The 54,088-nt window shown below is 66.3% G+C and carries 56 protein-coding genes and 1 tRNA gene (2 of these 57 only partly in view); 28 read left to right on the plus strand and 29 right to left on the minus strand.

The window, feature by feature from the left end:
- The 4 genes in view from AC3WG5_RS01045 to AC3WG5_RS01060 are tightly spaced (at most 7 nt apart) and all read left to right on the plus strand, a layout consistent with a single transcriptional unit that may run on beyond the window.
- Positions 1–175, plus strand: the 3' end of a protein-coding gene (locus tag AC3WG5_RS01045) for an ABC transporter permease subunit (RefSeq protein WP_200810867.1). It extends 641 nt beyond the left edge of the window; only the last 175 of its 816 coding nucleotides appear in the window; its start codon lies off the left edge, out of view; the stop codon is at positions 173–175.
- A complete protein-coding gene (locus AC3WG5_RS01050; RefSeq protein ID WP_482584043.1) occupies positions 172–681 on the plus strand; it encodes a nitrous oxide reductase accessory protein NosL in 510 nt (169 codons plus the stop codon). Before AC3WG5_RS01045 ends, AC3WG5_RS01050 begins: the two co-directional genes overlap by 4 nt.
- 7 nt (positions 682–688) lie before the next feature.
- A complete protein-coding gene (locus AC3WG5_RS01055) occupies positions 689–958 on the plus strand; it encodes a hypothetical protein (protein WP_482584042.1) in 270 nt (89 codons plus the stop codon).
- Positions 955–1,332, plus strand: a complete 378-nt coding sequence (locus AC3WG5_RS01060; RefSeq protein ID WP_492567472.1) for a toxin-antitoxin system TumE family protein — start codon at positions 955–957, stop codon at positions 1,330–1,332. The genes AC3WG5_RS01055 and AC3WG5_RS01060 overlap by 4 nt, the downstream gene beginning before the upstream one ends.
- 135 nt (positions 1,333–1,467) lie before the next feature.
- Here the strand turns inward: AC3WG5_RS01060 and AC3WG5_RS01065 are convergent, their stop codons facing one another.
- Complete coding sequence (locus AC3WG5_RS01065; RefSeq protein WP_482584040.1) at positions 1,468–1,875, minus strand: c-type cytochrome; 408 nt, start codon at positions 1,873–1,875, stop codon at positions 1,468–1,470.
- Positions 1,876–2,073: 198 nt separating this feature from the next.
- Here AC3WG5_RS01065 and nosZ point away from each other — a divergent pair, with 198 nt between their 5' ends.
- Positions 2,074–4,008: a TAT-dependent nitrous-oxide reductase gene (gene nosZ / locus AC3WG5_RS01070; protein ID WP_492567473.1), complete on the plus strand. Its 1,935-nt coding sequence runs from the start codon at positions 2,074–2,076 to the stop codon at positions 4,006–4,008.
- Between the two features lie 77 nt (positions 4,009–4,085).
- Here the strand turns inward: nosZ and AC3WG5_RS01075 are convergent, their stop codons facing one another.
- From AC3WG5_RS01075 to AC3WG5_RS01095, 5 genes are all read right to left on the minus strand, one after another.
- Positions 4,086–4,466 (minus strand): rhodanese-like domain-containing protein, encoded by a 381-nt coding sequence (locus AC3WG5_RS01075; RefSeq protein ID WP_492567474.1) that lies wholly within the window; start codon positions 4,464–4,466, stop codon positions 4,086–4,088.
- Between the two features lie 249 nt (positions 4,467–4,715).
- Positions 4,716–6,035, minus strand: a complete 1,320-nt coding sequence (locus AC3WG5_RS01080; RefSeq protein WP_492567475.1) for an ATP-binding protein — start codon at positions 6,033–6,035, stop codon at positions 4,716–4,718.
- Positions 6,032–6,694 (minus strand): response regulator, encoded by a 663-nt coding sequence (locus AC3WG5_RS01085; protein ID WP_008952355.1) that lies wholly within the window; start codon positions 6,692–6,694, stop codon positions 6,032–6,034. The genes AC3WG5_RS01080 and AC3WG5_RS01085 overlap by 4 nt, the downstream gene beginning before the upstream one ends.
- A 36-nt stretch (positions 6,695–6,730) precedes the next feature.
- Positions 6,731–7,285: a cytochrome b/b6 domain-containing protein gene (locus AC3WG5_RS01090; protein ID WP_482584036.1), complete on the minus strand. Its 555-nt coding sequence runs from the start codon at positions 7,283–7,285 to the stop codon at positions 6,731–6,733.
- A 62-nt stretch (positions 7,286–7,347) separates the two neighbouring features.
- Positions 7,348–7,617: a PepSY domain-containing protein gene (locus AC3WG5_RS01095; RefSeq protein ID WP_482584035.1), complete on the minus strand. Its 270-nt coding sequence runs from the start codon at positions 7,615–7,617 to the stop codon at positions 7,348–7,350.
- 198 nt (positions 7,618–7,815) lie between these two features.
- Between AC3WG5_RS01095 and AC3WG5_RS01100 the strand changes: the two genes are divergently transcribed.
- Together AC3WG5_RS01100 and AC3WG5_RS01105 are read left to right on the plus strand one after the other, a co-directional pair.
- Positions 7,816–8,664, plus strand: coding sequence for a UDP-2,3-diacylglucosamine diphosphatase (locus tag AC3WG5_RS01100; protein WP_014088471.1), 849 nt, complete (start codon positions 7,816–7,818; stop codon positions 8,662–8,664).
- On the plus strand, positions 8,652–9,695 hold the full coding sequence (locus tag AC3WG5_RS01105; RefSeq protein WP_492567477.1) for a glycosyltransferase family 4 protein: 1,044 nt from the start codon (positions 8,652–8,654) through the stop codon (positions 9,693–9,695). Before AC3WG5_RS01100 ends, AC3WG5_RS01105 begins: the two co-directional genes overlap by 13 nt.
- A 76-nt stretch (positions 9,696–9,771) precedes the next feature.
- On the opposite strand, the gene AC3WG5_RS01110 is transcribed toward AC3WG5_RS01105, so the two are convergent.
- Positions 9,772–9,999, minus strand: a complete 228-nt coding sequence (locus AC3WG5_RS01110; RefSeq protein ID WP_148283001.1) for a hypothetical protein — start codon at positions 9,997–9,999, stop codon at positions 9,772–9,774.
- A gap of 394 nt (positions 10,000–10,393) precedes the next feature.
- On the opposite strand from AC3WG5_RS01110, the gene AC3WG5_RS01115 reads away from it, so the two are divergent.
- Entirely contained in the window at positions 10,394–10,702 is a 309-nt protein-coding gene (locus AC3WG5_RS01115; RefSeq protein ID WP_492567479.1) for a hypothetical protein, read from the plus strand.
- A gap of 9 nt (positions 10,703–10,711) precedes the next feature.
- On the opposite strand, the gene AC3WG5_RS01120 is transcribed toward AC3WG5_RS01115, so the two are convergent.
- The 3 genes from AC3WG5_RS01120 to AC3WG5_RS01130 form a co-directional block, all read right to left on the minus strand.
- Positions 10,712–11,593 carry a pirin family protein gene (locus AC3WG5_RS01120; protein ID WP_492567480.1) on the minus strand — a complete coding sequence of 294 codons (882 nt, stop codon included), beginning with the start codon at positions 11,591–11,593 and terminating at the stop codon, positions 10,712–10,714.
- A gap of 183 nt (positions 11,594–11,776) precedes the next feature.
- Positions 11,777–12,634 carry a pirin family protein gene (locus AC3WG5_RS01125; RefSeq protein WP_492567481.1) on the minus strand — a complete coding sequence of 286 codons (858 nt, stop codon included), beginning with the start codon at positions 12,632–12,634 and terminating at the stop codon, positions 11,777–11,779.
- Between the two features lie 29 nt (positions 12,635–12,663).
- Positions 12,664–13,032: a DoxX family protein gene (locus AC3WG5_RS01130; protein WP_492567482.1), complete on the minus strand. Its 369-nt coding sequence runs from the start codon at positions 13,030–13,032 to the stop codon at positions 12,664–12,666.
- A 121-nt stretch (positions 13,033–13,153) separates the two neighbouring features.
- Here AC3WG5_RS01130 and AC3WG5_RS01135 point away from each other — a divergent pair, with 121 nt between their 5' ends.
- Together AC3WG5_RS01135 and AC3WG5_RS01140 are read left to right on the plus strand one after the other, a co-directional pair.
- Positions 13,154–14,098 carry a LysR family transcriptional regulator gene (locus tag AC3WG5_RS01135; RefSeq protein WP_492567483.1) on the plus strand — a complete coding sequence of 315 codons (945 nt, stop codon included), beginning with the start codon at positions 13,154–13,156 and terminating at the stop codon, positions 14,096–14,098.
- 175 nt (positions 14,099–14,273) lie between these two features.
- A complete protein-coding gene (locus AC3WG5_RS01140) occupies positions 14,274–15,053 on the plus strand; it encodes a ferredoxin--NADP reductase (protein WP_008952345.1) in 780 nt (259 codons plus the stop codon).
- Positions 15,054–15,126: 73 nt separating this feature from the next.
- Here the strand turns inward: AC3WG5_RS01140 and fusA are convergent, their stop codons facing one another.
- Positions 15,127–17,172 carry an elongation factor G gene (gene fusA, locus AC3WG5_RS01145; RefSeq protein ID WP_492567484.1) on the minus strand — a complete coding sequence of 682 codons (2,046 nt, stop codon included), beginning with the start codon at positions 17,170–17,172 and terminating at the stop codon, positions 15,127–15,129.
- 315 nt (positions 17,173–17,487) lie between these two features.
- On the opposite strand from fusA, the gene AC3WG5_RS01150 reads away from it, so the two are divergent.
- From AC3WG5_RS01150 to AC3WG5_RS01160, 3 genes are all read left to right on the plus strand, one after another.
- Positions 17,488–18,177 carry a helix-turn-helix transcriptional regulator gene (locus tag AC3WG5_RS01150; protein WP_492567485.1) on the plus strand — a complete coding sequence of 230 codons (690 nt, stop codon included), beginning with the start codon at positions 17,488–17,490 and terminating at the stop codon, positions 18,175–18,177.
- A 117-nt stretch (positions 18,178–18,294) separates the two neighbouring features.
- Complete coding sequence (locus AC3WG5_RS01155) at positions 18,295–18,666, plus strand: VOC family protein (RefSeq protein ID WP_492567486.1); 372 nt, start codon at positions 18,295–18,297, stop codon at positions 18,664–18,666.
- Positions 18,666–19,094, plus strand: a complete 429-nt coding sequence (locus AC3WG5_RS01160; protein WP_492567487.1) for an EVE domain-containing protein — start codon at positions 18,666–18,668, stop codon at positions 19,092–19,094. The genes AC3WG5_RS01155 and AC3WG5_RS01160 overlap by 1 nt, the downstream gene beginning before the upstream one ends.
- 49 nt (positions 19,095–19,143) lie before the next feature.
- Here AC3WG5_RS01160 and AC3WG5_RS01165 read toward each other — a convergent pair whose 3' ends face one another.
- From AC3WG5_RS01165 to AC3WG5_RS01180, 4 genes are all read right to left on the minus strand, one after another.
- A complete protein-coding gene (locus AC3WG5_RS01165; RefSeq protein ID WP_492567488.1) occupies positions 19,144–19,983 on the minus strand; it encodes an isocitrate lyase/PEP mutase family protein in 840 nt (279 codons plus the stop codon).
- Between the two features lie 236 nt (positions 19,984–20,219).
- Positions 20,220–20,993 carry an exodeoxyribonuclease III gene (gene xth / locus AC3WG5_RS01170; RefSeq protein WP_492567489.1) on the minus strand — a complete coding sequence of 258 codons (774 nt, stop codon included), beginning with the start codon at positions 20,991–20,993 and terminating at the stop codon, positions 20,220–20,222.
- A gap of 83 nt (positions 20,994–21,076) precedes the next feature.
- The gene (locus tag AC3WG5_RS01175; protein ID WP_492567490.1) at positions 21,077–22,696 is read right to left on the minus strand and encodes a phosphoethanolamine transferase; all 1,620 of its coding nucleotides are present in this window, start codon (positions 22,694–22,696) and stop codon (positions 21,077–21,079) included.
- A 395-nt stretch (positions 22,697–23,091) separates the two neighbouring features.
- Complete coding sequence (locus AC3WG5_RS01180) at positions 23,092–25,131, minus strand: M3 family metallopeptidase (RefSeq protein WP_492567491.1); 2,040 nt, start codon at positions 25,129–25,131, stop codon at positions 23,092–23,094.
- 211 nt (positions 25,132–25,342) lie between these two features.
- Between AC3WG5_RS01180 and AC3WG5_RS01185 the strand changes: the two genes are divergently transcribed.
- Positions 25,343–25,906: a gamma carbonic anhydrase family protein gene (locus tag AC3WG5_RS01185; protein WP_008952336.1), complete on the plus strand. Its 564-nt coding sequence runs from the start codon at positions 25,343–25,345 to the stop codon at positions 25,904–25,906.
- Here the strand turns inward: AC3WG5_RS01185 and AC3WG5_RS01190 are convergent.
- The 3 genes from AC3WG5_RS01190 to AC3WG5_RS01200 form a co-directional block, all read right to left on the minus strand.
- Complete coding sequence (locus AC3WG5_RS01190) at positions 25,903–26,907, minus strand: YVTN family beta-propeller repeat protein (protein ID WP_492567492.1); 1,005 nt, start codon at positions 26,905–26,907, stop codon at positions 25,903–25,905. The genes AC3WG5_RS01185 and AC3WG5_RS01190 overlap by 4 nt on opposite strands.
- Before the next feature lie 101 nt (positions 26,908–27,008).
- Positions 27,009–27,473: a hypothetical protein gene (locus tag AC3WG5_RS01195; protein ID WP_008952334.1), complete on the minus strand. Its 465-nt coding sequence runs from the start codon at positions 27,471–27,473 to the stop codon at positions 27,009–27,011.
- A gap of 120 nt (positions 27,474–27,593) precedes the next feature.
- On the minus strand, positions 27,594–28,016 hold the full coding sequence (locus AC3WG5_RS01200) for a hypothetical protein (RefSeq protein WP_492567493.1): 423 nt from the start codon (positions 28,014–28,016) through the stop codon (positions 27,594–27,596).
- 148 nt (positions 28,017–28,164) lie between these two features.
- On the opposite strand from AC3WG5_RS01200, the gene AC3WG5_RS01205 reads away from it, so the two are divergent.
- On the plus strand, positions 28,165–29,811 hold the full coding sequence (locus AC3WG5_RS01205) for a methyl-accepting chemotaxis protein (RefSeq protein ID WP_492567494.1): 1,647 nt from the start codon (positions 28,165–28,167) through the stop codon (positions 29,809–29,811).
- Between the two features lie 65 nt (positions 29,812–29,876).
- On the opposite strand, the gene tpx is transcribed toward AC3WG5_RS01205, so the two are convergent.
- Entirely contained in the window at positions 29,877–30,374 is a 498-nt protein-coding gene (gene tpx, locus AC3WG5_RS01210) for a thiol peroxidase (protein ID WP_492567495.1), read from the minus strand.
- 357 nt (positions 30,375–30,731) lie between these two features.
- Between tpx and AC3WG5_RS01215 the strand changes: the two genes are divergently transcribed.
- Positions 30,732–32,375 (plus strand): APC family permease, encoded by a 1,644-nt coding sequence (locus AC3WG5_RS01215; protein WP_492567496.1) that lies wholly within the window; start codon positions 30,732–30,734, stop codon positions 32,373–32,375.
- A gap of 66 nt (positions 32,376–32,441) precedes the next feature.
- Here AC3WG5_RS01215 and AC3WG5_RS01220 read toward each other — a convergent pair whose 3' ends face one another.
- The 9 genes from AC3WG5_RS01220 to rplU all read right to left on the minus strand — a co-directional run bounded on the left by AC3WG5_RS01220 (position 32,442) and on the right by rplU (position 41,965).
- Complete coding sequence (locus AC3WG5_RS01220; protein WP_014088493.1) at positions 32,442–32,837, minus strand: carboxymuconolactone decarboxylase family protein; 396 nt, start codon at positions 32,835–32,837, stop codon at positions 32,442–32,444.
- A 29-nt stretch (positions 32,838–32,866) separates the two neighbouring features.
- A complete protein-coding gene (locus tag AC3WG5_RS01225) occupies positions 32,867–33,766 on the minus strand; it encodes a DMT family transporter (RefSeq protein ID WP_492567497.1) in 900 nt (299 codons plus the stop codon).
- A gap of 56 nt (positions 33,767–33,822) precedes the next feature.
- Complete coding sequence (locus AC3WG5_RS01230; RefSeq protein ID WP_492567498.1) at positions 33,823–35,046, minus strand: DUF2399 domain-containing protein; 1,224 nt, start codon at positions 35,044–35,046, stop codon at positions 33,823–33,825.
- Between the two features lie 127 nt (positions 35,047–35,173).
- Positions 35,174–37,987 carry an ATP-binding protein gene (locus AC3WG5_RS01235; RefSeq protein ID WP_492567499.1) on the minus strand — a complete coding sequence of 938 codons (2,814 nt, stop codon included), beginning with the start codon at positions 37,985–37,987 and terminating at the stop codon, positions 35,174–35,176.
- A complete protein-coding gene (locus tag AC3WG5_RS01240; RefSeq protein WP_492567500.1) occupies positions 37,987–38,742 on the minus strand; it encodes a hypothetical protein in 756 nt (251 codons plus the stop codon). Before AC3WG5_RS01240 ends, AC3WG5_RS01235 begins: the two co-directional genes overlap by 1 nt.
- Positions 38,743–38,745: 3 nt before the next feature.
- On the minus strand, positions 38,746–40,038 hold the full coding sequence (locus AC3WG5_RS01245; RefSeq protein WP_492567501.1) for a hypothetical protein: 1,293 nt from the start codon (positions 40,036–40,038) through the stop codon (positions 38,746–38,748).
- Between the two features lie 30 nt (positions 40,039–40,068).
- Complete coding sequence (obgE, locus tag AC3WG5_RS01250; protein ID WP_014088499.1) at positions 40,069–41,235, minus strand: GTPase ObgE; 1,167 nt, start codon at positions 41,233–41,235, stop codon at positions 40,069–40,071.
- A gap of 129 nt (positions 41,236–41,364) precedes the next feature.
- A complete protein-coding gene (gene rpmA / locus AC3WG5_RS01255; RefSeq protein ID WP_008952322.1) occupies positions 41,365–41,640 on the minus strand; it encodes a 50S ribosomal protein L27 in 276 nt (91 codons plus the stop codon).
- 13 nt (positions 41,641–41,653) lie between these two features.
- Positions 41,654–41,965 (minus strand): 50S ribosomal protein L21, encoded by a 312-nt coding sequence (rplU, locus tag AC3WG5_RS01260; protein ID WP_008952321.1) that lies wholly within the window; start codon positions 41,963–41,965, stop codon positions 41,654–41,656.
- A 356-nt stretch (positions 41,966–42,321) separates the two neighbouring features.
- Between rplU and ispB the strand changes: the two genes are divergently transcribed.
- The 5 genes from ispB to AC3WG5_RS01285 all read left to right on the plus strand — a co-directional run bounded on the left by ispB (position 42,322) and on the right by AC3WG5_RS01285 (position 45,045).
- Positions 42,322–43,296 (plus strand): octaprenyl diphosphate synthase, encoded by a 975-nt coding sequence (gene ispB / locus AC3WG5_RS01265; RefSeq protein ID WP_492567533.1) that lies wholly within the window; start codon positions 42,322–42,324, stop codon positions 43,294–43,296.
- Positions 43,297–43,311: 15 nt separating this feature from the next.
- Positions 43,312–43,386, plus strand: a tRNA-Arg gene (locus AC3WG5_RS01270).
- A 418-nt stretch (positions 43,387–43,804) separates the two neighbouring features.
- Positions 43,805–44,197, plus strand: coding sequence for a hypothetical protein (locus AC3WG5_RS01275; RefSeq protein WP_492567502.1), 393 nt, complete (start codon positions 43,805–43,807; stop codon positions 44,195–44,197).
- Between the two features lie 195 nt (positions 44,198–44,392).
- The gene (locus tag AC3WG5_RS01280) at positions 44,393–44,776 is read left to right on the plus strand and encodes a YkgJ family cysteine cluster protein (protein WP_492567503.1); all 384 of its coding nucleotides are present in this window, start codon (positions 44,393–44,395) and stop codon (positions 44,774–44,776) included.
- A complete protein-coding gene (locus AC3WG5_RS01285; RefSeq protein WP_482583997.1) occupies positions 44,773–45,045 on the plus strand; it encodes a VF530 family protein in 273 nt (90 codons plus the stop codon). Before AC3WG5_RS01280 ends, AC3WG5_RS01285 begins: the two co-directional genes overlap by 4 nt.
- 128 nt (positions 45,046–45,173) lie before the next feature.
- On the opposite strand, the gene AC3WG5_RS01290 is transcribed toward AC3WG5_RS01285, so the two are convergent.
- Entirely contained in the window at positions 45,174–47,555 is a 2,382-nt protein-coding gene (locus AC3WG5_RS01290) for a penicillin-binding protein 1A (RefSeq protein ID WP_492567504.1), read from the minus strand.
- Positions 47,556–47,678: 123 nt separating this feature from the next.
- Here AC3WG5_RS01290 and AC3WG5_RS01295 point away from each other — a divergent pair, with 123 nt between their 5' ends.
- The 7 genes in view from AC3WG5_RS01295 to aroB are tightly spaced (at most 34 nt apart) and all read left to right on the plus strand, a layout consistent with a single transcriptional unit that may run on beyond the window.
- On the plus strand, positions 47,679–48,791 hold the full coding sequence (locus AC3WG5_RS01295; protein WP_492567505.1) for a pilus assembly protein PilM: 1,113 nt from the start codon (positions 47,679–47,681) through the stop codon (positions 48,789–48,791).
- Positions 48,791–49,375 (plus strand): PilN domain-containing protein, encoded by a 585-nt coding sequence (locus AC3WG5_RS01300; RefSeq protein WP_482583994.1) that lies wholly within the window; start codon positions 48,791–48,793, stop codon positions 49,373–49,375. The genes AC3WG5_RS01295 and AC3WG5_RS01300 overlap by 1 nt, the downstream gene beginning before the upstream one ends.
- Positions 49,372–50,007 (plus strand): type IV pilus inner membrane component PilO, encoded by a 636-nt coding sequence (locus AC3WG5_RS01305; RefSeq protein WP_482583993.1) that lies wholly within the window; start codon positions 49,372–49,374, stop codon positions 50,005–50,007. The genes AC3WG5_RS01300 and AC3WG5_RS01305 overlap by 4 nt, the downstream gene beginning before the upstream one ends.
- Entirely contained in the window at positions 50,004–50,519 is a 516-nt protein-coding gene (locus tag AC3WG5_RS01310) for a pilus assembly protein PilP (RefSeq protein WP_492567506.1), read from the plus strand. Before AC3WG5_RS01305 ends, AC3WG5_RS01310 begins: the two co-directional genes overlap by 4 nt.
- Positions 50,519–52,594, plus strand: coding sequence for a type IV pilus secretin PilQ (locus tag AC3WG5_RS01315; RefSeq protein ID WP_492567507.1), 2,076 nt, complete (start codon positions 50,519–50,521; stop codon positions 52,592–52,594). Before AC3WG5_RS01310 ends, AC3WG5_RS01315 begins: the two co-directional genes overlap by 1 nt.
- Positions 52,595–52,628: 34 nt before the next feature.
- Complete coding sequence (locus AC3WG5_RS01320) at positions 52,629–53,186, plus strand: shikimate kinase (protein WP_040652120.1); 558 nt, start codon at positions 52,629–52,631, stop codon at positions 53,184–53,186.
- Positions 53,183–54,088, plus strand: the 5' portion of a protein-coding gene (aroB, locus tag AC3WG5_RS01325) for a 3-dehydroquinate synthase (protein ID WP_492567508.1). Its footprint extends 183 nt past the window's final position; only the first 906 of its 1,089 coding nucleotides appear in the window; the start codon lies at positions 53,183–53,185; its stop codon lies beyond the right edge, outside the window. The genes AC3WG5_RS01320 and aroB overlap by 4 nt, the downstream gene beginning before the upstream one ends.

Consider the following 54,088-nt stretch of genomic DNA (forward strand, 5'->3'; position numbering starts at 1 on the left):
CAACCCGGCCGACCTGTTCCGCGCGCTCAACATGTTCGGCAGCGACGAGCTGCGCGCCTTTTACGGACTGGGCAGCGTGCTGCCCGACCTCATGACCCAACCGCTGTTGCTGGGCGGCCTGCTGACGGGCTGGATCGTGGCCCCGCTCGCCGTCGCCCTGTGGAGATTCCGATGAAACTACGCACCGCGCTCACACTCGCGGCGCTGCTGGCCGGCCTCGCCGCCTGCCAGGACGAACGCGCCGCCAAGACCGACCCGCTCGCCATCAAGCCCGACACCGCCTGCGCGCTCGACGGCATGCTGCTCGCCGACTACCCCGGCTCCAAGGCGCAGATCCACTACGCCCAGGGCGAGCCGGAATTCTTCTGCGACACCGTGGAAATGTTCTCGCTCTACCTCAAGCCGGAGCAGGCCAAGCGCATCACCGCGCTCTACGTGCAGGACATGGGCGCCACCCACGGCCAAGCATCCAAAGCGGACTGGATCGACGCGCACCAGGCGTTCTACGTGCAGGGCTCGTCCCAGCAGGGCTCGATGGGGGCGACGCTGGTGCCCTTCGGCCAACGTGCCCAAGCCGACGCCTTCGCCAAACGCTTCGGCGGCAAGGTCCTGGCGTTCGCCGAGATCAAGGCCGACATGGTCGGGCTCGACGGCGGCGCCCTTCACGACAGCCATATGTGAGATTGCCATGTCCTACCAGAACTTCTTCCGCGACGTCGACGCCCCGCTCGCCGACAAGATCGACGGCCTCTCCAAACTGATGTACCAGCTGCGCGAAAGCCGCCGCGAAATCCTGGCGCGCTACGCCGTCGACAGCGAGGAGGCCTTGCTCGACGCCATCCACGGCGCGCGCCTGGCGGAACACCCGGCTTATGACGATTACCTGTCTGCCCGGCAATTGCAGCAGCAATTTTTGGCAGTGCGCGATGAAATGACACTCAGCCTGGAGAAAGCATGAAAAGCGCCGTTGATTACGAAATGCTGCGCGACGCCATTATCGACGACTACGGCGAAATACTGGCGCGCGATATTATCCTCTACCAGGATGCCATTAATCTCGAGTTATTAAATGGAACGTTGCTGGAAATCAAAGCGGCGTCGGATCGGGAGTATTGTTTTCTCTGGCAAGCCGGCGACCATGTGCTGCGCCTCGACACCGCGCCGCTGCATCCCGAACTCGCCACCTTTCCGCACCATCTGCACGATGCCGCCGGCACCCTCCGCGCCGACCCGCTGACCGTGCCGGGCCGGCCGCTGGTGGACAACGTGCGGCCGCTGCTGGCCGCGCTGCAGCACGACCCGCTGCTGGGCTACTGCGCGGCCGGCGCCTGAAGCGACGACGCACGCCACACGGCACGCCCCCTCACCCCGGCCCGCCCCTGCGCGGCGCCGGCGACATAAAAAAACGGCGGCCGGAGCCGCCGTTCGCTACCGTCTGGACGCGCCGAGATCCGCGTCCGGAGCGGCTCACGACACCTTGGACACCATGAAGTCCACCGCTGCCTTGACGTCGGCATCCGACAGCGCGCTGTTGCCGCCGCGTGCCGGCATCGCGCCCTTCTCGCCGGTGAAGCCTTCCAGCGCATGCTTGTACAGGGTGTCCTTGCCCTGCGCCACGCGTGCCTGCCAGTCGCCCTTGTTGCCGAGCATCGGCGCGCCGGCGGCACCGGTCTGATGGCACATCACGCAGGTCTTCTTGAACACATCCTCGCCCGCCTTCAGCGCCGGATCGGCCGCCGCCGTGGTGGTCGCGGCAGGTGCCGCCGCCGGAGTCGCCGCCGCCTGGGCGGTACTCTCGGCTGCCGCCTCTTTCTTGCCGCAGGCCGCCAGCGTCACCAGGCTCAACAGGGCCAGAACCAGAACCTTCTTTTTCATGCTTATCCCCTTAATTCGGAAACCGAAAAAATCGACAGCACTATTTTACCCGCTGCCTGCCGCATTAAAACCGCGGCAAGACGGTTTCTTTTAAAGGCTTGATGCGCGTCAATTCCAGCGCGGGGTCAAAAGGATTGCAATAGCGGCGAATTTCAAAATCATAAAACACGTTATTTCAGTACACTTGGAGTAAAAATTATGGCGAAGGAAGAATCCGTGTCCGACCTCAGCCGCCGCCAGTTCCTCGGCACCTCGACCATGCTGGGGCTGGCGGGCATCGGCCTGAGCGCCGGGCTCAGCGCCTGCAAGGACGGCGGCGCCCAGGCGGCCGCCGACAGCAGCGCAGGCGCCGCGGCGACGGCACCGGCCCACGGTGCCGGGCACAACCCGCACAAGCTGCCCGGCCAGCTCGACGACTACTACGGCCTGTGGTCCGGCGGCCACTCCGGCGAGATGCGCGTGCTGGGCCTGCCGTCCGGGCGCGAAATCAAGCGTATCCCGGTGTTCAACATGGACTGCATGGTCGGCTGGGGCATCACCAACGAATCCAAGGCCATCCTCGGCACCAAGCCGGACGGCACGCCCAAGTACATGGTCGGCGACACCCACCACGTGCACGCCTCCTACGCCAAGGGCACCTACGACGGCCGCTACGCCTGGGTCAACGACAAGATCAACTCGCGCCTGGCGCGCATCCGCCTCGACACCTTCGAGTGCGACAAGATCACCGAACTGCCCAACGTGCAGGGCTTCCACGGCATCTTCCCGGACAAGCGCGACCCGGTGGACCAGAACGTCGACCACACCACGCGCGTGTTCTGCGGCAGCGAATTCCACATCCCGCACCCCAACGACGGGCGTGATCTCGAATCGCCGGAGAAATACGGCACGCTGTTCACCTGCGTCGACGCCGAGACCATGGAAGTGCGCTGGCAGTGCAAGATCGACGGCAACATGGACCTGGTCGCCACCTCGTACGACGGCAAGCTCGCTGCCTCGAACCAGTACAACACCGAGAACGGCATCCACTACGAAGACATGATGTCGGCCGAACGCGACGCCTGCGTGTTCTTCAACATCGCCCGCATCGAGCAGGCGGTAAAGGACGGCAAGTTCAAGACCGTCGGTGATTCCAAAGTCCCGGTGGTGGACGGCACCAAGGCTGCCAACGCCGACCCCAAGACCGCGCTCACCGCCTACGTGCCGGTGCCGAAGAACCCGCACGGCGTCAACGCCAGCCCGGACGCCAAGTACTTCATCTGCGCCGGCAAGCTGTCGCCGACCGCCACCGTGATCGAACTGGAGAAGGTGCTGGCCTGGTTCGACGGCAAGCTCGATGACATCAAGAAGACCATCGCCGCCGAAGTGGAACTGGGTCTGGGCCCCTTGCACACCGCCTTCGACGGCCGCGGCAACGCCTACACCACGCTGTTCCTCGACTCGCAGATGGTGAAGTGGAACGTCGCCGAAGCGATCAAGTTCTACGGCGGCGACAAGAACGCCAAGTACGTGGTGGACCGCCTCGACGTGCAGTTCCAGCCCGGCCACACCAACGCCTCGATGTCGGAAACGCGCGAAGCCGACGGCCAGTGGCTGGCGGTGGGCTGCAAGTTCTCCAAGGACCGCTTCCTGCCGGTGGGCCCGCTGCATCCGGAAAACGAGCAGCTGGTCGACATCAGTGGCGACAAGATGATCCACGTCGCCGACCACCCGGTGTACTCGGAGCCGCACGACTTCATCATCGTCAAGCGCGACAAGATCAAGACGCGCCAGGTCTACAACCTGGACGACTTCCCGCTGGCCCTGAAAGATCCGAAGGAAAGCCGCGTCGAGCGCCACGGCAACAAGGTGACGATCCACCTCGCCTCGCAGGCGCCGGCGTACAGTCTGAGGGAATTCAAGGTCAAGAAGGGCGACGAGGTGACAGTGATCCTGACCAACCTCGACAAGGTGGAAGACCTCACCCACGGCTTCGCCATACCGAAGTACAACGTCAACTTCATCGTCAACCCGCAGGAGACCAAGTCGGTCACCTTCAAGGCAGACAAGCCGGGCATTTACTGGTGCTACTGCACCCACTTCTGCCACGCGCTGCACCTGGAGATGCGCTCGCGCCTGATCGTCGAGCGCTGATCCGGCACTCACCCCTTGCAACGAAGCGTTTCGGGAAGGCCTGCGGCCTTCCCGCTTTTTTTTGCCGCGCCGCCCGCTCAGTGCGGCGCCGGCGGCGCCGGTTTTTCCACCGGCAGCCCCGCCGCCACCCAATCGTCGAAACCGCCGGCGATGGAACGCACCGTGCAATAGCCCATCTGCAGCAGCGACAGCGCCGCCAGCGCGGCGCAATTGCTGGTCTGGCAATACAGCAGCACCGGACGCTGGCGCTTGGCCCACTCCGGCACCGCCTCCAGCCTGAATTCCAGCACGCCGCGCGGCAGGTTGAGCGCGCCGGGCACATGGCCGGCGGCGTACTCCGCCGGCTCGCGCACGTCCACCACCAGCACGCCGTCCGGCCGCCACGTCGCAGCCTCGGCCAGCGGCAGCTCGACGATGCGGCTACGCGCCTCCCGCACCAGATCGTGTGCGCTTCTCATCGCTTCGTCCTCTCGGCTTGTGAGGGAGGAGGTTCTCGATCACAACCTGAATGATAGCCAGCGGCGGCGCCGCTCGCCGCCCGGGACAGGCCCGAGCACGCAAGGGCAAAGAAAACGGCCCACGCCGGGGCGTGGGCCAAACACTTGGAGCGGGGTGGCGAACCCCGAGTACCGACAGCTTAGTACGCGCTGGCGAGGCCGGGAATGCGACCGATTGCCGCAGCCACCGGCACCAGGTTGGCCGAAGCCTCAGGCGCGCACCAGGCGCGCGATCAGCCCGCCCTCGGGGTGGTTTTCCAGCTCCAACGCGAGGCCGTGCAGTTCCGCCACGCGCTCGACGATGGAGAGCCCGAGGCCGCTGCCGGGCTGGCTCTGCCCCGGCGGGCGGAAGAAGCGCTCGCGCACCCGCTCCAGCCATTCGGCGGAAATGCCCGGACCGGTGTCGCGCACCGCGACGTGGTCGGCGGCCAGCACCAGCGTCACCGTGGCGCCGTCCGGCGAGTAGCGGATGGCGTTGTCGAGCAGGTTGCGCAGCAGCAGCCCGACCAGGGTTTCGTCGCCGGAAAGCGGCAGCACCTCGGCGTCGGGGACGCTCTGCTGCAGTTCGACGCCAATGCCGCGCTCCGCGGCGACGTGCCGGGCCTCCTCCAGCGCCCGCGCGGCGATCGCCTGCCAGCGCAGCGGGGCGAGGTGGGCCGGGGTCTGCAGCGGGTCGAGCCGCGACAGCGCCAGCAGTTGCTCGGTCAGCCGCGTGGCGCGGTCGATGCCGAGCGTGAGCTGCCCCAGGGCGTGCTGCCGTGCCTTGGTGGTGGTGCTCAACTGCGCCACCTCGGCCTGGACCCGCAACGCCGCCAGCGGGGTGCGCAATTCGTGCGCGGCATCGGCGGTGAAACGGCGCTCGCGCGACAGCATCTCGGCGCCGCGCGCGATCAGCCCGTTCATGCCGTCGATCAGCGGCGTCAGTTCCGAGGGCACCGCGCGCGACAGCGGGGTCGGGTCGTCCGGGGTGCGGTGCTGCAGTTCCTCGCGCACCCGTTCCAGCGGCGCCAGCCCCCGCGCCACGCTGCGCCACAACAGGATCAGCAACACCGGCACCATCAACAGCCAGGGCAGCCATTGCGCCACGAGCAGGCCGCGCACCACCTCCCAGCGCTCCTTGAACTCCTGGGCCACCGCCACGCTGTAGTGGGCGTCGCTGAGATAGAACACGCGCCAGTGCTTGCCTTCTTCGGTATCGAGCGTCAGGAAGCCGGAATACCCCGGATGGGGACTCAAGGCCAAGCCTTCGCCGTCGCTCATCAGCAGTTCGCCGCCGGCGTTCCACACCGCCAGCGCCATGTGGTCGACCTCGCCCTCCTCGCCGTGCTCGTAGGGCGGAGCGGGACGGGTAAAGGCGCGCGAGGAATAGAGCAGCTGCTGGGCGAACAGGCGCTGCTGGCCGTCGTACTGCTCGTTGACCTCGTGCCAGGCGGCGTAGCCGGAGATGCCGGTGGCCACCAGCCACACCAGCGGCACCACCAGCATGATCATGCGCATCAGCCGGCCGCGCAGGCTCGGCGGTGTCTTCACTCCTCGTCCCCCAGGGTGTAGCCGATGCCGCGCACGGTCTTGATGAAGCCGCTGCCGAGCTTCTTGCGCAGATGGTGCACGTGCACCTCGACCGCGTTGCTGTCGAGTTCCTGGTCCCAGCCGTACAGTTTCTCCTCAATCAGGCTGCGCGGCAGCACGCGCCCCTTGCTGACCAGCAGCAGCTCGAGCAGCGCCAGCTCGCGCGCGGTCAGCTCCAGCGGCTCGCCGGACAGGGTGGCGCGGCGCGCCACCGGGTCGAAGCTGAGCGCGCCATGCAGGTAGAGCGGCCCGCTCTGGCCGTGGCGGCGGCGGATCAGCGCGCGCAGCCGCGCCGCCACCTCGGCCAGCGCGAACGGCTTGACCAGGTAGTCGTCGGCCCCGGCGTCGAGCCCCTTGAGCCGTTCCGGCAGCGCGTCGCGCGCGGTCAGGATCAGCACCGGTTCGCTGCGCCCGGCGCGGCGCCAGGCGGCCAGCACCTCCATGCCGTCGAGACCGGGCAGGCCAAGGTCGAGGATCACGGCGTCGAAGGGCGCGCCGGAGAGCGCCGCCAGGCCGGACTTGCCGTCGCGGAACCAGTCCACCACGAAGCCCAGCTGGCCGAGCCCGGCCTTGAGTCCGTCGGCGATCATGTCGTCGTCTTCAATCAGCAGAATGCGCATGGCGTGCTCCGTCGCAAGGGTGGTCCATCAGGCGCTTCAGCGTGCACTGTCGCGCACCGGGCGCACCTTGATCCCGGTCACCATGGCGCGCACCAGGTTGACGCGCGAGAGCCGGCTCATCAGCAGCGCCGCCAGCACGTGCAGGCCGACGCACGCGGTCAGGGTATTGGCCAGCGCCTCGTGCAGGTTCTCCAGCCACTCCTCGCCCCAGTAGGCGTCGGTGCCCATCAGGTAGCCGGTCACGCCGAGCGCCAGCACCAGCGCCATCAGCGCCAGCATCATCAGCGCGCCCAGCGGGTTGTGGCCGGGGTGGTGGTCGTCCCGCCCCTGGCGCAGCAGGCGCCAGTGTTCGGCCAACCTGGACGGGGTCGGGAAGAAGTCGGCGAAGCGCGCGTGGCGGCTGCCGATGAAGCCCCACCCGATGCGTGCCAGCACCAGCGCGGCGGCGGCGTAGCCGACCCAGCGGTGCGGCGGATCGCCCTCCTCCAGCAGCAACAGATTGGCCAGGATGCCCCCGGCCAGGGCCCAGTGGAAAAAGCGCACGAAACGATCCCATACCCTGATGGTTTCGTACTGTACGGTGTGGTTCATGCTCGGCTCCCCACAAACAAAAAGGCCGCAGGCGCGGCCGGGGTGTGATCCGTCTTGCGGACTCAATCCTGGATTTCGCTCTTCACCGGCTTGCCGGAGACGGTATCGTAGTAGATTTCCACTTTCTTGCCGTCCTTGTTCTTGCCGTAGAGCTCGTAGCAGTTGCCGTCCACCTTGAATTTCTTGATCTGGTAGCCTTCTTTCACCAGCTTCTGCTTGAAATCGGCTTCCTTGATCCACTGCTCCTTGGGGTGCTGCTCGCACTTGGCGGCGGCAAAGGCGGCAGGCGCGGCGACGGCGGCGATCAGGGCGGTCAGAACCCATTTTTTCATGACAGTTTCCTCGAGTTGACGGTGGGGGGTAACGACGTGATGGCAGCCATTTAAGCCACCGCAACTTAACCGCACATTAATCGCGGCCATTATCCCGCCACTGTGGCGCGGCTGTCACACAGCCGTCACCGGACGCTCACCACGACGTCATGTTGGCGCGGCACCATCGGGTTGTCTTCCGGACCGGGATACCGCCACATGTCGCCCACACTCCAGCAAACCGCCCCCCGCCGCTACCGCGCCATCTGGATTTCGGACGTGCACCTCGGCACCTCCGGCTGCCGCGCCGAACACCTGCTCGACTTCCTGCGCCACCACGACGCCGACTACCTCTACCTGGTCGGCGACATCGTCGACGGCTGGCAGCTGCGCAAATCCTGGTACTGGAAGCAGAGCCACAACGACGTGGTGCAGAAGATCCTGCGCAAGGCGCGCAAGGGCACCCGCGTGGTGTACGTGCCGGGTAACCACGACGAGGCCGCGCGCCAGTACGGCGGGCTCGACTTCGGCGGCATCGCCATCCGCCAGGAGGCCGAACACCACACCGCCGACGGCAAGCGCCTGCTGGTGATCCACGGCGACGAGTTCGACGGCGTGATCCAGTACGCCAAGTGGCTGGCCTATCTCGGCGACAACCTGTACACGCTGATTTTGCAGCTCAACCGCGGCTACAACTGGGTGCGCAGCCAGCTCGGCCTGCCCTACTGGTCGCTGTCGCAATACCTCAAGCACAAGGTGAAGAACGCGGTGAACTTCATCAGCGACTTCGAACAGCTGCTGGCCGGCGAGGCGCGCCGGCGCGGCTTCGACGGCGTGGTGTGCGGCCACATCCACAAGGCCGAGGTGAAGGACATCGACGGCGTGCTGTACGGCAACTGCGGCGACTGGGTGGAGAGCCTGTCGGCGCTGGTGGAGCACGCCGACGGCCGGCTCGAAGTGGTGTACTGGACCCAGCTGCTCGGCAAGCCCGCCCAGGCCGCCCACAGCACCGAAGCCGCGGCTTCGGCCAACCTTGAACCCGCCCCGGAGGCCACATGCGCATCCTGATCGTCACCGACGCCTGGCAGCCCCAGGTCAACGGCGTGGTCCGCACGCTGACCGAGACCGTGCGCGAACTCGAAGGCTTCGGCCACGACGTGGAAATGATCACGCCGCTCGAGTTCCGCACCCTGCCCTGCCCGACCTACCCCGACATCCGCCTGTCGCTACGCCCCTACCGCGGCGTCGCAGCGCGCATCGCCGGGTTCGCCCCGCACGCCGTCCACATCGCCACCGAAGGCCCGCTCGGGCTGGCGGCACGGCGCTACTGCCTGCGCCACGGCCTGGCCTTCACCACCGCCTACCACACCCGCTTCCCCGAATACATCCAGGCGCGCAGCCGGCTGCCGCTGGGCATCAGCTACGCCTGGATGCGCCGCTTCCACAACGCCGCGCGCGCCGTGATGGTGCCGACCCCGTCGATCGCCGCCGACCTCACCGCGCGCGGCTTCACCAACGTGGTGCTGTGGAGCCGCGGCGTCGACACCGCGCTGTTCACCCCGGGCGAGCGCGACCGGCTCGACGAATCGGCCCCGCCGCGCTTCGTCTACATCGGCCGGGTGGCGGTGGAAAAGAACATCGAGGCCTTCCTCAAGCTCGACCTGCCGGGATCGAAATGGGTGGTGGGCGACGGCCCGCTGCTGGCGCGACTGAAAAAGGACTACCCCGAGGTGTACTTCGCCGGGGTGTTCCCGCAGCACGAGTTGGCGCGCTTCTACCGCGCCGGTGACGTGTTCGTGTTCCCCAGCCTCACCGACACCTTCGGCCTGGTGCTGCTGGAAGCGATGGCGTGCGGCACCCCGGTGGCGGCCTACCCGGTGGCCGGGCCGCTCGACGTGGTCGGCGACAGCGGCGCCGGCGTGCTCGACCACGATCTGCGCCAGGCCTGCCTGCAGGCGCTGCAGATCGACCGCGCCCACGTGCGCCGGGTGGCGGAAGGCTACTCGTGGACGGCGGCGGCGCGCCAATTTGAACGCCACCTGCACCCCAACGCCGCCGGCCTGGCGCAGCCGCAGCAGGCGCTTAGCGAAAGCCGTTAAAAGAACTTGCCCCAGCCGTAACGAGGGCTATAGTGAGTACAGGACATCACAAGGAGGGCAGCGGATGCGTCATCGGCTAAAAATCGGTTGCTTTGCCTTGTTTCATCGCGCCCTGCAAAAAGCGGGCAGTGCCGGTCGGCACTAAAATCGGACCGGCTTCATTCTGCCCAAGGGTGCTACCAGCATCGCTTCCCGATGCAGGAACCCCGAAACAACCGGTTATGCCCAGGCGTTTAATCGAGAGAAAGAACAGACGACTTAATCCAGCAGTCAAGGAATGAGGTTGCCGGTAAAGCAGCCGCATTTCGGGATACCCGCAAGGGTTTGTCGAAACCGCTTCCAATGTAGCCAGATGTTCCGTTTGGAAGCATGGTGTTGTTGACCGTTCTTTATCCCTTTATACCGTTTTGGCAGGTAGACCTCGCTCACACTCCCCCCTCAGTGCATGAGGGCTTGGGTGTGAGGCAGTTAAGGTGTGGAGTAGCAGTAACATCATCGTTGACTGTTTCATTGTGTATCCACTGATCTTTACGTCGTAGCAGAGGGCGCACCCACAGGGGCGCCCTCTTCCGTTTTCTCCCGTCCTTGCCCCGGCCCCATCGCACCCGCTTGACCCAGCGCAAGCTCCGCCCCCTTTTGTCTTGCCCTTCCTCCCGCGCGCGCTAAGGTGGAGAGAGACAAACCGAGCGGAGAACACCATGCGACAAAAACACTGGTTGAGCGGCCTTTGCGCCCTGCTGCTGGCGGCCTCGGTCGGGGCACAGCCCTGGCAGGCCGGCCCCGACAACACCCCGGGCTGGAAGATGATGACGCCCGAGGAGCGCAGCGAGCACATCAAGACCATGCACTCCTTCACCTCGCTGGAGGCCTGTCAGGCCTACCTCAAGCAGCACCGCGACCAGATGCAGCAGCGCGCCAAAAGCCGCCACATGCGCAGCCTGGGCCGGATGCGGCACGACCCATGCCAGCAGATGAAGGCGATGGGGCAGTTCAAACCTGCCCCCTGACCCCGGCGCTCAGCGCCAGCGCGCCGACGGTGGCAGCGGAATGAACTCGGTCTCGCCCGGCACCGCCGGGAAGCGGCCCTGCTCCCAGTCGTCGCGCGCGGTAATGATGGCTTCGCGGCGGCTGGAGACGAAGTTCCAGTGCAGGTAACGCGGGCCGTCGAGCGGCTCGCCGCCCAACAGCATCAGCCGCGCCTCCTCGCCCGCCTGCAGCCGCACCGTCACTCCCGGCTCCAGCACCGCCAGCTGCCCGGCCTCGACGCGGGTTCCGTCCAGCGTCAGCCCGCCGGACACCACGTACACCGCGCGCTCCTCGGCCACGGCGTCCAGCGACCACGCCGCCCCGGCGGCTAGCCGTGCCGCCGCGAACAGCGTGCCGGAATAGCAGTGCACCGGCGAACGCAAACCAAACGCCTCGCCCATCAGCAGGTGCAGCCAGACACCGTCGGCCTCCTGCTGCGGCAGTTGCGGTTCCGGGTAGTGGCGGAACTCCGGCGCCATGTCTTCCAGCGCCTTGGGCAGCGCCAGCCACATCTGCATGCCCTCGACCGCCACGCCTTCTGCCCGGATATCCTCCGGCACCCGCTCGGAATGGACGATGCCGCGCCCGGCCGCCATCAGGTTGACCGCGCCCGGCTCGATGCGCTGCACGCTGCCCAGGCTGTCGCGGTGCATCATCGCCCCGGAAAACAGGTAGGTCACCGTGGCGAGCCCGATATGCGGGTGCGGCCGCACGTCGCCGGCGGTGGTGGCCGCGGCAAAATGCGCCGGGCCCATGTGGTCGAGAAACACGAACGGCCCGACCGCCTGCGTCACAGGGGCCGGCAGCAGGCGCTGTACCGGAAAGCCGATATCGGCGACGGCGGGGTCGATCAGGTAACGAATGGCACTCATGGCATTTTCCCTTCCGTATGACGGATCAAGAGCCCGTTCCAGCAGGCGGACGAGCCAAAGCAGCGTGAGGGCCGCCGGTGCACGGCAACCGGCATGACCACGGAGGACATGAGGAGTCCGTAGCGCCGGGCGAATCACTGCCAACACTCACGCGGCAAAGGCGCCGCCGCCTGATGGCATAGGCTAAAAGCGGCCGTGGCGGAAATCGTCGATGGCGGCCTCGACTTCCTCGCGGCTGTTCATCACAAACGGCCCCCACTGCGCGATCGGCTCGTGCAGCGGATGGCCGGCCACCACCAGCAGGCGGGCGCCAGCGGCGCTGGAGAGCGCCACCCCCTCGCGTCCCGGATGGTTGTCGAGGATCGCCATCTGCCGCTCGTGCACCTCGCGGCCGTGGCCACCGACACCGGCCGTACCCTGGTAGACGTAGACGAAGGCATTGTGACCGTCCGCGATCGCCACCTCGTGCATGCAGCCGGCAGGCAAGTGGATGTCGAGGTAGAGCGGCAGCGTCACCGGCCGTTCCACCGCCCCGGCCACGCCGTCGGCAGCACCGGCGATCACCTGCACCTCGGCGCCGCTGGCGGCGGTATAGCGCGGGATCGCGGCGGCCGGAATGTCGCGGTAGCCCGGCGTGGTCATCTTCTGCTGCGACGGCAGGTTCAGCCACAGCTGGAAGCCGTGCATCAGGCCGTCCTCCTGCTCCGGCAGCTCGGAGTGCACGATGCCGCGCCCGGCGGTCATCCACTGCACCCCACCCGAGGCCAGCACGCCTTCCCCACCGCTGCTGTCGCGGTGGCGCATGCGCCCGGCCAGCATGTAGGTCACCGTCTCGAAGCCGCGGTGCGGATGGTCCGGAAAACCGGCGATGTAGTCGTTCGGATCGTCCGAGCGGAACTCGTCCAGCATCAGGAAGGGGTCGAGGCGGTGCTGCAGATCCTGCGTCAGCACGCGCAGCAGCTTGACACCGGCGCCATCCGACACCGCCATCCCCTGCACCAGCCGCTCGACGTCGCGGCTGGCAAACGTGGTGGAAATCATCGATCTATACCTCTCAAGCAATAACGGGATCAACGTGCCGACTTGGCGGCGCCCAGCGCCCCCGGGAACGCCAGCAACAGCAGGCCGCCGGTGATCGACAGGTTCTTCATGAACATGATCATCTGGATCTGATCGGCAAAATGGGTGTGGAAGATCAGCGCCGACACCAGGGTGAAGCCGGCCAGGGCCAGGGCCACCCAGCGCGTGAACAAGCCGGCCACCAAGAGCAGGCCACCGCCCAGCTCCACCAGGATCACCAGCGGCAGCAGCGCCCCCGGCACCCCCATCGCCTGCATGTAGCCTTGGGTTCCGGCGTAGCCGGTAACCTTGCCGAAGCCGGAAATGATGAAGAGCTGCGCCAGCAGCACGCGGGAGGCGATCAGAGCCAGTTTATCCATGACATTCTCCTGTGGGGGGTCAAGCACGGAGACATTCCGTGTTGGTGTGCTGCATTATTGGCATGATTTTTTTGATTAAAAAGCGCAAAATTAAGCGCAGAAACAACCAAATTTTCGATATATGAATTTTCCCCGTACCTCGCTGGAACAATGGCGCGTACTGCAGGCCATCGTCGAACACGGCGGTTTCGCCCAGGCTGCCAGCGCGCTGAACCGCAGCCAGTCGGCCGTCAGCTACAACGTGGCGCGGCTGCAGGAACAGCTCGGCGTCAGCCTGCTGGAGGCGGAAGGACGGCGCATGAAGCTGACCGCCGCCGGCGCCGCGCTGCTGCGGGAAGCCACGCCGCTGATCGAGGCCGCGCTGCGGCTGGAGGCGCGGGCCCGCGCGCTGGACGCCGGCTGGGAGGCCGAGGTGCGGCTGGCGGTGGACAGCCTGTTCCCCACCGACGCCTTGCTGTGCGCCCTGGCCGGTTTCGCCGGCCACTGTCCCGACACCCGGCTGCAGGTGCACGAGGTGGTGATGTCCGGCGCCGACGACGCGCTCTACGCCGGCGCGGTAGAGCTCGCCATCGTCACCCGCGTTCCCAGCGGTTTCATGGGCGACTGGCTGATGGACGCCACCTTCGTCGCCGTGGCCGCGCCCGGGCACCCCCTCCTGGCGGCGGGGCACCGGCTGGGCGAGGACGACCTGCGCCGCTACCCGCAGGTGGTGGTGCGTGACTCCGGCACGCGCCAGCCGCGCGACGAAGGGTGGCTCGGCGCCAGCCAGCGCTGGACCGTGAGCAGCCCGCACACCGCGCTCGACGTGGTCAGCGCCGGTCTGGCCTATGGCTGGCTGCCGGAACACCGCATTCGCCAGCCGCTCGCCCACGGCCTGCTGTGCCCGCTACCGCTGGCGCAGGGGCAGCAGCGCAAGAGTTCGCTCTACCTGGTCAACGCCGCGGCCGAGGCGGCCGGGCCGGCCACGCGCTATCTCGCCGAGGGCTTGCGCCAGGCGGTGCAACAGCACCTGCAACAACAACTACAACAGGTTCCCTCCACGCAACAAAACAGCGACATGGCATAAGCACCACGATTCACCACTTTGTCGGCAATATCACGCCCGGAAACGGCAAAAATTCGTGGAAAAACTGACATATATCATTTTTCTATAAAAACATAAGATATCAGTACAAAACAGTTATAGCGCAAAGGTGTAGAATGCCGCTCATTCTTCTCTTCATGTTTTGACGGACTGGCACATGGCGACTCTGACTTCCGAAAAAGTCCTTAGCGTTCACCACTGGAACGACACCCTTTTCAGCTTCACCTGCACCCGCGATCCGGGCCTGCGCTTCATCAACGGTCAGTTCGTGATGATCGGCCTGGAAGTCAACGGCAAGCCGCTGATCCGTGCCTACTCCGTCGCCAGCGCCAACTGGGAAGAGCACCTCGAGTTCTACTCGATCAAGGTGCCGAACGGCCCGCTGACCTCGCGCCTGCAAGGCATCAAGCCGGGCGACAGCGTGGTGATCTCCGGCAAGCCGACCGGCACCCTGGTGCAGGACAACCTGCTGCCGGACGCCAAGAACCTGTACCTGTTGTCCACCGGTACCGGTCTGGCCCCGTTCATGTCCATCATCAAGGACCCGGAAGTCTACGACCGCTACGAAAAGATCGTGCTGATCCACGGCGTGCGCTGGGTGAGCGAGCTGGGCTACTACGACTACATCACCAAGGAACTGCCGGAGCACGAGTACCTGGGCGAGCTGGTCAAAGAAAAGCTGATCTACTACCCGACCGTGACGCGCGAACCGTTCCACAACCAGGGCCGCCTGACCGACCTGATCCTGAACGGCAAGCTCGCCGCCGACATCGGCCTGCCGCAGCTCAACCCGCAGACCGACCGCGCCCTGCTGTGCGGCAGCCCGGCGATGCTGGAAGACACCTGCAAGCTCCTCGACAACCTGGGCTTCAAGGAATCGCCGCGCATGGGCGAACCGGGCGACTACGCCATCGAGCGCGCCTTCGTCGAGAAGTAAGCCAAATCCCTCGGGACTCCCGACAAAAACAGCCCAGTCCGGTTTACACCGGCTGGGCTGTTTTTCTTGGAACTTAATCCTCCTCCTGCTCCGCCTTGTACCCCGCCGCCAGCCGCTGCTGCACCTCCTGCGGCACGGTGTCGTAGTGGCTCAGCTCCAGCGAGTAGGCCCCCTGCCCGGCCGTGATCGACTTGAGACGGCCGGCGTAGCCTTCCAGCTCGGCCAGCGGCACCTGGCCGCGGATCAGCGTCAGCCCCTGCGCCAGCGGCTCGGTCCCGCCCACCTGGCCGCGCCGGCCGGTGAGGTCGCCCGCGAGATCGCCGAGCCGGGCCTCGGGCGCGGTAATCTCGATCGCCACGATCGGCTCCAGCACGATCGCGCCCGCCGCGCGCAGCGCCGCCAGCATCGCCCGCCGCCCGGCGGCCTGGAAGGCGACGTCCTTGGAATCGACCGAGTGGCTCTTGCCGTCGTACACCGTGACCTTCACATCCTCCACCGGGAATCCCGCCAGCGGCCCGGCGGCCAGTACCGAGCGCACGCCTTTTTCCACCGAGGGGATGAATTGCCCCGGGATGACGCCGCCCTTCACGGCGTCGACGAATTCGAAGCCGGCGCCGCGCGGCAACGGCTCGATGCGCAGGAACACCTCGCCGAACTGGCCGGCACCGCCGCTCTGCTTCTTGTGACGATGGTGACCCTCGGCGGGCCGGGTGATGGTTTCGCGGTAGGGCACGCGCGGCGGCCGGGTCGCCACCTCCAGCTTGAAGCCGCCGGCCATGCGGTCGAGCAGGTAGCGCAGGTGCAGCTCGCCCATGGCGCGCAGCACCGTCTCGTGGGTGGCCGGGTGGTAGTCGACCTTGACGCACGGGTCCTCCGCCACCAGGCGCTGCAGCACCTCGGTGATGCGCTGCTCGTCGCCACGCCGCTTGGGCTCGATCGCCAGGCCCTGCATCGGCACCGGGAACGCCAGCGGCTTGAGATGGATGTGATCCTCGTCGTGCGAGTCGTGCAGCACCGCGTCGAACTCGATCTCGTCGACCTTGGCCACGGCGCCGAAGTCGCCGGGGATCAGCCGCTCGACCTCGTCGTAGCGCTTGCCCTGCAGGCGCAGCAGGTGGCCGACCTTGAACGGCTTGCGGCCGTCGCCGACGAACAGCTGGGTATCGCGCGTCACCGTGCCCTGGTGCACGCGGAAGATGCCGAGCTTGCCGACGAAGGGGTCTATCACCACCTTGAAGACGTGGGCGAGCACGTGGCGCGCCGGGTCGGGCTCGGAATGGAAGGCCAGCGCCGCCTCGCCCTCGCCCTTGTAGAACAGCGGCGGGTTGCCCTCGGTGGGGTTCGGCGCCAGCCGCGCCAGCACGTCGAGCAGCTCGGCCACGCCGGCGCCGGTCCTGGCCGAGACGAAGCAGAGCGGGATCAGATGCCCCTCGCGCAGCGCGCGCTCCAGCGGCGCGTGCAGTTCTTCCGGGGTGACCTCGCCCTGCTCCAGGTAGCGCGCCATCAGTTTCTCGTCGACCTCGACCACCTGGTCGACCAGTGCCTGGTGCGCCTCGGCCACCGACGAGAAATCGGCCGTGCCGGCCGGGGTGAAGAAACAGTCGACCACGCGGCGGGCGCCGTCGGCGGGCAGGTTGAGCGGCAGCACCTCCCGACCGAAGGCCTCGCGCAGCTGGGCCAGCAGGCCCGGCAGGTCGACGCGCTCAGCGTCGATCTTGTTGACCACCAGCATGCGGCACAGGCCTCGCTCCCCGGCCCACGCCATCATGCGGCGCGTGGTGAGTTCGATGCCGTTTTGCGCGTTGACCACCACCAGCGCCGTCTCCACCGCCGCCAGCGCCGAAATCGCCTGGCCGATGAAATCGGGGAAGCCGGGGGTGTCGAGCAAGCGGATTTCGGCCCCGTCGTGCTGAAAATGCACCAGCGCCGAACTCAGCGAGTGACGGTAGTCGCGCTCCAGCGGATCGAAATCGCACACCGTGTCTCCCCGTTCCACCGTCCCCGCCGCGGTGATCGCGCCACTCTTGTGCAGCAGCGCTTCGGCCAACGTCGTCTTGCCGCTATCGCCCTGCCCGACCAGGGCGACCGTGCGGATGGCTTCGACCGGGTAATTCGACATGACCGTCTCCTCGCATACGAATGCTCGAAGTATAGACATGTCATGGGGTGGTGCAGGCGGCGAAGGGGCCGGCAAGGACTGGGGGCGACAGGGAGCGGTATCGGCGTTGGCGACGCCATCTTCATGATGACAGCCTCACCAGTGACGTTACGCTTGACCGACACCATGCTGATCGATGGCGATAAACCCCCTGGACGTGATGCATCCCAAATCGGTCGTCGTGCTACGGGGCGACGCCCGCTTGGAACCGAACACCACACAACTTCCTGCCAATCCGTGGCAGCATGGCGGGATTCACCATCCGGAATTCTCACTGTGTCCCGTGCCGAACGTCTGCTGCAACTGATGCAAGTCTTGCGCCGCCACCGCTATCCGATCAGCGGCGCCGCCCTGGCGGCCGAACTCGGCATCAGCCTGCGCACGCTGTATCGGGACATCGCCTCGCTACAGGCGCAAGGCGCATGCATCGAGGGTGCGCCGGGTGTCGGCTACGTGCTCCGCCCCGGCTTCCTGCTGCCGCCGCTGATGTTCTCCGAAGAGGAGATCGAGGCCCTGGTGCTGGGCTCGCGCTGGGTGGCGAAGCAGGCCGATACCCCGCTGGGCGAGGCGGCGCGCAACGTGATCGCCAAGATCGCGGCCGTGCTGCCGCCCGAGTTGCGTCACGAACTCGACACGTCGGCGCTGCTGGTGGGGCCGGCCGAACCCGCGCCGGCCGGCGAGGTGGATTTGGCCGCCATCCGCCGGGCCATCCGCAGCGAACGCAAGCTGGAAATCCGCTACCGCGACCTCCAGGACCAGGAGTCGGTACGGATCGTCTGGCCTTTCGCCCTCGGCTTCTTCGAACGCGTCCGCGTCGTCGCCGCCTGGTGCGAGCTGCGCGGAGCTATCCGGCATTTCCGCACGGACCGGATCGTGAGCCTGGCGGTCTCGGAAACACGCTATCCCCGCCGCCGCCAGGCCTTGCTGCAAGCGTGGCGGCAGAGCGAAGGCATCGTCCCGTCTTAGCGCATTGGCTACTGACAGAATCTGTCAGGGGTGGCGTCTACGATGCCTTGCAACAGGCCCGTGCCGCGCGAATGGTTCGCCGGCGACGGCCTTGTCGCAGACCTTCGGAGAACCGCCATGATGCACCCCAACTTTGTGATCCTGTACGTCGACAACCCCGCCGCGAGCGCCGCGTTCTACGCCGCATTGTTCGACCGTCAGCCCGTCGAGGACTCCCCCACGTTCGCGCTGTTCGCCTTCGCATCCGGCGCCAAGTTCGGGCTGTGGTCGAAACACACCGTGGAGCCTGCCGCCAACACCGGTGGCGGTGGCACCGAGCTGGCCTTCGCGGTGAGCGGCGACGAGGCCGTCGACGCCCGCCATGCCGAATGGAGCGGGCGCGGACTCGAGATTCTGCAAGCGCCGGTCCGCATGGACTTCGGCTATACCTTCGTCGCCCTCGATCCCGACGGGCACCGGCTGCGCGTGTTCGCCCCGAGCGCACCGTGATGCGCCGCTGCTGGATCGCCGTCGCCTCCGCCGAGCATGTCCGCCGGGGCCGTGCCGAGGGCTTCATGCAGGTGTGCCACGGCAAGGCCGCACCGTTGCGCCGCCTCCGTCCGGGCGATTGGGTGGTCTATTATTCGCCCACCGAGCACTTCGGCGGCAGCACCCCGCTCAGGGCATTCACGGCGATCGGCACGGTGCGGGACGGCGAGCCGTATCAGGTGGACATGGGCGACGGCTTTCTGCCGTTCCGGCGCGACGTCCGCTGGCTCGCCGCGCAAGAGGTCCCGATCATGCCGCTGCTCGATCGACTGGCGTTTTCGGCGGGCAAGCGCAACTGGGGCTACCCGTTCCGCTTCGGGCTCGTCGAGCTTGCCGAGCCCGATCTGCGGCTCATCGCGGCGGCGATGGGGGCGGTTTTGGCGGAGTGAATCCCAGAGTGGGGAGCTCGGCATGCCCACCCTGCTTGTGTTGACAGGGTCAGATGGGCGGGAACGAGGCGAAGAACCGGCACAGCTCCCCATCCGGGATTTGTCGGTCCGCAAACGAGAAGCTGCCCTGCTCCTTCATCTCGACCGCCGCCTGCCGGATAAGGCCGTACGTCGCTCGCGCCAGACTGCCGCCGATGGTGATTCTCCTGACGCCCAACGCCGCCAACTGGCTGGCGGAGAGCGCCGAGCCGGACAGGCCCATGACGACGGTGAGCGGGCCGTCGATGGCCTGCACCAAGGCCGCGATCACGTCCGGATCGGAGACGCCAGGCACGAACAGGCAGTCGGCTCCGGCTTCGCGGTAGCGGTTGGCGCGTTCCACCGCGGCGGCGAAGGGATTATCGACCCCCGCCAGATAACAGTCGGTCCGCGCCGTGAGCGTAAAGGGCAGGCCCGAAGCATCGGCCGCTTCACGGGCGGCCCGGATGCGCTCGGCGGCCCGGGCGAGGTCGAACAGCGGCGCGCTCGGCTCGCCGGTAAAGTCCTCGATGTTCCCGCCAACGGCCCCCACGGCGATGGCCTGGCGGATGGTCTCGCCGACCTGTTCCGGCTCGACGCCGTAGCCCGCCTCGAGATCGGCGCTGACGGGAAGGTCGACGGCCGCGGCGATCTGGCCCACGCGTTCCAGCATCGCCTCGCGGCTGACCGCCCCGGCGTAGTCGGGCAGCCCCAGGGAAAACGCGATGCCGGCGCTGGTGGTGGCGATGGCGGGAAACCCGAGCGACGAAAGCAGGCGGGCACTGCCGGCATCCCAGGCGTTCGGCATCAGGAAGGCGCCGCTGCGGCGATGCAGTTCCTTGAAAAGCCGGGCCTTGTGGCGTTGATCCATGGGCTTCTCCTCATCGGGCGTCGGCCCGGACACGGTTGGGACAGGGCAAGAGGCGCATGCGGATCGTGCCCCCATGGCGGGGATGACGCGCTCTTCCCTGCGTCGCAGCATGCCACAGCGCACTTCATGACAGAAGAATCCGGTGCCGCCTGCCGACGAGAGCAGATCCCATATCCACCCCGGAAAAACCAAACGGCCCAGACGGGCCGTTTCGGGTCGCAACGTTGGCCGAAGCCTCAGTCCGCCAGCGTCAGCACCACCGGGGTGTGGTCGGACGGGCGCTCCCACTTGCGCGGGGCCTTGTCGATGACGCACTCGGTGGCGCGCGCCTTTAGCGCGTCGCTGATCAGGATGTGGTCGATGCGCAGGCCGAGGTTGCGGCGGAACATCATGGCGCGGTAGTCCCACCAGCTGTACTGCTTCTCGTCCTGGTTGAACAGGCGGAACGAGTCGCTCAGGCCGAGGCCGATGAGGCGGCGGAAGGCGTCGCGCTCGGGCACCGAGCACAGCACCTTGTCCTTCCACGCGTCCGGGTCGTACACGTCGCGGTCGTCCGGCGCGATGTTGTAGTCGCCCAGCAGCGCGAGGAACGGGTGGCGCGTCAGTTCGTCGGCCACGTAGCGCTCCAGCTCGGCGAGCCAGGCCAGCTTGTACGGGTACTTGGGCGAATCGACCGCCTCGCCGTTGACGAAATAGGCGCAGATCACGCGCACGCCGCCGACGGTGGCGGCAATGACGCGGCGCTGCTCGTCGTCGTAGCCGGGAATGCCCGGCACCACGTCGTCCAGGCTGTGGCCGTCGCGCACCAGGATGGCGACGCCGTTGTAGGTCTTCTGGCCCAGCCAGGCGGCGCGGTAGCCGGCGGCCTCGATGTCGGCCAGCGGGAAGGCGTCCTGGTCCATCTTCAGTTCCTGCAGGCACAGCACGTCGACCGGGGTCTCGGCCAGCCACTGCAGCACCTGCGGCAGGCGCACTTTGAGCGAGTTAACGTTCCAGGTGGCTAAACGCATCGGCAAGGTGTTCTCCAGTCAATCATCGGGAGGGCAAAGGTAACCGCTGGCACGGGCTTCGGCCAACCTTTTTTGGCACGGACCTAGCCCTTGCAGCTCTGGAACAGGTCCAGCTTGGCGTCGTAGACCTGGGTCTGCACCCCCAGCACCCCCAGCACCGAGTGGAACAGGTTGTCCTGCGACCAGGCCTGGTCCTTCTTCGCCGCCAGGCAGCGGGCGTTGACGCCCAGTTCCTTCTGGAAGCCGTCGGAGAACCACATCACTGCCGGGATGTGCTTCTGCGCCTCAGGGGCGAACAGGTAGGGCATGCCGTGCAGGTAGACGTTGTTCTCACCCAGCGATTCGCCGTGGTCGGAGAGGTAGATCATGCCGCTGTTGACCCCAGCGTCGGCACGCAGCAAGTCGATCAGGCCGGACAGCACGTGGTCGGTGTAGCGGATGGTGTTGTCGAAGCCGTTGACGATGTCCTGCTGGCTGCACTGGCTCAGCTCGCTGGTGCGGCACACCGGGGTGAACTGCTCGAAGCTCTTGGGGTAGCGCTTGTAGTAGGCCGGGCCGTGGCTGCCCTTCTGGTGCAGCACGATCACGCTGTCGTGCTGCAGGTTCTGCAGGCGCTCCTTGAGGCCGTCGAGCAGCACGTCATCGTAGCACTCGCCGTCGTCGCACAAGCCCGGCGTCTTGAGGTTGGACAGGTCTTCGTAGGCGACGCGGTTGCACACGCCCTTGCAGCCGGAATTGTTGTCGCGCCACAGGATGTCGAAGCCGGCGTGCTTGAGCACGTCGAGCAGGTTCTCACGCTTGGAGGCGGCGTCGCCGGAATACTTTTCACGCCCCATGCCGGAGAACATGCACGGCACCGACACCGCGGTTTCGGTACCGCAGGAATGCACGTTGGTGAAATTCAGCAGCCCGGCCTGCTTGGCAAGCTGCGGGTTGGTATCGCGCGGGTAGCCGTTGAGCGCGAAGTGGTCGGCGCGCGCGGTCTCGCCCACCACCACCACCAGCACCGTCTTGCGCTGATGCGCGGCCCAGGACGGCGCCTTCTTGGCGTCGGTGCCGAGCGGCGTCACCACCACGGGGCCGCTGTCGGCGACGTGGTGCAGGTAGCTATTGGTGGCCTGGATGTAGTTGCTCGGCGTGACGATCAGGCGCAGCTGGCGGTTGTTGCGGAACAGCGAGGCGAAATCCTGGTAGGCGAAGAACACCACCCCCAGCAGCACCGCCACGCTCACCAGCAGCGTCACCAGCCGCACCCCCAGCTCGCGCAGCGGCGGGCGGTAGGCGATCGGGGTCTTCCACAGCCACAGCGCCGGCAGCACGCCCAGCCCGAGCGCGAACAGGCCCATCTTGACGGTGAGCAGGTCGCGCGTTTCCGCCGGATCGGTCTGGAACACGTTCTGGATCATGTGCATGTCGACCATGATGCCGTACTGGTTCATGAAGTACGTGACGAAGGCCGTGCACACCAGCAGCAGCGTCATCACCGGCTTGAACACGTAGGGCCAGGCCAGGAGCGCCAGCACCAGGTTGAAGAACGCCAGCAGCAACACGAAGGCTTCCGCCAGCAGCACCGGGCCGTGCCCGCCCAGGCCGGCGGTGATGCGGCCCATCTCGTGCCAGAACGGCACGTTGTAGAACACGATCAGCGCCAGCGAAAGCAACAGCGTCATGCGCTCGGGGCGCAGGGGTCGAAACAGGAACATGCGATCTTTATTCAGCAAGTAGAGGAATCGTAGGGTGCCCGGGGCACCCGGAAAGCCGCCATACTAACGCACCTCGGCCGTCTTGGTACAAATACCCCCTATTTATCAGGGGGATGGCGTGTACGATCGCCACAAAAAAGCCCCCGCCACGACGGGGGCCAACAGACACGCCAACCCTGTCCGCAGACAGGGCCAGGGTCTGGTCGCTTGCTGCTCCGGTTGCCCTGAGAGCCTAGCTTAGAGTCGGCCGCGGCGCGGCGGTTCCGGGGCCGGGCGCACGGAACGGCGGCGGGAGCCGTGCCGCGACCAGGACAGCCGCCGCCGCGCGGCGGACGAAATAAACGAGGGCGCGTACGCCCTCGCCTGATCATGCCCTCAGCGGGCGTCGGTGTACGTCAGACCGGCGCGATCTCGACCATGCCGGAATGGCGCAGCAGCGCGTCGATCTGCGGGTCGCGGCCGCGGAAGGCGCGGAACGACTCCAGCGCCGGACGCGAACCGCCCACGGCGAGGATTTCGTTCCAGAAGCGGCGCCCGGTGTCCGGGTTGGCGCCGCCCGCCTCCTCGAACGCGGCGTAGGCGTCGGCCGACAGCACCTCCGCCCACTTGTAGCTGTAGTAGCCCGCCGCGTAGCCGCCGGCGAAGATGTGGCCGAAGCTGTTGGGGAAGCGGTTGTATTCCGGCGGGAAGTTCACCGCCACCTCCTCGCGCACCTTGCCGAGCAGTTCCAGCCAGTTGCCGTGCTCGGCGTCGAAGGCGGTGTAGAGCAGCATGTCGAACAACGCGAACTCGAGCTGGCGCACGGTCTGCATGCCGCTCTGGAAGTTCTTGGCGGCGAGCATCTTGTCGAACAGCTCACGCGGCAGCGGCGCACCGGTCTCGACGTGGGCGGTCATGCCCTGCAGCACGTCCCATTCCCAGCAGAAGTTTTCCATGAACTGCGAAGGCAGTTCCACCGCGTCCCACTCCACGCCGTTGATGCCGGCCACGCCCAGCTCGTCCACCTGGGTCAGCATGTGATGCAGGCCATGGCCGAACTCGTGGAATAGCGTGGTGACCTCGTCGTGGGTGAACAGCGCCGGCTTATCGCCGACCGGGCGGCTGAAGTTGCAGGTGAGGTAGGCCACCGGGGTCTGCAGTGCGCCGTGGCGCACGCGGCGGCCGCGCGCGTCGTCCATCCAGGCGCCGGAGCGCTTGCCTTCACGCGCGTAGAGGTCGAAGTAGAAGCTGCCGACCACGGCGCCGTCCTTGACGATGTCGAAGAAGCGCACGTCCTTGTGCCAGGTCGGCGCCTGGCTTTCCTGCACCGTCACCCCGTACAGCGTGTCGACCACGCCGAACAGCCCGGCCAGCACGCGCTGTTCCGGGAAATACTGCTTCACTTCCTGGTCGGAGAAGGCGTAACGCGCCACGCGCAGCTTCTCGGCGACGTAGGCGAGGTCCCAGGCCTCCAGCGTCTCCATCCCCAATTGCTCGCGCGCGAAGGCCTCCAGCTCGACGCGGTCGCGCAGCGCGAACGGCTTGGCGCGCTGCGCCAGATCGCGCAGGAAGTCCACCACCTGCTCCGGGGTCTCGGCCATCTTGGTGGCCAGCGACAGCTCGCCGAAGCTGGCGAAGCCCAGCAGGTGCGCCTCTTCGCGCGCCAGCTGCAGCTTCTCGCGGATCACCGGGGTGTTGTCGAGCTCGGCCGGGCCGAACTCGGAGGCGCGCATCACGTAGGCGTCGTAGAGCTGGCGGCGCAGCTCGCGGTTGTCCGCGTACTGCATCACCGGCAGATAGCAGGGGAACTGCAGGTTGAGCTTGTAGCCTTCTTCGCCCTCGGCCTTGGCCATCTCGGCCAGCATCGCGATCACATCTTCCGGCAGGCCGGAGAGCTCGGCCTTGTCTGCCACCCGCAGGCTGAAGGCGTCGGTGGCGTCGAGCACGTGCTGCTCGAACTGCGCCGACAGCTCGGCGAGGCGGGTCTGGATCGCGGCGAAGCGGGTCTTCTCGGCCTCCGGCAGCTCGGCGCCCGACAGGCGGAAGTCGCGCAGGTCGTTGGCGATGATCTTCTTCTTGGCGGCGTTGTAGCCGGCGTACTCCGGTTGTTCGGCCAAGGCCTTGAAGCGCGCGAACAGCGCCAGGTTCTGCCCCAGTTCGGTCCAGAACGCCGACACCGCCGGGATGTTGGCGTTGTAGGCTTCGCGCAGTTCCGGCGTGTTGACCACGGCGTTGAGGTGGCCCACCACGCCCCAGGTGCGCGACAGTTTCTCGGTGGCGTCGGTCAGCGGTTCGACGAAGTTGTCCCAGCTCGGCGCGGCACTCTGAGCCGTGAGCCGCGCCACGGTGGCGCGCGCCTCGGCCAGCAAGGCCTCGACGGCCGGGGTGATGTGGGCGGGGGTGATCTCGGCAAAACGGGGCAGACCGGAGAAATCGAGCAGCGGATTCTGGCTCATGGGAATGGCATCCTTGGACGGTTCGGCTGATGGACTCCTCGACAGCGCCTCCGCCGTGCCGGCCGGCAACGCCCTCCACGGACCGTTTCGCCTGTCCCATCAAGGACATGCCATGCCGAAACGGTCCATGCGCGCCGGATCGTGCACGGAAGCTGAGGTTTTGCGAGGAGCCCCTGTATCATAATGATGGTTTTTAGATGAGGACGTTCCGATGAATCGCAATATCCGCCGCTACGACGGCCACACCCCGCAGGTTCCCGATTCCTGTTTCGTCGACCCCTCCGCCGTGGTGATCGGCGAGGTGACGCTGGGCGAACGCGCCTCGGTCTGGCCGTGCGCGGTGATCCGCGGCGACGTCAACAGCATCCATATCGGCGAGGGCAGCAACGTGCAGGACTTCGCCATGCTGCACGTCAGCCACAAGCGCGACGAGGACCCGCTGGGCGCACCGCTGGTGATCGGCGACAACGTCACCATCGGCCACCACGTCACGCTGCACGGCTGCACCATCGGCGACGAGGTGCTGGTGGGCATCGGCAGCACCGTGCTCGACCGCGCGGTGATCCAGCACCAGGTGATGATCGGCGCCGGCAGCCTGGTGCCGCCGGGCAAGGTGCTGGAGTCGGGCCATCTCTATCTGGGCAACCCGGTGAAGCAGGTGCGCCGCCTCAGCGACAAGGAAATCGCCTTCCTGAAGTACTCGGCCGAGCACTACCAGCGCCTGGCGGTGAAACACCAGCAGGCGCTGGACGAGGCCGATGGCGAAGCCGGCTAACGCGGGCTGTAGCTGATGCCGTTCGGCCCCTCCCCGACGGGATGGGTGGCCACTACCTTCCGGCTGGCGGTGTCGATCACCGAGAAGGTGCCGTCCTCGAGATGGCTGACGAAGGCGTAGCCGCCGTCCTGGCTCATGGCCACGCCGTGCGCCCCGCGCCCGACCTGGATGGTGGCGAGGAGCCGGCGCGTGGCCGGGTCGATCACCGACACCCGGTTGTCCGGGGACTCCGCCGTGCCCTGGTTGGCGACGTAGAGCTGGCGCCCGTCGGGCGTGGCGATCAGCTGCACCGGCAGGCGGCCGACCGCGACCTTGCCGAGCAGCCGGCGCTGCGCCCGGTCGATCACGCCCACCTTGTTTTCCGCGCTGAGCGAGACGTAGACCTGCTTCCCATCCGGGGCAAAGCCGACCTGCACCGGGGCGCGTCCCACCGCGATGCGCGCCGTCTCTTCCTGCTTGGCAACGTCGATCACCGACACGCTGTCGTCCTTCATGTTGGCGACGTACAGCTCCTTGCCGTCCGGGCTCAGGCGCAGGCCGTGCGGGTAACGCCCGGTCGGGATCGCGCCGACCCGGGCGCGGCTGGCGAGGTCGAACACCAGCACGGCGTTGGCGCCGGAATCGCTGACGAAGGCGAGCCGGCCCGCCGCGTCGCTCACCACGTGCGCCGGGTGGCTGCCGGCCGGCAGCACGAAGGCCGGCCGCTCCAGATCGGCGATGTCGAACACCAGCAGCTGGCCGGCGTCGCCCGCCGCGGCGTGATGGCCGGCGTGGGCGCTCATGCCCACCGCCAGCAGCCATTGCCCGTCGGGCGTGACCTGCACGTTGTGCGGCGCGATGTCGAGCGCAACGGTGCGGGTGGCGCCGTCGGCCAGGTGCACCGCGCTGATCGAGCTACCGCGTTCGTTGGCGGTGAACACGGTGCCGCTCGGCGCGGCCTGGCTGATGGCGCTGGCCAGCAGCAGCGCGCCGGCCAGCAGGGTGAGTCGGGGGAAAAGCATGCTTGAGACTCCGGCAAGACGGTAAAGGAACAGGGGACAGGCAGGGGCCTGCCACGGCAGACCCCGGCCTGACTGCCGCAGCAGCGGCGACTTCGGACGGATTACGGCCGCGGCGGCATGCGCACGTTCTCGCGGTCCATCATCATCTGCATCATCATCTGCATCATGTCCATGCGCTTCATCATCATGGTGTTGCCCGTCTGATCGCCCATCATGCCCATGCCGCCGCGCGGCCCCATCATGCCGCCCATGTCCTTCATCATGCCCATGCCCTCCTGCATCAGCTTGGCCTGCTCATCCATCAGCTTCTGGCGTTCCTCGGGCGTCTTGGCGGCCAGCATCCGCTCGTGCATGTCCTGCATCCGCTTCATGTGCTCGTCCATCAGGCGGAACGACGGCCCCTGGGCCGCCGGGGGCTTGGGGGCGTCGGGCGCTTTGGCCGCCAGCAAGATACGCTGGCTCGCCGCCGGCGCGGCGTCGGCCGGATGATGGGTTTCGTTGGCCCAGGCGGTGCCGGCCACGAGCGGCAGGAGGGTCGAGGCGGCAACGACAATGATCTTCTTCATGGTGTGACTCCTGAGTGATGTCGGGGAAACAGCAGGGCTTGCGCACCGTGACCGGCCCGGACGGATTGGACGGCCGTGCGCCTCCCGGCCCTGAGGCGGGAAGGACGGTGAAACGGCAGGCTAGTTATTGAAGCGGTGGAAACGGATGGTGGGCGGTGGATCGCCGACGATGGTGACCTGGGCATCGGCAAGGCGCCGGGCGGGCATCGCCAGCGGCAGGCTGGCAAGGCGCATCACGCTACACAGCACCAGGATCAGCATGCCGAGCTGGAAGAGATCGGAGGCTGGCGGCTTCAGCACACCGCCGAGGCTGTCCTCGCAGTGCTTGGCACAGGCCACGCGTGCGCCGGCGTCCGGGGCGGCAGGAACGGCAAGCTGGGCATGGTGCGGGTGCGCCGTCGCCAGCTGCGGCGTCGCCGCGCTGGCCGATGCCGCCGGCTGCGGGGCGAAACACTCGCCCAGCATGCCCGCCGAGAGCGAAAACAGCCATAGCGCGGCCAGCAGGCCGCACAGCAGGAGCAGGTGTTTTCGCAGGAAGAGCATGTCGTCGCCTTGGCGGAGGACTGTTTTCAGCCTAGCAGGCGTGGCGCCGATAATCATTGCGGCAGATCAAGGGGGGACCGCGGGGGCCGTCATGGTCGTGTCATACAGGCACGCTAGACTCAGTCGTCTATCATTGCGGCGCTCCCCCATGACCCTCGTGAAACGCTTGTGGCTGACGGTGCTGTTCAGCGTCGCCAGCCTGATCCTGGTACTGGCGCTGGCCGGCTACCAGCTCACCTCCCTGACCCGCCAGTTCGAGCACTACCGCGAACGCCAGGCGCTTTCGGCCAACCTCAACGAACTGAAGGCCGCAGTGCTGTCGCTGGCGCGCGCCGACCCGCTGCTGCCGGACACCCCGCAGCGCCTGGCCGGCATCGAGGCCAATGTGTCGCGCTTGCGCCAGCGCATTGTCCCCGCCCTGCCCGCCGCCCAGCGTCAGGCCGTCGGCGCGGCGCTGGACAAGCACTGGGGCGAATTCGCCAAGAACCTGAAGAACGCCATCACCATCGCCGAGACCGCGCCGCAGGACGCGCTGTCGATCCCCGAGCAGGCCTACCAGCTGCACATCGTGCCGCTGGTCGAGCTGATCGACGCCCGCTTGCAAGGCGAACAGCAGGCGCTCGGCGGGGAAGAGGCGCGCATGCAGAATGCGCTGGGCGAACTGGCGATCATGGTGCTGGGGCCGATGGCGCTGGCGAGTGCCCTGGTGGTGCTGATCCAGCTGGCGCTGGCGCGCCACCTCAAGCGCCAGCTCGGCGCCATGGCGCAGGCGGCCGACCGCCTCGGCGAAGGCGACCTCGGGGTGCGCCTGCCGGCGCACGGCAAGGACGAGCTGGCGCAGGCATCGGCCCGCATCAACCGTTTTCTCGACCAGCTGGGCAAACTGATCCGGGCGGTGCACGACAATGCCCAGAGCGGCGAGCGGCACAGCCGCCAGGTGCGGCTGCTGACCGCGCAGGTGGAAGAGGAAACCCGGCTGCAGGCCGCCAAGAGCGAGGACAGCCGGCTCGCGGTGGGGCTGATCGCCGAGGCTTCGGCCAACATCGCGCGCCACGTCAGCCACGCCGGCCTCGGCACCCAGGACGCCGCCAGCCGCACCGAGGACGCGCGCCGCGTCGGCGCCGCCAGCGCCGAGGCCATGACCCTGCTGGCCGAGCGCATCCAGCACGCGCTGGCCGACATGCAGGCGCTGCGCCAGTCGATCGGCGACATCTCGCAGATCAGCACGCTGATCCGCGACATCGCCGAGCAGACCAATCTGCTGGCGCTCAACGCCGCCATCGAAGCGGCGCGCGCCGGCGAGGCCGGACGCGGCTTCGCCGTGGTGGCGGATGAAGTGCGCAAGCTGTCGGAACGCACCTCGGACGCCACCACGCGCATCTTCACCACGCTGCAGCAGGTCGAAAGGGCCACCCACACCCTGCAGCAGACCATGGACGAGGCGCGCGGCGCCAGCGCCGAGAACACCGCGGCGCAGCAGACGCTGGGCAGCGCCCTGCTCGCCGTCGACCAGGCACTCGCCGAGGTCAACCAGCTGATGAACGACATCGGCCAGGCCACCGAGGAACAGGGCCAGACCAGCCAGCAGATCCGCCAGTCGGGCCAGGAAGTGGCCGAGCTCGCCGCCGGCATCAACCGCCAGATGCAGGAAATCACTCCGGCCATGGAGCAACTCTCCGGTGCCGCGCGGGAACTCAACCAGAACCTGGCCTGGTTCCGCCTGGACCGACGGGCGGACACGCCCCAGCCGGACGCCGCCCTGGCGACGGCGCAACCGGCCTACCTGGCCGGCTGAAACGACGGCGGCAACAAAAAAACGGGGCGAATCATCGCCCCGTTTTTTTGTTGCCTCGAACCGGCTTACAGCGCGGCCAGCGCCGCGTCGTAGTTGGGCTCGCTGCCGATCTCGGCCACCAGCTCGCTGTGCAGCACGGCGTTGTTCTCGTCCAGCACCACCACCGCGCGCGCGGTCAGGCCGGCGAGCGGGCCGCTGGCCAGCTTCACGCCCAGCGCCTCGGCGAATTCCGGGTGGCGGAAGGTGGACAGGGTGGTGACATTGTCGATGCCTTCGGCGCCGCAGAAGCGCTTCTGCGCGAACGGCAGGTCGGCCGAGATGCACAGCACCACGGTGTTGTCGCGGCCGGCGGCCTTCTCGTTGAACTTGCGCACCGACATGGCGCAGGTCGGGGTGTCGATGCTCGGGAAGATGTTGAGGATTTTCTTCTTGCCGGCAAAGGACGCCAGGCTGACTTCGGACAGGTCGGCCGCGGTCAGGGTGAAGTCGGCGGCGCTGGCGCCTTGGGCCGGGAGTTGGCCGGCGACGTCGACCGGGTTGCCGCGCAGGGTTACGGTTGCCATGGTGTGCATCCTCGAAGAGTTGGGTGGACGAATCCCGTAAGTGTGGGGGAACACGCCAGGATTTCAACCCCGCCGGCAACAAGGTCGGCACTGCGGCCCGACGTAAATAGCCTATTTTCCGGATGGAAAATCCCTGCCCAAGCTGGCATACTCCCGCCCCTTTCACTGGGTATGGGGATGATTTCGATCATTTTCATGACACCCGGCTGTACATATCGTTACAGAACTCAGGACGGCGCCGCTCTACAGTGCCGGACTTTCATCCAAGGCAGACCTACAAGAAACCGGCCACGATCCGGGCGCATGACGGAGCCGTACCACGGCCCCTTCCCAACACACAGACAGGAGAGTCTTCCCTTGAATCACCAGCATTCCCGCCATATCGGCCCGATCGCCCTGATGCTGACCGGCCTCGGCTCCATCATCGGCTCCGGCTGGCTGTTCGGTGCCGCGCACGCGGCGCAGATCGCCGGGCCGGCCGCCATCGTGGCCTGGCTCGTCGGCATGGTCATCATTCTGTCGATCGCCCTGAGCTACGCCGAACTGGGGGCGATGTTCCCGGAATCCGGCGGCATGGTGCGCTACGCGCGCTATTCGCACGGCTCGCTGCTCGGCTTCATCGCCGCCTGGGCCAACTGGATCGCCATCGTCGCGGTGATCCCGATCGAGGCCGAGGCCTCGGTGCAGTACATGAGCTCGTGGCCGTGGCCGTGGGCGCAGGCACTGTACCAGCACGGCGAGCTGAATCCGACCGGCCTCGGCATCGCCGCGGTGCTGGTGGTGGTGTACTTCCTGCTCAACTACTGGGGGGTGAAGCTGTTCGCCAAGGCCAACAGCGCCATCACCGTGTTCAAGCTGGTGGTGCCGGCGCTCACCGCGCTGGCGCTGATCGGCAGCGGCTTCCACAGCGGCAACCTGGGCAGCGCCACGCCGGGCGGCTTCGCCCCGTTCGGCTGGGCCAGCGTGATGACGGCGGTGGCCACCAGCGGCATCGTGTTCAGCTTCAACGGCTTCCAGAGCCCGATCAACCTGGCCGGCGAGGCGCGCAACCCGGGCAAGAGCATCCCGTTCGGCGTGATCGGCTCGATCCTGCTGGCGGCGGTGATCTACGTGCTCTTGCAGGTCGCCTTCCTCGGCGCGCTGACCCCGGCCGACCTGGCGCACGGCTGGCAGGGCATCGACTTCAGCTCGCCGTTCGCGCAGCTGGCGCTGGCGGTCGGCCTGAACTGGCTGGTGATGACGCTCTACTTCGACGCTTTCGTCAGCCCGAGCGGCACCGGCGCCACCTACATGGCCACCACCTCGCGCATGATCTACGGCATGCAGAAGAACGGCACCATGCCGGCGCTGTTCGGCCACATCCACCCGCTCTACCGCATCCCGCGCGCGGCGATGTGGTTCAACCTGGCGGTGTCGTTCGTGTTCCTGTTCTTCTTCCGTGGCTGGGGCACGCTGGCGGCGGTGATCTCGGTGGCCACGGTGATCTCCTACCTGACCGGCCCGATCAGCGCGGCCTCGCTGCGCCGCGCCGCGCCGGACCTGCCGCGCCCGCTGCGCCTGGCCGGCCTGAAGCTGATCGCGCCGTTCGCCTTCGTCTGCGCCTCGCTGGTGCTGTACTGGGCGCGCTGGCCGCTGACCGGCCAGATCATCTTCCTGATCGTGGCGGCGCTGCCGGTGTACTTCTGGTACCAGGCAAAGGCCGGCTGGCCGGACTTCGGCCGTGAGGTGAAGGGCGCGCTGTGGATGGTGCTGTACCTGCCGGCGCTGGCGCTGCTGTCCTACGTCGGCAGCACCGACTTCGGCGGTATCGGCCTGCTGCCGTACGGCGTGGACATGGCGGTGGTGGCGCTGATGGCACTGGGCTTCTACGCCTGGGGCGTCAACAGCGGCTGGCGCACCCGCTACCTGGAGCAGGAGCATGACGCCGCCGCGGTGGCGGCGATGCACGAAGCGTCGCAGGAGAGCAAACGCGCCGGCCGCCTGGCCGGGCAGAGCGCCTGATCTCCTCCGTTTGACAAGCCTGTCATAGCAAAACGGCCAGCTTCGCTGGCCGTTTTGCCGTCCGGGCTACTGGTCGTCGGGCAGTTCCAGCCCGAGCTCGGCCAGCACCTCGCGCGCCGCGCGCACCGCCTCGAGCATGGCCGGGGCGCCGGCGTAGACGGCGGAATGCAGCAGCACCTCGCGCAGCTCCACCAGGCTGGCGCCGTTGTTGAGGGCGCCGCGCACGTGGCCTTTCAGCTCGTGGCTGCGGCCCAACGCGGCCAGCATGGCGCAGGTGACCAGGCTGCGCGTCTTGAGGTCGATGCCCTCGCGCTGCCAGGTGCTGCCCCAGGCGTGTTCGTTGATCCAGTCCTGCACCGGGCGCGAGAAGCCGTCGAGCTTGTCCATCGCCCGCTCGACGAAGGCTTCGCCCATCACCCGGGTGCGCATCGCCCGGCCATTGTCACGGTCTTGTTCGCTCATCGCGAAGTTCTCCTTGTATATAGTGGTGCTCAGCTCTTGGCAAAGCGGGTGGACAGCAGCACGCCGGCCAGGATCGCCGCGATGCCCGCCACGTGGTAGACGCGGATCGCCTCGCCGAGAAACAGCAGCGACAGCAGTGCGCCGAACGCCGGCATCAGGTGAATGAAGGTGCCGGCCCGCGCCGCGCCGACCTGGGCCACGCCGTAGTTGTAGCAGTAGTACGCCGCCACCGAGGGCAAGGTGCCGACGTAAAGGAAGGTGGCCAGGGTGGCGGCATTGAGCGGGGTGGTGCGCCCGCTCGCCAGCTCGGCGGCGAACAGCGGCGCGATGCCGGTGAGCCCGACCGCCACCAGCACGGTGAGGATGCCGATGCGGTCGAGCCCCGCCGGCAGGCCGCGCAGCAGCAGGGTGTAGAGCGCCCAGACGACCATCGCGCAGAACACGATGGCGTCGCCATGGTTGATGTCGAGCTCCAAGAGCCGTGCCGGCTCGCCGTGCGCGACGATCGCCAGCACGCCGAGAAACGACACCGCGATGGCGCCCGCCTGGCGCAGGGTGAGCCGGAGACCGAAGCCCAGCGCGCCGAAGATCACGATCAGGATGGGGATGAAGGAATTCATCAGCACCGCGTTGGTGGCGGTGGTGCTCTGCAAACCGAGGTAAACCAGCGAGTTGAAGCCGCCCACCCCCAACAGACCGAGCAGCAGGATGCGGCGCCAGTGCGGCAGCCACAGCGCACGCTGGTTCCAGGCCGGGCGCAGGCCGAACGGCAGCAGCAGCAACAAGGCGATGCTCCAGCGCACGAAGGACAGGGTCATGGGCGCGACGCTGGCGTGCATGGCGCGCGCCAACACGAAATTGCCGGCCCAGAACAACGGGGCCAACGTCAGCGACAGGTAGGCGAACGAGGGGGAAGAGCGGGTGGTCATCGCATGACCATGCCATGCTCCCCCTGCGGCTGGCAAGCCCCCGTCACCGTCGGCGCTCAGACCTCTGAGCCGCGCTCGAGGAACAGTCCTTCCTGCTCGACCTTGTGCTGCCGCTCCCGGATCGCTTCGGCCAACTTCGCCAGGGGCGGCGGCAGCGTGCCGCCCTCCAGCCGCGCCAGCCGCACCGCGTCCTGCTCGGTCAGGGGCTGCGCGCCGTTGGCCAGCGTCAGCGCCTCGGCCTCCATCTTCCACGGCTGCCAGGCGCAGCCGGCCTGCTCCGCCACGGCGCCGACCTGCAGCGCGATGGCGATGCCGGCCGGGTCGAGGTCGCACGCCACCTGCAGCGGCAGACGCAGCAGCGCCAGCAGGTGGCCCACCGCCGCGCACCAGCGCCGGTGCGGGTAGCCCGGCACCCACACGGTGAGGAAGGGCTGCGCCGCGCGCGTCAGCCCCTCGAACACGCTCAGGTTCTGCACCACGCGCACCCCGCGCACGCTGCCCTGCAGCGCCGTCACCGCCAGCAGCGCCTCCGGCGCCAGCGCCACGCCCTGGCCCAGCAGGTTGGCCGAAGCCAACGGCTCGGCGCCGGCCACCAGCGTCAGCGGCCCGGACAGGAACAGGTGCGGGGTGTGCGCAGAGATGCCGCAGGCTTCCAGCTCGATGCCGTGGCCGGCGAGCCAGTCACGGTCGCCAGCGTTGAACGCCTTGCTGCGGCCGAAGGCGTGCTGCGAGAACTGGCGCTCGCTGCCCCACTGCCCGGCGCTGAGCCAGGCGTCCAGCGCCTGCGCCAGCTTGAGGCGGCGCTCCAGCGTCGAGGTCGGCAGGCGGCTGCCCAGGCTGTCGGCAAGTCCCGCCAGCTCGGCGTTGTGCGGCTGCCAGCCGCGCCACAGCGCCACCGTCTCGGCCTGCTCGCGCGGATCGACCAGCCCGGCCAGGCTGCGCAGCCCGTACATGTCGCGCCAACTCACCCAGAACGGTTGCAGCGGCGACTGGCGCAGGCCGGCTTCGGCGTGCAGCTCGATCTCGCACCAGCCCGCCTCCAGCAGGCGGCGCAGCAGGTCTTCGGCCAACCCCGGGTTGGCTGTGGCGGCCAGCAGCGTGCTCCAGCGCACCCGGCTCGCGCGCGAGCCGAGCCAGGTGCCGATCAGCAGCGCCTCCTCGGCGCCGAGCAGCACCGGGCGCGGCTCGCCGCGCGGCGTCAACAGCAGGTTGTGGCCACGCACGCCGAGCGGGGTGCGGGCGACGTGGTCGGGGTCGATCAGGGCGAGCCAGCGGGACATGGGCGATTCCGGAAACGGAGGGGTGGAAAGGAATAGACCGGGCGGGCGGCGACGGTTTCCGCCGCCCGGCAAAAAAATCGGCCGCCCCGGGCGTGGCCAGCACGCCGGGGCGCGAGCTCAGAACCTGTCACGGCGCCGGTTCCGCGCCCTCCACCCGCCGCCGCGCCTGCAGGATCGGCGGCGCCCAGGTTTCGCCCGGACGCTTCTTGCGCGTCGCCAGGGTCAGCTCGGACGGCGCGAAGATGTTGACGTTGTGGGTGTTGGGCGTGGTGATCAGGTACTGCGCCTCGGTGGCCTTGAGGAAGCCGGCGACGCGGTCGATGTTGAAGATGTCGAGGTGCGCGAACGGCTCGTCGATGAACACGAAGCCGGACGGGTTGGCCTCGTCCATCATCAGCGCGATGAGCAGGATCAGCGACTTCATCACCTGCTGGCCGCCGGACGCCTCGCCGTCGTTCATGCCCATCATGCCCTTCTGGTCGAAGTTGAACTTCAGCACCAGGCCGGCCTGCGCCAGCACCGCGTCGTCGTTGGCGAGCTGCGGCAGCTCGACCTCGACGCCGATGCCGGCCAGTTCGCCGAGCCGACGCACGTTCTGGCCGTAGGCGCGCACCGTGGCGCGCAACTTGCCGATGTAGGCGGCGCGGGCGTCGTCGGTGAGCTCGCGCGAACGGTCGACCTCGGCCTGGCGACGGCGGCGTTCGTGATCGATCTGCGCCAGGTCGTCGACCAGCTTGTCCTTGAGCTGCAGCACGGCGTCGTCGGTCTCCCACTCGCCGTTGCCCAGCCGTTCTTCCAGATAGTTGAGCTGGTGGCGCGCGTCGGCGGCGCCGTCGAACTCGTCTTCCAGCGCGGCGATGTGCTCCGGCGCCAGCGCGCCGTCGGGCAGTCGCGCCGCACCCTCGCGCAGTTCGGCCAACAGGCGGCGCAGCTGGCGGCGCGCGCCGTCCACCTCCTGACGCTGCTGGCGGTAGGCGGCGAGGCTGTCCTGCTCGCGCTGGCACACGCGATCGTGCGCCAGGCGGGCGTCGCCGTAGCGGGTGTCGGCCGCGCTCTTCTCGGCAGCGGCCTCGGCCAGCACGGCGCCGAGGCGGGCGATTTCCGCCTCCAGCGAGGCCTTGCGCGCCTCCAGCGCGGCGAACTCCTCGGCGCGGCCGTCGAGCTGGCGGATCGCGTCCATGCCAGACAGGTAGTCGGCCAGGCCGGCCGCCTCGCGCGTCGCCGCCACCAGTTGCTCCTCGTCGGCGAGGATCTGCACGTTGAGCCGCTTCAGCTCGTCGCGCAGCGCCAAGAGGCGCGACTGGCGCGCCGCCTCGCCGAAGGCGAAGTCGTGCGGGGCGACGCCGATGTGACGCGCGCCACGCCGTTCGCGGAAGTAGCCGTCGCGGGTGATCCAGTCGCCGTCCACCTCCGCCCCGGCACTGGCATCCTCGACGCGCGTCACGCTGTTCATCTGGCGGTAGAGCCAGTCCGGCGCCTTGGCCGAGAAACGCACCACCTCGAGCAGGCTGCCCGGCTTGGCCGCCGGCGAGCTGGCGCGCTCCGGCACGATGAAGTGGCGGTAGCGCTGGCGCTCGCCCAGCTGCCAGGCGGCGCGGCGGTCGGCAGGGTCGTCCAGCAGCACCACGTGGCGGTAGGGCCTGAGCAGCGCCTCGACCGCGCCCTGCCAGCGCGCATCGGTGACCTCGACCAGTTCGGACAACATGGCGTGGCCGATACCGGCCTCGTCGAGCGCGGCGCGGAAGTGGCGCACCTCGTCCGGGGCACGGCCGCGTCCCAGCTCGAGCGCCTCGAGCTGCTGCGATTTGTCCTCACGCTGCTGCTTGAGCGCGCGCAGGCCGTCCTTCAGCGTGTCGGCACGGTCGCGCAGGCCGGCCAGTTGCGCCGCCAGCGCCGCCGCGTCGGCACCATATTCCTTGCCGGCCAGCGCCTGCAGGCGGTCGCGCTCCTTGAGCTGGCCGGCCACGCCGGCATGCTCGGACTTGGCCGTCATGAAGGCGTCCTGCGCCGCCTGGCGGGCGCTTTCCGCGGCGCCGCGCGCGGCGTCGGCGGCGACCTCGGCGGCCTTGAGCCGCGCCACCAGTTCCAGCGTGTCGGCGTGCTCGCCGCGCGCCCGGTTCAGCGCGTGGTAGCCGTTGCGGTAACCGCGCCACAAGCCGGCGAACGACGCCCTGCCGTCGAGGTAGCCCAGCACCGGCAGCGCCTCGTCGCGCAGGCGGGCGATGCTGTGCTGCAGCTGGCGCCACTCCAGGTGGCGGTTGGCGCGCGTCTTCATGGTTTCGACGCGCCCTTCCAGCAGCTCTTCCTGGCGCGTCAGCGCCTCCAGCTCCAGCTCGGTGGCGCGCTGTTCCTCGCGCGCGCGCTGGTAGTTGTCGAGCACGTCCTTGTCGCCGAAGACCTGAAAGACGAGGTCGAGCAACTGGCGCGGGCTGTACTCGGTGAGCTTGTCGGTATCGCCCTGCTCCAGCGCCAGCACTTCGGCCACCGCCGGGGTCAGCCCGGCCGCTTCGAGGCGGCGGCGGTATTCCTGCACCCCGAGCCACTGCGCCTGGCCTTCGGCCAACTCCAACGCCACGTCGCCGTCGAGGATGGCGTAGTGGCGCACCCAGTCGCCGCCCTGCTTCTTGATGCGGCACAGCAGCGTCACGGTGTCGCTGACGATGGGGAAGAACGGCGTCGGGTAGAGCCCGCCGGAGGGGCGGCGCGGGTTGTCGACCACCCCGCGCAGGTAGGCGAAGGCCTCGCGGTTGTTGCGCACGTAGCGCTTGTAGTCGCGCTTGCCGGAGCATTTGATCGCCAGCAGCGTGCGCATCGCGTCGAGCAAGGTGGTCTTGCCCGAGCCGTTGGGGCCGATGATGGTGACGATCTGGGCGTCGAGCGGCACCGTCAGCCGCTGCCAGAAGTCCCAGTGCACCATTTCCACCGCTTTCATCTGGAACATCAGCGCGTCTCCTCTTGCTCGAACAACGGGCCGTCACCGGCCGCGGCGGGGTCTTCGGCCAACGTGTCGGCCTCAAGGTTGGCCGAAGTAGCGGATTCCAGCGCCTTGTCGGCCAGCGCCGCGCGCCCCTCGCGCTGGCGCAGCACCTCGGCTAGCGCGCCGTCGATGATGCGCGGCGCGAGCTGGGCGTAGTCGATCATCAGGTCCAAGAGCGGCCCCTCGTCCAGCCACTTGTTACGGCGCACCACGAAACCCAGGTTGACCAGGCGGCCGAGGTTGGCGTTGAAGCGGGTGCGGCCGCCCAGCGCCTTGCCGAAATCGGCGTAGAGCGCCTCCTCCGACACCCCGGTCGACACGGCCTCGCCGGTTTCCAGCGGCTTGTGCGTGCCGAACATGTCGTGCTGGCTCTCGCGCCCGGCCTCGACGCGGGCGATCTGGCGCTCGCGCTTGGGCAGCACGATCAGCGCCCACAGGATCACCAGCAGGGCCACGCCATCGCGCGGCAGGCCGAGATTGTTGTTGAGCCAGGCCTCGCCCGAGCCGAACACCGGCTCGGTCATCTCCGGCAGCAGCGCCACCGCGACGTGTTCGGCGTAGGGGTTTTCCACCAGGCGCAGACCGACGTCGGCGAGACGGCGGTCCAGCTCGCTGCGGAAGTTCTCGTCGAGCAGGGCGCGGCGCGCCAGCGCATCGGTACGCGGCAGCACACGCTGCGCCAACAGGCGCGCGGTGAGGGTCTTGAGTTCCAGTTCCATGGCTCAGTTCGGGGTGTGGGGCCGCAGCCGCGCGTCGGACAGCGCGGCCACTTCCGGGTGATCGGGTTCGATGACGGCATCGCCGCCGGCCAGCTGCAGCGGCAGCTTGGCCAGCGCGGCGACGATGCCGGCGTCGCCGCGGCTTTCCGGGTCGCCGAGCAGCGACAGCAGCGACAGACGGTAGGCGGTCTCGTTGTAGCTGTCGGCCAGCACCGCGCGCGCGATCGGCAGCTCGGCCGCCCCGCTCTCGCCCAGTTCCAGCCCCAGCTGCAGCAGCTCGTCGTACATCGCCTCGGCGGCGAACAGGCGTTCCACCTCCGGCGCGTCGGCCAGCGGCGCGGCCTCGGCGCCCGGCAGCACCGCCACACCGGCCTTGGCGCGCTCGCGCGCCAGCAGCTCGAACTCGGCCACGTCGGCCAGCTCCGGGGTGGCGAGGAAGGCCGGCTCCGGGCAGATCGACAGGCAACCGGCCAACTGCGTCGCCAGCTGGCCGACCTGCCGGCGGCGCAGCCAGTCGGCGATATCGGTCGAGGTCAGGCCGGAGTTGCCCAGGTGCACGCGCTGCGCTGCCAACTGCGCCAGCCGCCGCTCGAAGGTGCCGGCCAGCGCCAGCATACGGCTTTGCGCCAACGCGATGGCCTGCGCCTGGTTCAGCGTGGCCAGGTCCAGCGTGTCGTCGGCGGTGAGGCGGCGCACCACCTCGGTCGATTTGGCCACCCAGCGCCACACCGCGTCGAGGCGATGCTGCGCGGCGCGGATGCGGAACTCCGACTGCGACTCCAGCGCCGCCTCGAACTCGGCGTACAGCTCGTTGAGCCGCGCCAGGAGGTGGCGTAGCGCCTCGTCCGACACCTGCCCCACCGCCTGCCCGGCGGCGACCTGGCTGGTCAGATAGCCCAGTTCCACGTCGTCGCCGGCGAAGTCGATCATGGTGGCCAGCGCCGCCAGCGCCACGCGCGCGCCCTCGGAGAGCTGGTAGCGGCCGCCGTCGGACTCCCACACCAAGAGCTCGCCCTCGCGCAGGCGCTTCAGAATGGTGTCGAGCTTGGTCGGATTGAGGTAGGCGAAGCGCTGGGCAATCTCGGCCGGGGTCCACAGCGGCGCATCGGCGCGGTTGCCCAGCTCGCGCAGCACCAGGAGACGCAGCAGCACTTCTTCGTCGCCGCCGCGAAACAGCGTGATGAAGACGGAAAGATAGGGCCAGGCGGCGGTCAGGCGATTGACCGAGGACAGGCCGTCCGGATCGATGCCGGGCTGGAAGAAATCGGAAAGCGAGTGCACGGACAATCCGGTCATGACAAAAACCGGATTGTCCGAGCGGAGGGATTACTCGTCAACGCCCGCGGTGCGGGTGATCACGTTCTGGCGCGCCGCCTTGGCCGCGGCCTTGGCTTCGGCTTCGCGCTGTTCGGCCAGCTCGGCGGCGGCGCGCTCGGCCTGCCGCACGCGCTCGATGTATTCCATCATGGCGTAGGTCACCGCCTGCGTACCCTCGCCGGTCAGCGCCGACACGGTGAACACGCGCGGCGCCCCCATGTCGAACTCGAACTCGTCGTTGGGCTGCTGTTTCGGCCAACCGAAGGCCTCGAGGAAGGCGGCGATGCGCTCCTCGCGCTCGTCCTCCGCCAGCATGTCGACCTTGTTCAGCACCAGCCAGCGCGGCTTGTTGTACAGCTCCTCGTCGTACTTCTTCAGTTCCTCGACGATGGCATGCGCTTCGCGCACCGGGTCGACCTCGGGGTCGAACGGGGCGATATCCACCACGTGCAGCAACAGGCCGGTGCGGGAGAGGTGCTTGAGGAAGCGGTGGCCGAGGCCGGCGCCTTCCGCCGCCCCTTCGATCAGGCCGGGAATGTCGGCGATGACGAAGCTGCGCGTATCCTTCATGCGCACCACGCCCAGGTTGGGGTGCAGCGTGGTGAACGGATAGTCCGCCACCTTGGGCTTGGCGGCGGACACCGCGCGGATGAAGGTCGACTTGCCGGCGTTGGGCATGCCCAACAGGCCGACGTCGGCCAGCACCTTCAGCTCGAGGCGCAGGTTGCGGCGCTCACCCTCCTCGCCCGGCGTGCACTGGCGCGGGGCGCGGTTGGTCGACGACTTGAAGTGGATGTTGCCCAAACCGCCCTTGCCGCCGCGCGCCAGCATCACGCGCTCGCCGTGACGCGCCAGGTCGGCCACCACCTCGTCGGTATCGGAGTCGATGATCACCGTGCCCACCGGCATTTTCAGCTCGATGTCGTCGCCGCCCTTGCCGTAGCAATCGGCGCCGTGCCCCTTCTCGCCGTGCTGCGCCAGGTATTTCTTGACGAAGCGGTACTCCACCAGGGTGTTGACGTTCTCGTCGGCCACCGCGTACACGCTGCCGCCCTTGCCGCCGTCGCCGCCATCCGGCCCGCCGAACGGCACGAACTTCTCGCGGCGGAAGCTGGCCGCGCCATTGCCGCCCTTGCCGGCGATCACTTCAATACGGGCTTCATCGATAAACTTCATGGGTCCTCCAGATAAGTCCAGTGAGGAGTCAGGCGTCAACGGCCGCGGCCAGCCGCTCACGCCTCACGCCTCGTGAAAAAACAAAAAAGCCCTATCGCCAGGATAGGGCTTTTAACCGGTAGCTGACGATTACTCGCCGTCTACACCGGTGTACGGAACCACGTTCACGGTCTTGCGGCTCAGAGCACCCTTGGTGGTGAACTCTACATAGCCATCGACCTTGGCGAACAGGGTGTGGTCCTTGCCCATGCCGACGTTTTCGCCAGCGTGGAACTTGGTGCCGCGCTGACGCACGATGATGGAACCGGCCGGAATCAGTTCGCTGCCGTAAACCTTAACGCCCAGGCGTTTGGCTTCGGAGTCACGACCGTTGCGGGAGCTACCGCCTGCTTTCTTGTGTGCCATGACTGTTTACTCCTTACTTGGAAATCTCGTCGATGCGGATTTCGGTGTAGTTCTGACGGTGACCCTGGTGTTTCTGGTAGTGCTTACGACGACGCATCTTGAAGATGCGGATCTTCTCGCCACGGCCATGAGCGACCACGGTCGCCTTCACGGTCGCGCCAGCAACACGCGGAGTGCCCACAACAACCTGTTCACCGTCAGCAATCATCAGCACTTCTTCAAGTACGATTTGGCTGTCGACGTCTGCAGGTATCTGTTCTACTTTAAGTTTTTCGCCGACGGCAACTTTGTACTGCTTGCCACCAGTTTTTACGACCGCATACATTCGCTTAGCTCCTGAATAGGGAATCCAAATTCCTGCACCAGGCACGCCCGACACAGGAAGCCGGGAATCATACTTAAGTCACTGAAACATGTCAATTTTTTTACCCGCACTACACCATGCGAGTGGTGCATGGCGGGAACAGGGGCTTTTCTGGTAACATCGGCCGGGATTTTCGGCCAACGAGCCTGTCCCAGTTGTAGGCGAGCGAGCCAAAGCAGGTTGAGTGCCGCCAGAGCACAGGAAGCGGAATGTACAGACCGTGCATGAGCATTCCGGGCACTGCCGGCGCTCACGATGCAAAGGCGCAGCCGCCTAATCGAATGGGCTCCAAGTACAACATAAACAACCGGTTTACCATCGTGTCCACCACCCCGCTCTTCCGCTCCCTGCTCGCCGACGACATGCAAACGGTCGACCGCGTCATCCGTGCCCGCCTGCACTCCGACGTCGTCCTGATCCGCCAGGTGGCGGAATACATCATCTCCGCCGGCGGCAAGCGCCTGCGCCCGGTGCTCACCCTGCTTGCCGGCAAGGCGCTGGACTATCGCGGCGAGCACCTGCACGAACTGGCGGCGATGATCGAATTCATCCACACCGCCACGCTGCTGCACGACGACGTGGTGGACGAATCCGAGCTGCGCCGCGGCCGCGAAACCGCCAACGCGCTGTTCGGCAACGCCGCCAGCGTGCTGGTCGGCGACTTCCTCTACACCCGCGCCTTCCAGATGATGGTCACCACGCGCAACATGGCCATCCTGGAAGTGATGGCCGAAGCCACCAACATCATCGCCGAAGGCGAGGTGCTGCAGCTCCTCAACATCGGCAACACCGACGTCACCGAGGCACAGTACCTGCAGGTGATCCAGTACAAGACCGCCAAGCTGTTCGAGGCCGCAAGCCGCGTCGGCGCGCTAATCGCCGCCGCCTCGCCGGAGCAGGAGAAGGCGCTGGCCGACTACGGCATGCACCTGGGCACCGCGTTCCAGATCATCGACGACGTGCTCGACTACTCCGGCGACGCCGAGACCATCGGCAAGAGCCTGGGCGACGACCTGGCCGAAGGCAAGCCGACGCTGCCCCTGATCCACACCATGCGCCACGGCAGCCCGGAAGCCGCCACCACCGTGCGCGACGCCATCGAGAATGCCCGTGGCGACCGTTTCCACGAGGTACTGGCTGCGGTACAATCCTGCGGCGCGCTGGACTACGCCAAGAGCGAAGCGGTACGCGCCGCCGAGCAGGCGGTCGCCGCCATCACCGGCCTGCCGGACAGCCCCAGCAAGCAGGCGCTGGTCGAACTGGCCCGGCTCTCGGTCGAACGCAACAGCTGACCCCGTTTTCAGGCCGTCCCTGTAGTTAAATGGATATAACAGCCCCCTCCTAAGGGGCAGTTCCAGGTTCGATTCCTGGTGGGGGCGCCAAACCAACTTCCTAAGCAGTCCGAAAGATACCTCAAAACCCGCACAGCACAAGGCTCTGCGGGTTTTTTCATGTCCGAACCGTTCCGACCGATACCAACAGAAGCCGTCATTTTGCGGCAAACGTTTTCGCCAGCTGACGTGTCTACGCGCCCCCCCCCCCCACTCAAGCCTCGGGCAAGCCGACCAACGACAGGCGTAATGCCCCCCGAGCTCGCTTGATACCTGCGGATAAACCCCTGTGAGATCAATCGATGGCCAGGCGGGCATGCCGCCACAAAAATGACAAAAACTGAAAAACGGCCAAAATATCATGTCGAATGGGCAATTTATCGAATAGCCATCAAAACGGTGAACGTTTCGAAACCGCTTCGTAATGAATGATGTAGCATCACTGGCTTTACCATTCTGGACCGCCACAATGCGACGCCTCTTCGCTTGCATTCTGATTGCCGCCGTTTCCGCGCCGTCCCTGGCCCAGGCGCTGTCAGAGAAGGAAGCCTCTGATCTGCTCACCGTCACGGACTACTTGAATGGCGAATGCCGCAACGGCATTGGCGACGATCAGAAAACGCTGAAGGCCTGCAATATGCGCGACGTGATGTTTACCCACGTCAAGAACAATGGATGGTGCTATGGCGCCCCCACCGCGCCGACCGCAAAAGGCAAGTGGCAGCCCTGCAAGGCCGCCGCAAAAAAGATCAGCCAAGCCAAGGCACCGTCACGCCAGGTTAAACCGCCATCGCGTCAGGCCAAGACGCCCCGTTTAGCCCGCCGTGCAACGCCCCGCCACGCCACGTACAAGCACGCATAACGGCGCCCCCGCGGACAAAAAGCGGGGCAGCACCACGCGTTTGTTGGTATATTTGCCGGTAAATTTTGAACGGCGCGCACCAAGATCCTTGTCTGCCGTGGCTTGCAGGCCACAGTCCGGTTTCTGGTGGGCGCCATTTCATTTCCTGCGTCCGCGCCCGGCCCTTGCGCCGCCGCGGCTTTACCGCCTGACATCATGTACGCCGATATCGACCGCACCAGCACCTGGTTCAAGTACAAGGATTCGTTGTGCAGCGACTGCATGGCCAGCTGCTGCACCATGCCGGTCGAAGTCCGACTGCCCGACCTGATCCGCATCGGCGTGGTGGACGAGTTCGAAACCGGCGAACCGCCCAAGAACATCGCCAAGCGCCTGATGAAGCAGGGCGTGATCGAGCACTTCAACTTCAAGCGCGAACTGTTCACCCTGGCGCGCCGCGCCAACGGCGACTGCCACTACCTCGACAAGCACACCCGGCGCTGCACCATCTACGCCCAGCGGCCGGACACCTGCCGCAACCATCCGCGCATCGGGCCGCGCCCGGGCTACTGCGCCTACCGCAAGAAAACCACCCCATGAGCACGCCGCAACCCAACAACCCGCTACACGGCATCACGCTGGAAAGCATGCTGACCGAACTGGTGGCCCACTACGGCTGGGCGCGGCTGGGCGAGCTGATTGAGATTCGCTGCTTCAACCACGACCCCAGCCTCAAGTCCAGCCTGACCTTTTTGCGTCGCACTCCCTGGGCACGCAGCCAGGTCGAGGCGCTGTACCTGCAGCTCAAGCGCGCTCCCGCCGCTCCGTCGGGCGGCAAGGCCGGCTTCATCAAACCACGCCGCGGCTGAACACCCCGCCAGCCCGTCCCACAACTCGCGCAAAGAAAACGGCCCGCTCAGCTGCTGCCGACCGGGCCGTCACCTTCATCCTATCGCTGCCAAGGTTGGCCGAAGCCTCGACCCACCCCGGCCGACACTCAGAACAGCAGCTCCTTGACGTTCTCCACCGCGTCACGCGCCGGCGGCGTCTGGCCATCACCCTGAGGCTCGGCGCCGCCATTGCTGGCATCGCTGGCCGCGCTGCCGCCCGGCACGGTACCGGAGTTATCCAGCCTCAACTCCGGATTGGTGTGCTGGAACTCCTCGTAGTAGTACTCGTCGCCGCCACGCAAGCCGCCTCCCGGACGCACCACCACCCCCGGCGGCGGCGGCAGATCGATCTCGGGCGACCCCTTCAAGGCGTTGGCCATGTAGTTGATCCAGATCGGCAGTGCCGCGGTACCGCCGTAACCGTAACGGCCCAGGCTGCGCGGCTGGTCGTAACCCACCCACACCACGGCAGCCAGATTCGGATTGAAGCCGGCAAACCAGGCATCACGGAAATCGCTGGTGGTACCGGTCTTGCCCGCCAGATCCTGGCGTCCCAGCGTCATGGCCCGGTTGGCGGTCCCGAAGCGCACCACATCCTTCATCATGCTAGTCATGATGAAGGCGTTACGCGGATCGATCGCCTGCGGTGCATTCTGACCCGCCACCGTCGGCACGGTCTTGGCCAACACGCGGCCGTTCACATCCTCGATACGGTCGATAAAGTAGGAACGGGTACGATAACCGCCGTTGGCGAAGGTGGAATAGCCCTCCGCCATCTGCAGCGGCGTGGCCGAACCGGCCCCCAGCGCCATGGTCAGGTAAGCCGGGTGCTGCTTGGCGGCAAAGCCAAAGCGCTGGATGTACTGCTGGGCGTAGTCGGTGCCAATGGCCATCAGCACACGGATCGACACCAGGTTCTTCGACAGCGCCAGCGCACGGCGCATCGGGATCATGCCGGCGAACTTGCCGTCGTCGTTCTTCGGCTCCCAGCGCTGCCCGCCCAGCGCCTGCGGATCGATCGTCAGCGGCGCATCGTTGATCAGCGTCGACGGCGTGAAACCCCGCTCGATGCCGGCCGAATAGATGAACGGCTTGAAGGTCGAACCGGGCTGACGCCAGGCCTGGGTCACGTGGTTGAAGCTGCTGCGGTTGAAGTCGAAGCCCCCGACCAGCGACTTGATCGCGCCGGTGCGGGTATCCATCGACACGAAGGCGCCCTCCACTTCCGGCATCTGGCCGATGCTCCAGTCCCCCTTGCTCTCGGCCCGCACGCGCACGATGGCGCCCGGCCGCAGCTGCTGCGCCGGGGTCAGCTTGCTGCTCAGTGCACGGCGCGCAAAATCCAGGCCGCGCCCGCTCACCGACACCTCCTGCCCGCCACGCAGATACACCTTCACCGCGCGGTTCGACGCTTCGAGCACCACGCCCGGCTGCAAGTCGCCGCTATCGTGAATCTCCGCGAGCGCCTCGTCCAGCGCCTCAATCCGGTCATCACCCTCCAGCCCGGACAGGTCGACGAACCCCTCCGGCCCGCGGTAGCTGTGGCGGCGGTCGTAATCCATCAGGCCGGCACGCAGTGCGTCGTACGCCCACTGCTGATGCTTGCTGTCGATGGTGGTGAAGACCCTGAAGCCCTGGGTGTAGGCCTGGTCGCGGTAACGGTCATACATGGCCTGGCGTACCATTTCCGCCACATATTGAGCCGGCATGCTGGCTTCCGCCCCCTGCCCCGCCACGTGCAGTTTCTCCGCCAGCGCGTTGTCGTACTGTTCCTGGCTGATGAAGTTCAATTCGTGCATGCGGCGCAGCACATACTGCTGGCGCAGACGGGCCCGCGCCGGGTTCACGATCGGGTTGTACGCCGACGGCGCCTTGGGCAGACCGGCGAGCATGGCCATTTCCGCCACACTCAAGTCTTTGATTGATTTGCCATAATAGGCCTGCGCCGCCGCGGCAAAGCCGTAAGCACGTTGCCCCAGGTAGATTTGGTTGAAATACAACTCGAGAATCTGGTCCTTGGAGAGCGCGTGCTCGATCTTGAAAGCCAGCAGCGCCTCGTTAAACTTGCGGCTAAAAGTCTTTTCACTGGAAAGGAAGAAATTTTTTGCCACCTGCATGGTGATGGTACTGGCACCAGAGCGTGCATGGCCTGATACGATATTGCCGACAGCGGCACGCATCACGCCGACATAATCGATACCGCTATGCTGATAGAATCGATCGTCCTCGGCGGCCAGCACGGCCTCCTTCATCAGCACCGGGACCTCCTGGATGCGCATGAATGAACGTCGTTCTTCGCCGAATTCGCCGATTAACTGGCCATCCGCGGCAAAGACGCGCAGCGGCATCTTCGGCCGGTAATCGGTAAGGACGTCAAGACTGGGAAGACGCGGATACGTTATGATGATTGCGATTGCCAGGCCACCTGCAGCAAGGATGGCACCACCAATAAGCAAGCCGGCAAAAATCGCAAAAATTCGTTTAAGCATGATCAGAATGGGCTTTCGCTGGAAAGCGGATTATAACGTCTTGTAAGTCAGGACAAGACACAACATTAGATTGCGATACCGTCCCGACGGATCGCCACTTAAAAATACTTGGGGCCCTCACCGATGCTATCCGACAAACTTGGATTCGGCGCCAACTGGTTGAGCCTGGTTGGATTAGGGAAATCCGGCAATGTTCCGCTGCTAGGACTGGATATCAGCAGCAGCGCCATCAAGCTGGTAGAACTTTCCCGCTCCGGCAACAGCCTGCAAATCGAGCGTTACGTCATCGAGCCCCTGCCCAAGGAAGCGATCACCGAGGGAAACATCAACAATATCGAAGGCGTGGCAGAGACCATCCGCCGCGCCTGGCAGCGCCTCGGCAGTTCGGCCCGCAACGTCGCCGTCGCCATACCCACCACCATGGCGATCTACAAGAAGATCCTGGTGCCGGCGAACCAGGCCGACGACCTCGAAGCACTGGCCGAAACCGAAGCCAACCAGATCATTCCCTTCCCGCTGGAAGAGGTCAACCTCGACTACCAGATTCTCGGCCCCTCGCCTGCCAGCGTCGACGACCTGGAAGTCCTGCTGTGCGCCGCCCGCAAGGAGAAGGTGGAAGAACGGGTGGCCGCGGCGGAAATGGCCGGACTCAAGGTCAAGATCGTCGACGTCGAGTCCTTCGCCATGATGACCGCGTTCGAGCAGATTCAGTTGCACTTGCCCGAACAAGGCCACAACCAGACCTTCGCCCTGTTCGATATCGGCAGCAGCAAGCTGCACTGCAGCGTGCTGCGCAACGGCCAGCAGATCTACTTCCGCGAACAGGCCTTTGGCGGCCAGCAGCTGACGCGCGACATCCAGCGCCGCTACGGTATCTCGTTCGACGAAGCCGAATCCGGCAAGCGCGCCATGACCCTGCCCGACGGCTACGAATCCGAACTGCTGCACCCCTTCGTCGACTCGCTGGCGCAGGAAATCCAGCGTGCCCTGCAGTTCTTCTACACCACGGTCAGCGTCTCGCAATACCTGCGGGTCGACTACATCCTGCTGGCCGGCGGCTGCAGCATGTTGAGCGGGCTTGACGACACGGTGGCCGCACGCACCCAGATCAGCACCATGATCGCCAACCCCTTTACCACCATGGTGCAGTCCTCCTCCATCCGCCTGAAGGAGCTGCTGCTCGATGCCCCTTCGCTGCTGGTTGCCTGCGGCCTGGCCATGAGGAGGTTCGACTGATGATACGCATCAACCTGTTACCGCACCGCGAGCAGAGCAAGGAAGCGCACCGCCACCGCTTCCAGCTCCTCCTGGCCGCCGCCATCCTCATCGCCGGTGTGGTGGTAGCCTCGAGCTATCTAGTGCTGAACAGCCGGATCGGCCACCAACAGCATCGCAACCAGTACTTGCAGGATGCCATTGCCCAACTGGACGGCCAGATCAAGAAGATCGAGGGACTCAAGAAGGAACGCGACGAGCTGCTCGCCAGGAAACAACTGGTCGAACAATTGCAGCAGGGTCGCAACGAGGCCACCCACATCTTTGACCAGCTGGTACGCCAGACCCCTGACGGAGTCTACCTCAGGGACTTCAGACAAACCGGCCGCAGCTTCGACCTGTCGGGCTACGCCCTGTCCGGCGCACGCGTCTCCAACTACATGCGCACCCTGGCGCAATCCACCACGTTCGACGCCCCGGTCCTGGTCGAGGTCAAGGCCGCCATCGTCAACAACCAGCGTGTCAGCGAGTTCACCTTGCGACTGGGCATGAAAGGACAAGAAGCCGCCGCACCCGCCCCAGGCAAGAAAGGAGCACGGCCATGACGCTCGACGAATTGCGCAACCTCGACCCCAAGGACATGCCGAACTGGCCGCTGCCGGCCCAGCTCGGGGCTCTGGCCGGCCTGATCGGGCTGATCGTTTTCCTCGGCTATTACCTGGTCCTGGGAGATCAGCTTGACACCCTGAACAGCGCCCAGCACCAGGAAGAACAACTCAAGCAGACCTATCTCGACAAAAAACGCCAGGCCATCAACCTCGCCGCGCTGGAACAGCAGCTGGCCGAGATCCAACGCTCGTTCGGCGCCCTGCTCAAGCAGCTCCCCAGCAAGTCCGAAATGGAATCCCTGCTGACCGAAATCAACCAGGCCGGGATCGGCCGCGGCCTGCAGTTCGAGCTGTTCCGCCCCGGCGGAGAAATCAAGTCCGCCGAAATGGCCGAGCTGCCCATCAGCATACGTCTGACCGGCAATTACAAGGAGCTGGCCTCCTTCGTCAGCGACGTCGGCCAGCTCTCGCGGATCGTCACGCTGAGCGATATCAAGCTGGCCCCCCAAGACGCCAAGGGACCGACCAGCACCCCGCGGTTGAGCATGGAGGCCACGGCCAAAACCTACCGCTCGCTGGAACCGGAAGAACGCCTCGCCGCCATCAACAAGAAAGAGGCCAAGAAATGAACAAACCTGGCTTCTTGTCTCTGCTGCTCCTCCTCGCCGGCTGTGGCAGCAACAGCACCGATGACCTCGACCGCTGGATGAACGAAGCCGGCAAGGGCCTGGCCGGTCAGATCGACCCCATCCCGATGGCACAACCCTATCAGCCCTTCGTGTACCAGGCCTTCGACCTGCGCGACCCGTTCGACCCGCAAAAATTGCTGGCCGCCAAGCGCCAGAACAGTGCCAACGCGCCGGACTTCGATCGTCCGCGCGAGACGCTGGAAAACTACGACCTGGACAAACTGAAAATGGTCGGCATCCTGAAGCGCGGCGGAGTGACCTACGGTCTGATCCGCACACCGGAGAACACGGTCTACCGGGTTCAGCCTGGCAACTTCGTGGGGCCCAATTTCGGGCAGATCAAACACATCTCCGAAGCCGGAATCGAGTTGGCCGAAACAGTTGAAGACCTGAACGGCGAATGGGTACAGCGCACAACGACCATGTACCTCGTAGAACAAGGGCAGAAATAATGAACACGCATGCCATCAAACTGCTATCCGGACTGGGTCTTGCCCTCTCCTTCAGCCTGGCCCATGCCGGCGTTGCCATTACGGGGATCAACATCAGCAAAACCGACGGCAACGAACAGGTTCTTCAGCTGACTTTCGACGGTCCGGCCCCCAAGCCCAACAGTTTCGCCATCTCCAATCCCCCCAGGATCGCGCTCGACTTTGCCGATACCGATATCAAGCTACCCAACAGCTTCACCGAACTGGGCAACCCCCTGGTTCCCTCTGCCGTTGCCATCGCCAGCAATGGCCGCGCTCGTATCGTATTGAATCTGGCCAAGAACGCCTCTTATTCCACCAAAGTCAGCAACAACACGCTGCTGATCAGCCTGAACAGCAACCTGCAGGCAGAGCAGCGGACCGCCGTCCCGCTCGACACCACCCCCGCGAGCCCGACACCAACGGCAAGTACCGCCTACCGCACACCGCTCGCTCTCGACTTCCGGCGGGGCCATAACGGCGAGGGCCGGGTAGAGATCAACCTGCCATCGAACGATGTCCCGGTGGACATCAAACGCCAGGGCAAGAATATCGTGGTGGATATCCAGGGCAGCAACTTGTCTGCCGGCCAGGACCGCAAGCTCGACGTCACCGACTTTGGCACTCCGGTCAGCAAGATCGACGCCATGAACCAGGGCAGGAGCAGCCACATCGTCATCCAGCCACAAGGCGACTGGGACTATTCCTCGTACCAGACCGACCGCAAACTGGTGGTCGAGGTGAAGAAACTGACCCAGGATCAAAAAGCACAGAACGAGTTGGACAAGCCGGTCTACAAGGGCGACAAGCTCTCGCTCAATTTCCAGGATATCGAAGTCCGTACCGTGCTGCAGGTCATCGCCGAATTCACCGGGCTCAACATCGTCACCAGCGACTCGGTCAACGGCAAGATCACACTGCGCCTGAAAGACGTGCCATGGGATCAGGCGCTCGACCTGATCCTCGACAGCAAGGGCCTGGACAAGCGGCGTAGCGGCAACATCATCCGTATCGCCCCGCGCGAAGAGCTGCTGGCCCGGGACAAGCAGGTTTACGAGGCCAAGAACCAGCTCACCACGCTGGAACCGCTGCGTTCGGAAACCTTCGTGCTGCGTTACCGCAGCGCCGAGGATTTCAAGAAAATCCTGGAAGAAGACAGCAAGGGAGGCACCGGTAGCGGCAGCGGACGACGCAGCACCCTGCTCTCTGATCGTGGCAGCGCCCTGATCGACCCCAAAACCAACACCCTGATCATCAACGATACGACAACGGTTATCGACAAGATTCGCGACCTGATCACAAAAACCGACACCCCGGTCAAACAGGTCGTGATCGAGGCACGCATCGTCGAAGCCACCGACAACTTCAGCCGCGAACTGGGCGTCAAGCTGTCGTACGACCGAATCGGCCGTCTGAGTCTGGGCGGCAATATCGCCGGAGCCGGCAACGGCAGCCTCACCGACACCTTGGTGAATCTGCCGACCAACAGTGCGGCTACGGGGACCATCGGCGCCGTCTACAAGGCCGGTGCCAGCAACCTGATCGGCCTGGAGTTGCAGGCATTGCAAACCGAAAGCCAGGGCAAGATCGTCGCCAGCCCGCGGGTGCTGACTTCCGACCGTACCGAGGCCACTATCGAGCAGGGGCAGGAGATCCCTTATCAGGAAGCCACCTCCAGCGGCGCCACCTCCACCTCATTCAAAAAGGCGGTACTGAGCCTGAAGGTGAAGCCCCAGATTACCCCTGACAGCACCATCTTGATGGACATCCAGATCAACAACGACACCGCCGACTTCGCCAACCTGTCGAATGGGGTTCCCTCGCTCAAGACCAAAAAGGTCAATACCCAGGTGCTGGTCGAGAACGGGGGTACCGTGGTTATCGGTGGCATCTACACCCAGGACGAAAATGAAGGCCTCAGCAAGGTACCCCTGCTTGGTGACATTCCCCTGCTGGGCGCCCTGTTCCGGAGCAGGACGAAGAAAGACAACCGCACGGAGCTGCTGGTTTTCCTGACGCCACGTGTCGTCAGCGATTTCGACATAAACAGCCGCTAGGACAGCGCAGACGATCGCGCGTGCTTCCGCTACAATGCCTGCCATGGATACACTGGCAGGCAATTTTTTTCTTGTCGGACTGATGGGAGCCGGCAAGACGACGGTAGGCCGTGCGCTGGCGCGCAAAACCGGCAAGACCTTTTACGACTCCGATCACGAAATCGAGGCCAAAACGGGCGTCAAGGTCGCCACCATCTTCGAAATAGAAGGCGAGCAGCGTTTTCGTGATCGGGAGAGCTGCGCCATCGCCGAACTGGTGCAACGCGACAACATCATCCTGGCGACAGGAGGTGGGGCCATCCTGCGTCCGGAAAATCGCCAGTTGCTGAAAGACAATGGAGTCGTGATTTACCTGCGTGCCAATATCGATGACCTGTTGGCCCGAACCCAGCATGACCGCAACCGTCCCCTGCTCCAGACCGCTGACCCCAAGGCCAAGCTGGAAAGTCTGCTCAAGGAACGCGACCCGCTCTACACCGAGGTGGCGGACCTGATCGTCGACACCACCCAGCAAAACGTCAACCTGCTGGTCAGTCAACTTGAAGCGCAGCTGTTCGAGCGCCAACACCGCCATCAAGACTCCCGACCATGATCACTCTAGACCTGAAGCTGCCCGACGCCCACTACCCGATCCATATCGGCCGCAACCTGCTGACGCGGACCGATCTGCTCAAGCCCCATCTGCCCATTCCCAGTGTTGCCATCGTCACCAATAGCACCGTTGCCCCGCTGTATCTGGCACCGCTGGAACAGGCACTCAAGGCGGAAGGGATTGCAACGCGCGTCGTGGTGCTGCCCGATGGCGAGTCGTACAAAACCTGGGACACCCTCAACCTGATCTTTGACGCCCTGCTTTCCGGCAATTGCGAACGCAAGACCACGCTGATCGCACTCGGGGGAGGCGTCATCGGCGACATGACAGGGTTTGCCGCCGCCTGCTACCAGCGCGGGGCACCGTTTATCCAGATTCCGACTACGCTGCTCGCCCAGGTCGACTCGTCGGTCGGAGGCAAGACCGCCATCAATCATCCACTCGGCAAGAACATGATCGGGGCGTTCTACCAGCCGCGAGTGGTCATCGCCGATATGGTGCTGCTGGATACGTTATCAGACCGCGAGCTGTCTGCCGGTTTGGCCGAGGTCATCAAGTATGGCCTGCTGGGTGATGCCGAGTTTTTGGTCTGGCTGGAAAGCAACATCGAACAGCTGCGGGCCCGAGACCCCGCTTCGCTAGAATATGCCGTGAACCGCTGCTGCGAAATGAAGGCGGAGATCGTCGGGCAGGATGAGAAGGAAAGCGGCGTGCGTGCCTTGCTGAACCTGGGCCATACCTTCGGCCACGCCATCGAGGCCGGGCTGGGATACGGAGCCTGGTTGCACGGCGAGGCAGTGGCGGCCGGAATGGTCCTGGCATCCGCGACCTCGCAGGAGCTGGGCTGGCTGAATGCCGCCGATGTCGAACGCGTGATCTCGCTCATCCAACGTGCCGGCCTA

The organism is Pseudogulbenkiania sp. FW507-F1 (genome assembly GCF_058781125.1).

What these genes read in the sequence shown, in the direction of transcription:
- AC3WG5_RS01050 (WP_482584043.1), top strand. Translation starts at nt 172, where the DNA reads ATGAAACTACGCACCGCGCTCACACTCGCGGCGCTGCTGGCCGGCCTC.
- AC3WG5_RS01055 (WP_482584042.1), top strand. Translation starts at nt 689, where the DNA reads ATGTCCTACCAGAACTTCTTCCGCGACGTCGACGCCCCGCTCGCCGAC.
- AC3WG5_RS01060 (WP_492567472.1), top strand. Translation starts at nt 955, where the DNA reads ATGAAAAGCGCCGTTGATTACGAAATGCTGCGCGACGCCATTATCGAC.
- AC3WG5_RS01065 (WP_482584040.1), bottom strand. Translation starts at nt 1,875, where the DNA reads ATGAAAAAGAAGGTTCTGGTTCTGGCCCTGTTGAGCCTGGTGACGCTG.
- nosZ (WP_492567473.1), top strand. Translation starts at nt 2,074, where the DNA reads ATGGCGAAGGAAGAATCCGTGTCCGACCTCAGCCGCCGCCAGTTCCTC.
- AC3WG5_RS01075 (WP_492567474.1), bottom strand. Translation starts at nt 4,466, where the DNA reads ATGAGAAGCGCACACGATCTGGTGCGGGAGGCGCGTAGCCGCATCGTC.
- AC3WG5_RS01085 (WP_008952355.1), bottom strand. Translation starts at nt 6,694, where the DNA reads ATGCGCATTCTGCTGATTGAAGACGACGACATGATCGCCGACGGACTC.
- AC3WG5_RS01090 (WP_482584036.1), bottom strand. Translation starts at nt 7,285, where the DNA reads ATGAACCACACCGTACAGTACGAAACCATCAGGGTATGGGATCGTTTC.
- AC3WG5_RS01095 (WP_482584035.1), bottom strand. Translation starts at nt 7,617, where the DNA reads ATGAAAAAATGGGTTCTGACCGCCCTGATCGCCGCCGTCGCCGCGCCT.
- AC3WG5_RS01100 (WP_014088471.1), top strand. Translation starts at nt 7,816, where the DNA reads ATGTCGCCCACACTCCAGCAAACCGCCCCCCGCCGCTACCGCGCCATC.
- AC3WG5_RS01105 (WP_492567477.1), top strand. Translation starts at nt 8,652, where the DNA reads ATGCGCATCCTGATCGTCACCGACGCCTGGCAGCCCCAGGTCAACGGC.
- AC3WG5_RS01110 (WP_148283001.1), bottom strand. Translation starts at nt 9,999, where the DNA reads ATGCGGCTGCTTTACCGGCAACCTCATTCCTTGACTGCTGGATTAAGT.
- AC3WG5_RS01115 (WP_492567479.1), top strand. Translation starts at nt 10,394, where the DNA reads ATGCGACAAAAACACTGGTTGAGCGGCCTTTGCGCCCTGCTGCTGGCG.
- AC3WG5_RS01120 (WP_492567480.1), bottom strand. Translation starts at nt 11,593, where the DNA reads ATGAGTGCCATTCGTTACCTGATCGACCCCGCCGTCGCCGATATCGGC.
- AC3WG5_RS01125 (WP_492567481.1), bottom strand. Translation starts at nt 12,634, where the DNA reads ATGATTTCCACCACGTTTGCCAGCCGCGACGTCGAGCGGCTGGTGCAG.
- AC3WG5_RS01130 (WP_492567482.1), bottom strand. Translation starts at nt 13,032, where the DNA reads ATGGATAAACTGGCTCTGATCGCCTCCCGCGTGCTGCTGGCGCAGCTC.
- AC3WG5_RS01135 (WP_492567483.1), top strand. Translation starts at nt 13,154, where the DNA reads ATGAATTTTCCCCGTACCTCGCTGGAACAATGGCGCGTACTGCAGGCC.
- AC3WG5_RS01140 (WP_008952345.1), top strand. Translation starts at nt 14,274, where the DNA reads ATGGCGACTCTGACTTCCGAAAAAGTCCTTAGCGTTCACCACTGGAAC.
- fusA (WP_492567484.1), bottom strand. Translation starts at nt 17,172, where the DNA reads ATGTCGAATTACCCGGTCGAAGCCATCCGCACGGTCGCCCTGGTCGGG.
- AC3WG5_RS01155 (WP_492567486.1), top strand. Translation starts at nt 18,295, where the DNA reads ATGATGCACCCCAACTTTGTGATCCTGTACGTCGACAACCCCGCCGCG.
- AC3WG5_RS01160 (WP_492567487.1), top strand. Translation starts at nt 18,666, where the DNA reads ATGCGCCGCTGCTGGATCGCCGTCGCCTCCGCCGAGCATGTCCGCCGG.
- AC3WG5_RS01165 (WP_492567488.1), bottom strand. Translation starts at nt 19,983, where the DNA reads ATGGATCAACGCCACAAGGCCCGGCTTTTCAAGGAACTGCATCGCCGC.
- xth (WP_492567489.1), bottom strand. Translation starts at nt 20,993, where the DNA reads ATGCGTTTAGCCACCTGGAACGTTAACTCGCTCAAAGTGCGCCTGCCG.
- AC3WG5_RS01175 (WP_492567490.1), bottom strand. Translation starts at nt 22,696, where the DNA reads ATGTTCCTGTTTCGACCCCTGCGCCCCGAGCGCATGACGCTGTTGCTT.
- AC3WG5_RS01180 (WP_492567491.1), bottom strand. Translation starts at nt 25,131, where the DNA reads ATGAGCCAGAATCCGCTGCTCGATTTCTCCGGTCTGCCCCGTTTTGCC.
- AC3WG5_RS01185 (WP_008952336.1), top strand. Translation starts at nt 25,343, where the DNA reads ATGAATCGCAATATCCGCCGCTACGACGGCCACACCCCGCAGGTTCCC.
- AC3WG5_RS01190 (WP_492567492.1), bottom strand. Translation starts at nt 26,907, where the DNA reads ATGCTTTTCCCCCGACTCACCCTGCTGGCCGGCGCGCTGCTGCTGGCC.
- AC3WG5_RS01195 (WP_008952334.1), bottom strand. Translation starts at nt 27,473, where the DNA reads ATGAAGAAGATCATTGTCGTTGCCGCCTCGACCCTCCTGCCGCTCGTG.
- AC3WG5_RS01200 (WP_492567493.1), bottom strand. Translation starts at nt 28,016, where the DNA reads ATGCTCTTCCTGCGAAAACACCTGCTCCTGCTGTGCGGCCTGCTGGCC.
- AC3WG5_RS01205 (WP_492567494.1), top strand. Translation starts at nt 28,165, where the DNA reads ATGACCCTCGTGAAACGCTTGTGGCTGACGGTGCTGTTCAGCGTCGCC.
- tpx (WP_492567495.1), bottom strand. Translation starts at nt 30,374, where the DNA reads ATGGCAACCGTAACCCTGCGCGGCAACCCGGTCGACGTCGCCGGCCAA.
- AC3WG5_RS01220 (WP_014088493.1), bottom strand. Translation starts at nt 32,837, where the DNA reads ATGAGCGAACAAGACCGTGACAATGGCCGGGCGATGCGCACCCGGGTG.
- AC3WG5_RS01225 (WP_492567497.1), bottom strand. Translation starts at nt 33,766, where the DNA reads ATGACCACCCGCTCTTCCCCCTCGTTCGCCTACCTGTCGCTGACGTTG.
- AC3WG5_RS01230 (WP_492567498.1), bottom strand. Translation starts at nt 35,046, where the DNA reads ATGTCCCGCTGGCTCGCCCTGATCGACCCCGACCACGTCGCCCGCACC.
- AC3WG5_RS01235 (WP_492567499.1), bottom strand. Translation starts at nt 37,987, where the DNA reads ATGTTCCAGATGAAAGCGGTGGAAATGGTGCACTGGGACTTCTGGCAG.
- AC3WG5_RS01240 (WP_492567500.1), bottom strand. Translation starts at nt 38,742, where the DNA reads ATGGAACTGGAACTCAAGACCCTCACCGCGCGCCTGTTGGCGCAGCGT.
- AC3WG5_RS01245 (WP_492567501.1), bottom strand. Translation starts at nt 40,038, where the DNA reads ATGACCGGATTGTCCGTGCACTCGCTTTCCGATTTCTTCCAGCCCGGC.
- obgE (WP_014088499.1), bottom strand. Translation starts at nt 41,235, where the DNA reads ATGAAGTTTATCGATGAAGCCCGTATTGAAGTGATCGCCGGCAAGGGC.
- rpmA (WP_008952322.1), bottom strand. Translation starts at nt 41,640, where the DNA reads ATGGCACACAAGAAAGCAGGCGGTAGCTCCCGCAACGGTCGTGACTCC.
- rplU (WP_008952321.1), bottom strand. Translation starts at nt 41,965, where the DNA reads ATGTATGCGGTCGTAAAAACTGGTGGCAAGCAGTACAAAGTTGCCGTC.
- AC3WG5_RS01275 (WP_492567502.1), top strand. Translation starts at nt 43,805, where the DNA reads ATGCGACGCCTCTTCGCTTGCATTCTGATTGCCGCCGTTTCCGCGCCG.
- AC3WG5_RS01280 (WP_492567503.1), top strand. Translation starts at nt 44,393, where the DNA reads ATGTACGCCGATATCGACCGCACCAGCACCTGGTTCAAGTACAAGGAT.
- AC3WG5_RS01285 (WP_482583997.1), top strand. Translation starts at nt 44,773, where the DNA reads ATGAGCACGCCGCAACCCAACAACCCGCTACACGGCATCACGCTGGAA.
- AC3WG5_RS01290 (WP_492567504.1), bottom strand. Translation starts at nt 47,555, where the DNA reads ATGCTTAAACGAATTTTTGCGATTTTTGCCGGCTTGCTTATTGGTGGT.
- AC3WG5_RS01295 (WP_492567505.1), top strand. Translation starts at nt 47,679, where the DNA reads ATGCTATCCGACAAACTTGGATTCGGCGCCAACTGGTTGAGCCTGGTT.
- AC3WG5_RS01300 (WP_482583994.1), top strand. Translation starts at nt 48,791, where the DNA reads ATGATACGCATCAACCTGTTACCGCACCGCGAGCAGAGCAAGGAAGCG.
- AC3WG5_RS01305 (WP_482583993.1), top strand. Translation starts at nt 49,372, where the DNA reads ATGACGCTCGACGAATTGCGCAACCTCGACCCCAAGGACATGCCGAAC.
- AC3WG5_RS01310 (WP_492567506.1), top strand. Translation starts at nt 50,004, where the DNA reads ATGAACAAACCTGGCTTCTTGTCTCTGCTGCTCCTCCTCGCCGGCTGT.
- AC3WG5_RS01315 (WP_492567507.1), top strand. Translation starts at nt 50,519, where the DNA reads ATGAACACGCATGCCATCAAACTGCTATCCGGACTGGGTCTTGCCCTC.
- AC3WG5_RS01320 (WP_040652120.1), top strand. Translation starts at nt 52,629, where the DNA reads ATGCCTGCCATGGATACACTGGCAGGCAATTTTTTTCTTGTCGGACTG.